At 63.3% G+C, this 56,746-nt stretch carries 52 protein-coding genes and 3 pseudogenes; 22 read left to right on the top strand and 33 right to left on the bottom strand.

Going from position 1 to position 56,746, the window contains the following annotated elements:
* Positions 1-181 precede the first annotated feature (181 nt).
* The 3 genes from EYW47_RS32720 to EYW47_RS32710 all read right to left on the bottom strand — a co-directional run bounded on the left by EYW47_RS32720 (position 182) and on the right by EYW47_RS32710 (position 6,065).
* Positions 182-1,471 carry an MFS transporter gene (locus EYW47_RS32720; RefSeq protein WP_133198958.1) on the bottom strand — a complete coding sequence of 430 codons (1,290 nt, stop codon included), beginning with the start codon at positions 1,469-1,471 and terminating at the stop codon, positions 182-184.
* A 160-nt stretch (positions 1,472-1,631) separates the two neighbouring features.
* Positions 1,632-4,715 (bottom strand): FAD-binding and (Fe-S)-binding domain-containing protein, encoded by a 3,084-nt coding sequence (locus EYW47_RS32715; protein ID WP_133198957.1) that lies wholly within the window; start codon positions 4,713-4,715, stop codon positions 1,632-1,634.
* Positions 4,716-4,844: 129 nt separating this feature from the next.
* Positions 4,845-6,065: a pyridoxal-phosphate-dependent aminotransferase family protein gene (locus EYW47_RS32710; RefSeq protein WP_133198956.1), complete on the bottom strand. Its 1,221-nt coding sequence runs from the start codon at positions 6,063-6,065 to the stop codon at positions 4,845-4,847.
* A gap of 220 nt (positions 6,066-6,285) precedes the next feature.
* Between EYW47_RS32710 and EYW47_RS32705 the strand changes: the two genes are divergently transcribed.
* The 6 genes from EYW47_RS32705 to EYW47_RS32680 all read left to right on the top strand — a co-directional run bounded on the left by EYW47_RS32705 (position 6,286) and on the right by EYW47_RS32680 (position 11,629).
* Positions 6,286-7,029, top strand: a complete 744-nt coding sequence (locus EYW47_RS32705) for a GntR family transcriptional regulator (protein ID WP_133198955.1) — start codon at positions 6,286-6,288, stop codon at positions 7,027-7,029.
* A gap of 669 nt (positions 7,030-7,698) precedes the next feature.
* Positions 7,699-8,415, top strand: coding sequence for an ABC transporter permease (locus EYW47_RS32700; RefSeq protein ID WP_133198954.1), 717 nt, complete (start codon positions 7,699-7,701; stop codon positions 8,413-8,415).
* Complete coding sequence (locus tag EYW47_RS32695; RefSeq protein WP_133198953.1) at positions 8,412-9,359, top strand: glycine betaine ABC transporter substrate-binding protein; 948 nt, start codon at positions 8,412-8,414, stop codon at positions 9,357-9,359. Before EYW47_RS32700 ends, EYW47_RS32695 begins: the two co-directional genes overlap by 4 nt.
* Positions 9,360-9,369: 10 nt before the next feature.
* The gene (locus EYW47_RS32690) at positions 9,370-10,023 is read left to right on the top strand and encodes an ABC transporter permease (RefSeq protein ID WP_133198952.1); all 654 of its coding nucleotides are present in this window, start codon (positions 9,370-9,372) and stop codon (positions 10,021-10,023) included.
* Entirely contained in the window at positions 10,020-11,192 is a 1,173-nt protein-coding gene (locus EYW47_RS32685; RefSeq protein ID WP_133198951.1) for an ABC transporter ATP-binding protein, read from the top strand. Before EYW47_RS32690 ends, EYW47_RS32685 begins: the two co-directional genes overlap by 4 nt.
* Before the next feature lie 149 nt (positions 11,193-11,341).
* A complete protein-coding gene (locus EYW47_RS32680; RefSeq protein WP_133198950.1) occupies positions 11,342-11,629 on the top strand; it encodes a hypothetical protein in 288 nt (95 codons plus the stop codon).
* Positions 11,630-11,678: 49 nt separating this feature from the next.
* Here EYW47_RS32680 and EYW47_RS32675 read toward each other — a convergent pair whose 3' ends face one another.
* From EYW47_RS32675 to EYW47_RS32620, 12 genes are all read right to left on the bottom strand, one after another.
* Positions 11,679-11,918: a hypothetical protein gene (locus EYW47_RS32675; RefSeq protein WP_133198949.1), complete on the bottom strand. Its 240-nt coding sequence runs from the start codon at positions 11,916-11,918 to the stop codon at positions 11,679-11,681.
* A 230-nt stretch (positions 11,919-12,148) separates the two neighbouring features.
* The gene (locus EYW47_RS32670) at positions 12,149-13,360 is read right to left on the bottom strand and encodes a M20 aminoacylase family protein (protein WP_133198948.1); all 1,212 of its coding nucleotides are present in this window, start codon (positions 13,358-13,360) and stop codon (positions 12,149-12,151) included.
* A 61-nt stretch (positions 13,361-13,421) separates the two neighbouring features.
* Positions 13,422-14,741 (bottom strand): MFS transporter, encoded by a 1,320-nt coding sequence (locus EYW47_RS32665; protein ID WP_133198947.1) that lies wholly within the window; start codon positions 14,739-14,741, stop codon positions 13,422-13,424.
* Positions 14,742-15,300: 559 nt separating this feature from the next.
* Positions 15,301-15,666, bottom strand: coding sequence for a BON domain-containing protein (locus EYW47_RS32660; protein ID WP_240764014.1), 366 nt, complete (start codon positions 15,664-15,666; stop codon positions 15,301-15,303).
* Between the two features lie 38 nt (positions 15,667-15,704).
* Entirely contained in the window at positions 15,705-16,784 is a 1,080-nt protein-coding gene (locus EYW47_RS32655) for a porin (protein ID WP_133198946.1), read from the bottom strand.
* Positions 16,785-16,930: 146 nt separating this feature from the next.
* Positions 16,931-17,380, bottom strand: coding sequence for a nuclear transport factor 2 family protein (locus EYW47_RS32650; RefSeq protein ID WP_133198945.1), 450 nt, complete (start codon positions 17,378-17,380; stop codon positions 16,931-16,933).
* Between the two features lie 93 nt (positions 17,381-17,473).
* On the bottom strand, positions 17,474-18,187 hold the full coding sequence (locus EYW47_RS32645) for an NIPSNAP family protein (RefSeq protein WP_133198944.1): 714 nt from the start codon (positions 18,185-18,187) through the stop codon (positions 17,474-17,476).
* Between the two features lie 42 nt (positions 18,188-18,229).
* Entirely contained in the window at positions 18,230-19,288 is a 1,059-nt protein-coding gene (locus EYW47_RS32640; protein ID WP_133198943.1) for a maleylacetate reductase, read from the bottom strand.
* 30 nt (positions 19,289-19,318) lie between these two features.
* Positions 19,319-19,969: an alpha/beta hydrolase gene (locus EYW47_RS32635; protein ID WP_133198942.1), complete on the bottom strand. Its 651-nt coding sequence runs from the start codon at positions 19,967-19,969 to the stop codon at positions 19,319-19,321.
* Positions 19,970-19,985: 16 nt separating this feature from the next.
* Entirely contained in the window at positions 19,986-20,951 is a 966-nt protein-coding gene (locus tag EYW47_RS32630; protein WP_133198941.1) for a VOC family protein, read from the bottom strand.
* A gap of 59 nt (positions 20,952-21,010) precedes the next feature.
* Complete coding sequence (locus tag EYW47_RS32625) at positions 21,011-21,787, bottom strand: citryl-CoA lyase (RefSeq protein ID WP_133198940.1); 777 nt, start codon at positions 21,785-21,787, stop codon at positions 21,011-21,013.
* Positions 21,784-23,283 (bottom strand): class I adenylate-forming enzyme family protein, encoded by a 1,500-nt coding sequence (locus EYW47_RS32620; RefSeq protein ID WP_133198939.1) that lies wholly within the window; start codon positions 23,281-23,283, stop codon positions 21,784-21,786. Before EYW47_RS32620 ends, EYW47_RS32625 begins: the two co-directional genes overlap by 4 nt.
* Before the next feature lie 156 nt (positions 23,284-23,439).
* Here EYW47_RS32620 and EYW47_RS32615 point away from each other — a divergent pair, with 156 nt between their 5' ends.
* Both EYW47_RS32615 and EYW47_RS32610 read left to right on the top strand, forming a co-directional pair.
* Positions 23,440-24,213: a GntR family transcriptional regulator gene (locus EYW47_RS32615; RefSeq protein ID WP_133198938.1), complete on the top strand. Its 774-nt coding sequence runs from the start codon at positions 23,440-23,442 to the stop codon at positions 24,211-24,213.
* A 77-nt stretch (positions 24,214-24,290) separates the two neighbouring features.
* Complete coding sequence (locus EYW47_RS32610; protein ID WP_133198937.1) at positions 24,291-25,262, top strand: LysR family transcriptional regulator; 972 nt, start codon at positions 24,291-24,293, stop codon at positions 25,260-25,262.
* Positions 25,263-25,386: 124 nt separating this feature from the next.
* On the opposite strand, the gene ppk2 is transcribed toward EYW47_RS32610, so the two are convergent.
* The 4 genes from ppk2 to EYW47_RS32585 all read right to left on the bottom strand — a co-directional run bounded on the left by ppk2 (position 25,387) and on the right by EYW47_RS32585 (position 29,152).
* Complete coding sequence (gene ppk2 / locus EYW47_RS32605) at positions 25,387-26,154, bottom strand: polyphosphate kinase 2 (RefSeq protein WP_205710199.1); 768 nt, start codon at positions 26,152-26,154, stop codon at positions 25,387-25,389.
* 284 nt (positions 26,155-26,438) lie between these two features.
* Positions 26,439-27,812: a sensor histidine kinase gene (locus EYW47_RS32600; RefSeq protein WP_133198935.1), complete on the bottom strand. Its 1,374-nt coding sequence runs from the start codon at positions 27,810-27,812 to the stop codon at positions 26,439-26,441.
* Entirely contained in the window at positions 27,809-28,549 is a 741-nt protein-coding gene (locus tag EYW47_RS32595; protein ID WP_133198934.1) for a response regulator, read from the bottom strand. The genes EYW47_RS32600 and EYW47_RS32595 overlap by 4 nt, the downstream gene beginning before the upstream one ends.
* Before the next feature lie 231 nt (positions 28,550-28,780).
* Positions 28,781-29,152, bottom strand: coding sequence for a GFA family protein (locus EYW47_RS32585; protein ID WP_133198932.1), 372 nt, complete (start codon positions 29,150-29,152; stop codon positions 28,781-28,783).
* Positions 29,153-29,380: 228 nt separating this feature from the next.
* Between EYW47_RS32585 and EYW47_RS32580 the strand changes: the two genes are divergently transcribed.
* From EYW47_RS32580 to EYW47_RS32570, 3 genes and pseudogenes are all read left to right on the top strand, one after another.
* Positions 29,381-30,115: a metallophosphoesterase family protein gene (locus EYW47_RS32580; protein ID WP_133198931.1), complete on the top strand. Its 735-nt coding sequence runs from the start codon at positions 29,381-29,383 to the stop codon at positions 30,113-30,115.
* A gap of 6 nt (positions 30,116-30,121) precedes the next feature.
* Positions 30,122-30,265, top strand: a complete 144-nt coding sequence (locus tag EYW47_RS32575; protein ID WP_133198930.1) for a toxin-antitoxin system, toxin protein, HicA family — start codon at positions 30,122-30,124, stop codon at positions 30,263-30,265.
* A 2-nt stretch (positions 30,266-30,267) separates the two neighbouring features.
* Positions 30,268-30,465, top strand: a pseudogene (locus EYW47_RS32570) (toxin-antitoxin system HicB family antitoxin); the annotation flags it as partial.
* 10 nt (positions 30,466-30,475) lie between these two features.
* Here the strand turns inward: EYW47_RS32570 and EYW47_RS32565 are convergent.
* From EYW47_RS32565 to EYW47_RS32555, 3 genes are all read right to left on the bottom strand, one after another.
* Positions 30,476-31,696, bottom strand: coding sequence for an MFS transporter (locus tag EYW47_RS32565; RefSeq protein WP_133198929.1), 1,221 nt, complete (start codon positions 31,694-31,696; stop codon positions 30,476-30,478).
* A gap of 257 nt (positions 31,697-31,953) precedes the next feature.
* Positions 31,954-32,448 carry a nuclear transport factor 2 family protein gene (locus EYW47_RS32560; RefSeq protein ID WP_133198928.1) on the bottom strand — a complete coding sequence of 165 codons (495 nt, stop codon included), beginning with the start codon at positions 32,446-32,448 and terminating at the stop codon, positions 31,954-31,956.
* Between the two features lie 145 nt (positions 32,449-32,593).
* Positions 32,594-33,121 (bottom strand): acyltransferase, encoded by a 528-nt coding sequence (locus EYW47_RS32555; RefSeq protein WP_133198927.1) that lies wholly within the window; start codon positions 33,119-33,121, stop codon positions 32,594-32,596.
* 238 nt (positions 33,122-33,359) lie between these two features.
* On the opposite strand from EYW47_RS32555, the gene EYW47_RS32550 reads away from it, so the two are divergent.
* Both EYW47_RS32550 and EYW47_RS32545 read left to right on the top strand, forming a co-directional pair.
* Positions 33,360-34,379, top strand: coding sequence for a helix-turn-helix domain-containing protein (locus EYW47_RS32550; RefSeq protein ID WP_133198926.1), 1,020 nt, complete (start codon positions 33,360-33,362; stop codon positions 34,377-34,379).
* Positions 34,380-34,537: 158 nt separating this feature from the next.
* Positions 34,538-34,972 carry a MarR family winged helix-turn-helix transcriptional regulator gene (locus EYW47_RS32545; RefSeq protein WP_133198925.1) on the top strand — a complete coding sequence of 145 codons (435 nt, stop codon included), beginning with the start codon at positions 34,538-34,540 and terminating at the stop codon, positions 34,970-34,972.
* Between the two features lie 53 nt (positions 34,973-35,025).
* On the opposite strand, the gene EYW47_RS32540 is transcribed toward EYW47_RS32545, so the two are convergent.
* Positions 35,026-35,802, bottom strand: coding sequence for an enoyl-CoA hydratase-related protein (locus EYW47_RS32540; protein ID WP_133198924.1), 777 nt, complete (start codon positions 35,800-35,802; stop codon positions 35,026-35,028).
* Positions 35,803-36,059: 257 nt separating this feature from the next.
* Here EYW47_RS32540 and EYW47_RS32535 point away from each other — a divergent pair, with 257 nt between their 5' ends.
* Entirely contained in the window at positions 36,060-36,953 is an 894-nt protein-coding gene (locus EYW47_RS32535) for a class I SAM-dependent methyltransferase (protein ID WP_133198923.1), read from the top strand.
* Between the two features lie 1,166 nt (positions 36,954-38,119).
* Here the strand turns inward: EYW47_RS32535 and EYW47_RS32530 are convergent.
* Positions 38,120-38,614 (bottom strand): annotated as a pseudogene (locus EYW47_RS32530) (IS110 family RNA-guided transposase); the annotation flags it as partial.
* Between the two features lie 241 nt (positions 38,615-38,855).
* Positions 38,856-39,824, bottom strand: coding sequence for an SIR2 family protein (locus EYW47_RS32525; RefSeq protein ID WP_133198922.1), 969 nt, complete (start codon positions 39,822-39,824; stop codon positions 38,856-38,858).
* Between the two features lie 277 nt (positions 39,825-40,101).
* Between EYW47_RS32525 and EYW47_RS32520 the strand changes: the two genes are divergently transcribed.
* From EYW47_RS32520 to EYW47_RS32510, 3 genes are all read left to right on the top strand, one after another.
* Positions 40,102-40,374, top strand: a complete 273-nt coding sequence (locus EYW47_RS32520; protein WP_338117854.1) for a TetR/AcrR family transcriptional regulator — start codon at positions 40,102-40,104, stop codon at positions 40,372-40,374.
* Positions 40,375-41,015: 641 nt separating this feature from the next.
* Positions 41,016-41,213: a hypothetical protein gene (locus EYW47_RS32515; protein WP_133198920.1), complete on the top strand. Its 198-nt coding sequence runs from the start codon at positions 41,016-41,018 to the stop codon at positions 41,211-41,213.
* 220 nt (positions 41,214-41,433) lie between these two features.
* On the top strand, positions 41,434-42,015 hold the full coding sequence (locus EYW47_RS32510) for a TetR/AcrR family transcriptional regulator (protein WP_133198919.1): 582 nt from the start codon (positions 41,434-41,436) through the stop codon (positions 42,013-42,015).
* On the opposite strand, the gene EYW47_RS32505 is transcribed toward EYW47_RS32510, so the two are convergent.
* From EYW47_RS32505 to EYW47_RS32485, 5 genes are read right to left on the bottom strand one after another with little or no spacing between them, the layout of a single operon-like run.
* Complete coding sequence (locus EYW47_RS32505; RefSeq protein ID WP_133198918.1) at positions 41,987-42,352, bottom strand: MDR/zinc-dependent alcohol dehydrogenase-like family protein; 366 nt, start codon at positions 42,350-42,352, stop codon at positions 41,987-41,989. The genes EYW47_RS32510 and EYW47_RS32505 overlap by 29 nt on opposite strands.
* A gap of 52 nt (positions 42,353-42,404) precedes the next feature.
* The gene (locus EYW47_RS32500) at positions 42,405-43,928 is read right to left on the bottom strand and encodes an efflux transporter outer membrane subunit (RefSeq protein WP_133198917.1); all 1,524 of its coding nucleotides are present in this window, start codon (positions 43,926-43,928) and stop codon (positions 42,405-42,407) included.
* An 8-nt stretch (positions 43,929-43,936) separates the two neighbouring features.
* Complete coding sequence (locus EYW47_RS32495; protein WP_133198916.1) at positions 43,937-47,131, bottom strand: efflux RND transporter permease subunit; 3,195 nt, start codon at positions 47,129-47,131, stop codon at positions 43,937-43,939.
* A 45-nt stretch (positions 47,132-47,176) separates the two neighbouring features.
* Positions 47,177-48,352: an efflux RND transporter periplasmic adaptor subunit gene (locus tag EYW47_RS32490; RefSeq protein ID WP_133198915.1), complete on the bottom strand. Its 1,176-nt coding sequence runs from the start codon at positions 48,350-48,352 to the stop codon at positions 47,177-47,179.
* 29 nt (positions 48,353-48,381) lie between these two features.
* Complete coding sequence (locus tag EYW47_RS32485) at positions 48,382-49,197, bottom strand: alpha/beta hydrolase (protein ID WP_133198914.1); 816 nt, start codon at positions 49,195-49,197, stop codon at positions 48,382-48,384.
* A gap of 306 nt (positions 49,198-49,503) precedes the next feature.
* Here EYW47_RS32485 and EYW47_RS32480 point away from each other — a divergent pair, with 306 nt between their 5' ends.
* On the top strand, positions 49,504-50,553 hold the full coding sequence (locus EYW47_RS32480) for a LysR family transcriptional regulator (protein ID WP_133198913.1): 1,050 nt from the start codon (positions 49,504-49,506) through the stop codon (positions 50,551-50,553).
* A 116-nt stretch (positions 50,554-50,669) separates the two neighbouring features.
* Positions 50,670-51,138, top strand: a pseudogene (locus EYW47_RS42195) (hypothetical protein).
* Positions 51,139-51,196: 58 nt separating this feature from the next.
* On the opposite strand, the gene EYW47_RS32470 reads toward EYW47_RS42195, so the two are convergent.
* The 3 genes from EYW47_RS32470 to EYW47_RS32460 all read right to left on the bottom strand — a co-directional run bounded on the left by EYW47_RS32470 (position 51,197) and on the right by EYW47_RS32460 (position 52,863).
* Entirely contained in the window at positions 51,197-51,772 is a 576-nt protein-coding gene (locus EYW47_RS32470) for a TetR/AcrR family transcriptional regulator (protein WP_133198912.1), read from the bottom strand.
* 81 nt (positions 51,773-51,853) lie between these two features.
* Entirely contained in the window at positions 51,854-52,555 is a 702-nt protein-coding gene (locus tag EYW47_RS32465; protein WP_133198911.1) for an SDR family NAD(P)-dependent oxidoreductase, read from the bottom strand.
* Entirely contained in the window at positions 52,552-52,863 is a 312-nt protein-coding gene (locus tag EYW47_RS32460) for a DsbA family protein (protein WP_133198910.1), read from the bottom strand. Before EYW47_RS32460 ends, EYW47_RS32465 begins: the two co-directional genes overlap by 4 nt.
* A gap of 148 nt (positions 52,864-53,011) precedes the next feature.
* Here EYW47_RS32460 and EYW47_RS32455 point away from each other — a divergent pair, with 148 nt between their 5' ends.
* The 3 genes from EYW47_RS32455 (at position 53,012) to EYW47_RS32445 (ending at position 56,570) form a co-directional block, all read left to right on the top strand.
* On the top strand, positions 53,012-53,986 hold the full coding sequence (locus EYW47_RS32455) for a zinc-binding dehydrogenase (protein WP_133198909.1): 975 nt from the start codon (positions 53,012-53,014) through the stop codon (positions 53,984-53,986).
* 571 nt (positions 53,987-54,557) lie between these two features.
* Complete coding sequence (locus EYW47_RS32450) at positions 54,558-55,379, top strand: enoyl-CoA hydratase/isomerase family protein (RefSeq protein ID WP_133198908.1); 822 nt, start codon at positions 54,558-54,560, stop codon at positions 55,377-55,379.
* 297 nt (positions 55,380-55,676) lie between these two features.
* Positions 55,677-56,570 (top strand): alpha/beta hydrolase, encoded by an 894-nt coding sequence (locus tag EYW47_RS32445; RefSeq protein ID WP_133198907.1) that lies wholly within the window; start codon positions 55,677-55,679, stop codon positions 56,568-56,570.
* The last annotated feature ends 176 nt before the right edge of the window (positions 56,571-56,746 follow it).

Raw genomic sequence — 56,746 nt, 5'->3', positions numbered from 1 at the left:
AACCCAAAACTCCAAAGTGGCTGCGCGTCGGATCGACGGCCGAAGTGCTCATTAGAAGCCAGCGCGCGCATCGGATAAAGGTGGATAAACCGCATGCGTTCATGAATGGCGTTCACCAATCCTCAAGCTGTGCCGGGCGCGATCGCTTTCGAGCACCGCGTTTCGCCCGCACACCGCAGGCTCAGGCCGTCGTATGTGCATGTGCACCGTCGACCGAACCCCCTGCGCTGTCGAGCGAGCGGTCCGGGCGCATCGTGAACGAGAGCACGATGCCCAGCGCCATGATCGCCATCGACACCGTGAACGGCAGGTTCCAGTTGCCGGTGCGGTCGATCAGCCAGCCGCCCACCACGGGGCTCACGATGGCCGCAGCGGCCGAGCCCGTGTTCATGATCCCGCTCGCGGTGCCGGCGTGCCTGGGTGCGATGTCCATGGGCACGGCCCACATCGGCCCGATGGTCATTTCGTTGAAGAAGAAGCCCGCGCTCAGGCACAGCGCGGCGAGCGTCACCGTCACGTTCTGCGCGAGCAGGATGGGCGCGAGCGAGAGCAGCGTGAGCAGCATGCACACGCCCACCATCACGTTGCGCGCGAGGCGCAGGTTGCGGCTCTTCTTGAGAATGCGGTCGGTGACCGCGCCGCCGAGCCAATCGCCCAGCACACCCGCGAAGAACACGCCCGAGGCGAACAGCGCCGACTGGGCCAGGTGCATGTGGTAGTTGTGCAGGAAGTACTGTGGAATCCAGCCGAGGAACAGCCACAGGACCCAGCCGTAGCAGAAGTACACGGCCGTGACCGGCGACATGCGCGCCACGAGCCGCCGCCACGGCACCGGCGCGCGCTCCTTCGCGCCGGAAAAGCGCTCGAGCCCCTCGCATTCGGCGGCGGTGATGCGCGGATGCGCGCGCGGATCGTCGCGGAAGTACCAGATCCACAGCACGGCCCAGATGAAGCTCGCGACGCCCGTGACGATGAAGGCGCCGCGCCAGCCCGACACCAGCATGAGCCAGACGATGAGCGGCGGCGCGATGGCATTGCCGATGCGCGAGGCGGCGTGCGTCGTGCCCTGTGCGAAGCCGCGGCGGTTTGCGGGCATCCAGTTCGACATCGCGCGGGTGGCGGTGGGGAATGTCGCGCCTTCGCCGAGGCCAAGCAGCAAGCGCGCCACGATCATGGAGGTGAAGCCGCCCGCGAGACCGGTGAGCACCGTGGCGCCGGCCCAGATCACGGCGCAAACGGCGAGCGTGCGGCGCGGGCCGAAGCGGTCGCCCACCCACCCGCCGATAATCTGGAACAGCAGATACGGATACGCGAAGGCGGAAAACACGATGCCGACCTCGGTATGCGAGAGATGAAGCTCGGCCGCGAACTGGCTCGCAGCCGTGCTCACGTTGACGCGGTCGACATAGGTGATGAGGTACATCGCGCACAGCAATAGCAGCACGCGTGTGGTGGCTCGGCGCAACATCATCGTCTCCTTGCTGGAAGTGTTCTGGCGCGGCGCGCGAGACGTGCGCTCGCGGCCCGCTTCGCCTCGCGGCGGGTACTTCAGGACTCCGGATGTTTCGAATTCTGTTTCGGGCGCACTGGTTGCCGCTTGTGTGCCGCTCGTGTGCCGCTCTCAGGTGGCTTCAGCGCGGTGGGCCGAGTGCGCGCTCCAGAACCTGTGCCACGTGCAGTGCGCGCGCACTGGCACCGTCCGCGATCTGATGGCGGCAGCTCGTGCCGTCGGCGACCACCAGCGCGTCGCCGGCTGCCTGTGCGGCGCGCACCGCGGGCAAGAGCGCCAGTTCCGCCATGGCGAGCGAGGTTGCGTAATGCTCGCTCTCGTAACCGAAGCTGCCCGCCATGCCGCAACACGACGACTCGACCGGCGCGATCGCGAGCCCCGGGATCCAGCCGAGCACCGTCTGCACCGGCGTGAACGCATCGAACGCCTTCTGGTGGCAATGGCCGTGGACGACGGCGCGTGCCTCGGGCAGCGCATGGAGCTTCAGGTCGAGCCGCCCCGCCCCGCGCTCGCGCACTAGGAATTCCTCGAAGAGCAGCGCGTGGCGCGCGAGCTTCGCGGCGGCCTCGCCGAAACCGTAGGCGGTCCATTCGTCGCGCAGCGTGAGCAGGCACGAGGGCTCCAGCCCCACGATGGGCACGCCGCGCTCGACCCAGGGCATGAGCGCATCGAGCGAGCGGCGCGCCTCGGCCTTCGCCTGATCGACGAGGCCCGCCGCGAGAAACGTGCGTCCGCAGCAGAGCGGGCGCTCGCCCGCCATGGTGTTCAGGCGCACCGTGTAGCCCGCCGCCTCCAGCACGCGTTTGGCGGCGCGCGCGACAGCGGGCTCGATATAGTTGCTGAACGTGTCGACGAACAGCAGCACTTCGCGCGCCTTCTCAGCCGGCGTGGCGTCATTCGCGCTGGCCTCGGCCATCCCCGTGAACGGGCGCACAATGCGCGGAAACGCGCGCTCTTGCGCGAAGCCGATGCGCCGCTTGAGCCATGCCGCCAAGCGCGGCCAGCGCTCGATCGCGGGCAGCGCGCCGGGCACGCGGCTCGCGAGCGGCGCATAGCGCGGCAAATATGCAACGAGCCGCTCGCGCAGATCCAGGCCGTGCGCGCGCTGCCATGCCGCGCGCGCCTCGATCTTCAGGCGCGCCATATCCACGCCGGTCGGGCAATCGCGCTTGCAGCCCTTGCACGACACGCACAGGTCGAGCACGTCCTTGACGGCGCGGCTTGCCAGACCGCCCTCAGCCTCTCCACTCGCGGCGCCGCCTGCCCCCTCCATGGATTCCAGTTGCCCCGACAAGGCCAGCCGCAACGTATTCGCACGCCCGCGCGTGACATGCTGCTCGTCACGCGTGACGCGATAACTCGGGCACATCGTGCCCGCATCGAACTTGCGGCAGTGGCCATTGTTGTTGCACATCTCGACGGCCTTCGCGAGCCCCTCGCTCGCGTCGCCGCCCGAACCCGGCGCACCCTCGGCACCCGTCAGCGGATCGCGCGTGACATTCCATGCCGACCAGTCCAGTGTGGGCCGCCACGCGCGCTCGCGGTAGCCGGGCGCGAAGCGGAAGTTCGCCGCCTCGTCCATCTTCGGCGGATGGACGATGCGGTCCGGGCTCATGCGATTCGCGGAATCGAAGAGCGCCTTGATTTCGGCGAACGCCGCATTGATGCGTGGTCCGTACTGCCAGGCAACCCATTCGCCACGGCACAGACCGTCGCCGTGCTCGCCCGAGAACGCGCCCTTGTACTCGCGCACCATCTCGGCGGCCTCTTCGGCAATCGCGCGCATCTTCTGCGCGCCGTCGCAGCGCATGTCGAGTATCGGGCGCACGTGCAGCGTTCCCACGCTCGCGTGCGCGTACCATGTGCCTTCCGTGCCGTGTCGATGGAACACCTCGGTCAGTCGGCTCGTGTAGTCGGCGAGATGCTCGAGCGGCACCGCGCAGTCTTCGATGAACGAGACCGGCTTGCCGTCGCCCTTCATGCTCATCATGATGTTCAGGCCCGCCTTGCGCACGTCCCAGAGCGCCTTCTGCGCGGCGGCATCGGTCATCTCGACCACGCCGCCGGGCAGGCCCAGATCGCCCATCAGCTCCACGAGCTGCGCGAGGCGCGCAAGCTGGACCTCGCGCTCGTCGCCGGCGAATTCCACCAGCAGGACCGCCTGCGGCGCGCCCACCAGCGCGCGCTCGATCACGGGCCGGAACGCAGGATTGTCGAGCGCGAGGTCGATCATCGTGCGATCGACGAGCTCGACCGCGCTCGGCCCGAGCTTGACGATGTGCTGCGTGAGATCCATCGCGCCGTAGAAGGTGGGGAAGTTCACCACGCCCAGCGCCTTGTGGCGCGGCAGCGGCGCGAGGCGCAGCGTCAACTGGCGGCTGAACGCCAGCGTGCCTTCGGAACCCACCAGCAGGTTCGCGAGATTCGGCTCGCCGTCGCGCTCGAACGCGAGCGGGTTCTGGCAATCGAACAGGTCGAGGTTGTAGCCGGCCACGCGGCGCAGCACCTTCGGCACGCGCTCGCGCAGTTCGTCGCGCTCGCGTTCGGCAATAACGCGCACGCCCTCGACGAGCGCACGCGTGCGCGCATCGCATGACATTTCGGACAACTTGCCGAATCCGGTCTCGTGGCCATCCGCGAGCACCGCGTCGATGGCGGCCACGTTGTGCACCATGATGCCGTACTCGATCGAGCGCGAGCCGCACGAGTTGTTGCCGGCCATGCCGCCTATCGTGCATTGCGCGCCCGTGGAGACGTCCACCGGAAACCACAGGCCGTGCGGCTTGAGCCACGCGTTGAGAGAGTCGAGCACCACGCCCGGCTCGACCGTCACGGTGCGCGCCTGTGCGTCGAAGGCCACGATGCGGTTGAGCCACTTGCTCGTGTCGATCACGAGCGCCTCGCCCACGGTCTGCCCGCACTGGCTCGTGCCCGCGCCGCGCGCCAGCACCGGCGCGCCGGTATCGCGCGCGATGTCGAGCGCAACGCGCAGATCGTCCTGGTCGCGCGGCACCGCTACGCCGATGGGCATGATCTGGTAGATCGACGCGTCCGTGGCGTAGCGGCCGCGCGAGGCGCGGTCGAACAGCACGTCGCCGCGCAATTCGCGCGCGAGCCGCGCGGCGAGCGGCGTGAGCGCCGCTCGCGCGGAAGCGGGCATGAGCCGGATGGGCTGAACGAGCGGTTTGGGTGTGGACGTGAGCATCGGATAATCAGTTGAAACGTCGGGCGTTCAAACGTCGTGCATCGGTTCGTCGCGGATTGCGTGCATAGGCACACCAGGACCTGTTCACGCCAATTTCACGCTAGTAACAGGCCCTGGCGAGGCGTGAGCTCACGCCACCGCCTTCAGCCGTGGCGCGCTCTCATGCTGCGCGAGATAGTCCATTGCCGCGCCCACACCGCTCGCGCGCAGCGTTACGCCCGCGAGCCGCAGCCCCATCTCGCACCCGGCAAGCGCCGCCATCAGCGCGAGGTCGTTGCAGTCGCCGAGATGGCCGATGCGGAACATGCGCCCTTTCACCTTGCCGAGCCCCGTGCCGAGCGACAGATCGAAGCGTTCGTAGATGAGCTTGCGCACCGCGTCTGCGTCCACGCCCTCCTGCATGACCACGCCCGTGAGCACCGGCGAATACACGGCGGGGTCCACGCATTGAATCTCGAGCCCCCATGCCGTTACCGCCGCACGGCACGCGGCCGCCAGCCGCCGGTGGCGCGCGAACACGTTGTCGAGCCCTTCGCCCAGAATCATCTCGAGCGCTTCCGAGAGGCCATACAGCAGGTTCGTATTGGGCGTATAGGGCCAGTAGCCCTCCTTGTTCATCTCGACGATCTCGGCCCAGCTCCAGAATGCGCGCGGCAGCTTCGCTTCGCGGCTCGCCTCCAGCGCCTTCTGCGAGAGCGCGTTGAAGCTGATGCCGGGCGGCAGCATCAAGCCCTTCTGCGAGCCCGAGACGGTCACGTCCACGCCCCATTCGTCGTGGCGGTAGTCGGCGCACGCAAGGCCCGAAATCGTGTCGACCATGAAAAGCGCCGGGTGCCCGGCCGCATCGATGGCTCGGCGCACGGCTGCGATATCGGAGGTCACGCCCGTGGAAGTCTCGTTGTGCACGACGCAGACCGCCTTGATCGCATGGCCCGTATCCGCGCGCAGACGCGCCTCGATCATGTCCGCCTGCACGCCGCGCCGCCAGCCCTCCACGCCGGGCAGGCCGAGAAACTCGGGCTTCAGGCCCAGGCTCTCCGCCATCTTCTTCCACAGCGTCGCGAAGTGGCCGGTCTCGTACATCAGCACCGCGTCGCCAGGCGAGAGCGTGTTGGTGAGCGCCGCCTCCCACGCGCCGGTGCCCGAAGCGGGATAGATCACCACGGGCTGCGTAGTCTTGAAGACCTTCTTGATGCCGTCCATCACCGAAAGCCCGAGCGCGCCGAACTCGGGCCCGCGGTGGTCGATGGTCGGATAGCTCATCGCGCGCAGGATGCGGTCGGGCACGGGGCTCGGCCCGGGAATCTGCAGGAAATGGCGGCCGGCGGGATGGAAGTCGAGTTTCAGCATGAAGAGGTCCCACGTTCAAGGAAGGTCGGAAGTACTTCAGTCGATGCCACCCGATTCAGCCGAAATGGCATTTTGCATGCAAAATACTGTAGTGCACGCCTGACCAGATGCAAGGTGAAATTGGCCCGAATCCGCCCAGGGGAAACCCGGCAGTGCGACTCCACGAAGCGCCGTCGGCAGCCAGGCTAGAATGGGCGCAAGTTGGACGATGGGGTCTCGTATGCAAAATGCAGACTTTCCGGACGCGCAACTCGCGTCCGCACAACCTGACGCGCCGGAGCTCGCGCTGCCGAAGCTCGCGCGCCAGCGCCTGCACGACACGGTGGTCGACCACCTGCGCGAATTCATCGTCGAGGGGCAGTTGGCGCCCGGCGTGAAGCTCAACGAGCGCAAGCTGTGCGAAGTGCTGGGCATTTCGCGCACGCCGCTGCGCGAAGCGCTCAAGGTGCTCGCCGCCGAAGGGCTCATCGAAATCTCGCCAAACCGTGGCGCGACGGTGGCGCAGCTGAGCGAAGCCGAAATACGCGACATGTTCGAGCTCATGAGCGGGCTCGAGGCATTCGCGGGCGAGCTCGCGTGCGAGCGCATCAGCGAAACGGAGCTCGCGCAAATCAAGGCGCTGCACGCGGCCATGTTGTTGTGCCGCGCGCAGAACGACCTGTCCGGCTACTACTCGCGCAATCACGCGATTCACGACCTCATCAACATTGCGGCGCGCAACGCGGCGCTGCGCCAGACCTACGTGACGCTGAACCGGCGCCTGCAGGCGCTGCGCTTTCGCTCCAACTTCCAGACCGCCAAGTGGGACAGCGCGATACGCGACCACGAAGGCATGATTGCCGCGCTCGAAGCGCGCAATGGACCCGCACTCTCGAAGATCCTGCGCGGCCACCTGCTCGCCAAACGCGATGCCGTGCTGGCCGAGCGCACGCTCAGCGTCGCGGGGATGAATCGCGAGAAGTAGCGCGCATGCGCGCGGCAGCGTTCATCGGCTCGCGCACACATCGCCAATTAGCCTCGAAATGCAGCGCTCGATTCAATCGGGGATTGACACCCGTTTTATTTATTTCGTCATCCATATTATTTACCCGATATGACACGTTCGGGCATATTTACAGCGACCGTTGACCACGATGTAAATCATATCGATCGCTCCCCAAGGCAGACGTGCTCAATCGATTACCCTATACTCAGCTTTCATTCACAAAAAGCATGATCTCGTGCCAAACGTGATGTAACGCGGTAACGCAACAGCGGTGATGCAACATCGCACCTAGTTGCGCACGCATCCGTTTCACCACATCAAAGGGGCCACCGGCCCCAGCGGTCAAGGGCCCTGCCCTCCGCATCCATGCCGTCCTTGCAGGACGGTGCCCTGCTTCAGCGCGCACGTGCCGTTTCATTGCGTCGCTGGGCTGAACATGACAATCAGACGAACGCACTAGCGCGTTCACTCGACTGCCCGCCGCCTGTCGTCGCGGCCGGCAAGGACTGTTTCCGTCAGTTCAATCGCGGCCATGCCGGGATTACGAACTTCCATCGCGGCGCCATCTGGCGTCTTCGCGGCGTGCGCGCTTGTGCGCTCCTGTGCGCTCTTGTGCGCGCCGCACCGAGATCGAGGGGGCGTATCTTCATGACTCGACGCACTGTCCAACTGCTGGGCAGCCTGATAGCCATCGCCGTCATCGCATGGGCGCTCGCCCGTGGAATCGGCGCCGAAACGTTTCGCAGCCATGCGGACGATCTCGCTTATTACGCCTGCCGGCACATGCTGCTGGTCGCCTGGTCCATGGCGCTTGCCATCGTCGTTGGCGTGCCTGCCGGCGTGATGCTCAGCCGGCCGCGGTTTCAGCGCCACGCCGAGCGATTCATGCAGCTCTTCAACATCGGCAACACGATTCCATCGCTCGCCGTGCTCGCCATCGCGCTCGGCATTTTCGGCATCGGCGATATGCCCGCTATCGTCGCGCTGTTCCTCGCCTCGCTGCTGCCCATCACGCGCAATACCTACGAAGGCGTGAAGAACGTGCCCATGGCGCTGCGCGAAGCCGCCAAAGGCATCGGCATGACCGGCTGGCAGTCGCTCACCCGCGTGGAACTGCCCAATGCGCTGCCCATCATCGTGGGCGGCGTGCGCACGGCGCTCGCCATCAACGTGGGCACAGCGCCGCTCGCCTACCTGATCGGTGCCGACAGCCTCGGCTCGCTGATCTTCCCCGGCATCTATCTCGACAACCAGCCCTTGCTGCTGCTGGGCGCCTCGCTCACCGCGATACTCGCGCTCGTGCTGGACGGCATCGTCGCGGCCGGCAGCCGCCAATGGATCGTGCGCCGCGGAGGTGCCGCATGAGCGCCTTTCCCACCGATTTGTTCACCGCTTTGTTAACATTTCGCAGTACGATTCGATCGATCGCGCGCCTGTGCGCCGTGGGTACTCTGTGCGTGGCCGCAAGCTCCTCGGCGTTCGCCGCCAAACTCGTGCTGGGCGCGAAGAACTTCACCGAGCAATACGTGCTCGCGGAGTTGACCGCGCAGTACCTGCGCTCGCGTGGCTACGACGTGGAAGTCCGCTCCGGGCTCGGCAGCACGCTCATGCGCAGCGCGCTGGAAAACGGCCAGTTCGACCTCGTGTGGGATTACACGGGCACGGCGGCGCTCGTCTACGACAAGATCAAGGACAAGCTCCCGCCCGAGCAGATGTACCAGCGCGTGAAGGCACTCGATGAACCGCGCGGGCTCGTCTGGCTCGATGCCTCGCCGCTCAACGACACCTACGCGATCGGGCTGCCCAGCCAGTTCGCGCAGGCCTCCGGCATCAAAACGGTTTCGCAGCTCGCCGACTATCTGAAGACCCGCCCCGCTGCGAAGCACATGGTGTTCGGCATGGACGCGGAATTCGCGAACCGCCCCGATGGCCTCAAGCCGCTGCTCGAAACCTACGGCATGCATTTCAGCCGCTCGCAGATGAAGCAGATGGACCCCGGGCTCGTCTACACGGCGCTGCACAACAACCAGTTGAAGATCGGCCTCGTCTACACGACCGACGGCCGCGTGAAGGGCTTCGGCATCGTGCCGCTCGATGACGACAAGCATTTCTTTCCGCCGTACAACGCCACGCCTGTGGTGCGCAAGGAGGCGCTCGAGCACAACCCGAAGCTCGCGGCGCAACTCAACGCGCTTTCGGCGGCGCTCAACAACGACGTGATGCAGGACATGAACAAGGCAGTGGACCTCGACGGCAAGTCGCCGCGCGATGTGGCCGATGCCTTCCTGCGCACGCATCCGCTGCCTTGAAGGAGATCTCATGAGCGTATTCGACTATCTCGCTTCGAGCTGGCCCGAGCTGCTGCAGCTCACCTTGCAGCACATCTGGCTGGTTGGCATTGCCGTGGGCTGCGCGATCGTGGCGGGCGTGCCCCTCGGCATCGTCATCAACCGTCATGAGTGGCTCGCGGGCCCGCTGCTCGGGCTCGCCACCATCGTGCTCACGCTGCCTTCCATCGCGCTGTTCGGCCTTATGATCCCGTTCTTCTCGCGCTTCGGCCAGGGCATCGGCGCGGTGCCGGCGATCACGGCGGTATTTCTCTATTCGCTGCTGCCGATCATGCGCAACACTTACCTCGCGCTGCGCAACGTGGACGCCGGCATCAAGGAAGCCGGCACGGGCATTGGCATGACCTCGTGGCAGCGCCTGCGCCTCGTGGACTTGCCGCTCGCGGTACCCGTGATTCTCGCGGGCGTGCGCACCGCGGTCGTGATGAATATCGGCGTGATGACGATTGCCGCCGTGATTGGCGCGGGCGGCCTCGGCACGCTGATCCTGCGCGCCATCGGCCAGAGCAGCATGATGAAGCTGCTGGTGGGCGCGGTGCTCGTGAGCGTGCTCGCGATCGTCGCTGACCTGCTCCTGCAGTGGCTGCAGCGCGCGTTGACACCGAAAGGAGTGCAAAAGACATGATCGAACTCGAAAAACTGACCAAGACCTTCGCCCAGAAGGACGGCCAGCCCGTGCGCGCCGTCGACTCCGTGAGCTTGTCGGTGGCGGAAGGCGAAATCTGCGTGTTCCTTGGCCCCTCGGGCTGCGGCAAGACCACCACGCTCAAGATGATCAACCGGCTCATCGCGCCCACCTCGGGCCGCGTGCTCATCAACGGTGAGGACACCTCCGGACTCAACGAAGTCGACCTGCGCCGCCATATCGGCTACGTGATCCAGCAGATCGGGCTGTTCCCGAACATGACCATCGAGGAGAACATCACGGTGGTGCCGCGCCTGCTCGGCTGGGACAAGAAGCGCTGCGCCGAGCGCGCGCAAGAGCTCATGTCGATGGTCGCACTCGATCCGAAGCTGTATCTGAAGCGCTATCCGCGCGAGCTCTCGGGCGGCCAGCAGCAACGCGTGGGCGTGATTCGCGCGCTCGCCGCCGACCCGCCCGTGCTGTTGATGGACGAGCCGTTCGGCGCCGTCGACCCGATCAATCGCGAGTCCATCCAGAACGAGTTCTTCCAGATGCAGCGGCAACTGAAGAAGACCGTGATCATGGTGAGCCACGATATCGACGAGGCCATCAAGCTCGGCGACCGCATCGCCGTGTTCCGGCGCGGCCAGCTCGTGCAATACGATCACCCCGACACGCTGCTCGCGCGCCCGCGCGACGAATTCGTCGCACAGTTCGTGGGCCAGGACAGCACGCTCAAGCGCCTGCTGCTCGTGAAGGCCGGCGACGCCGCCACGCAGCCCGAAACGGCGCGCGTGGACACGCCGCTCGCGCACGCCTTCGCGGTCATGGACGAAGCGGACTGCCGCTATCTGACCGTGCTCGACGAAACGGGACATGCGCTCGGCTATGTCACGCGTCGTGCGGCACGCGGCGACGGCGCATGTGGCGAGCGCGTGACGCCCTTCGCGGCCAGCGTCTCGGTGGACGACAACCTGCGCATCGTGCTCTCGAAGATGTACCAGTTCAGCGCGTCGTGGATGCCGGTGCTCGATGCCGACGGCGCCTGGATTGGCGAAATCACGCAGGACTCGATCGCGGCCTATTTGAGCTCAGGCCGTTCGCGCCAGCAAACGGGCCAGCCGCCTGGCAGTCCAGTTGGCGTGATCCCGGCCAGCGCGGCTGCCTGAGCGCGACCAGAGCGCAGCGGAAAAACGCAAACAGCACACGCCCGCATCGTGCGGGCGTGTGCTGTTTTTTAAGTGTTTCCTAAGTTTCGCGCACGCATAATGACCGGCTGCGAAACACGCCGTGTACGCCGGCGCTCCGGGCTTCACTCATGAAACGCACGTATCAGCATCGCGGCCATACCCTCGACGTCAGTGTCGAAACCGTCTGCCGCACCCAGGAAGGCGCCGCCGCGCTCGACCACATCGCGTTGCTCCTGATTTCCTCAGATGAAAAGATGCCGTTCGCCTCGCTGCGCATCGACCGCGCGGCGGGACGCGCATTCGCTTCGGAAGCGGAAGCGCTGATGGGTGGTTACAGCGTGGGCAGCAGCATCGTCGACAAGCTCATCGACGATGGAAAATTGATGACCGGGGAAATCGCCAGCAGCGCGCTTTGATTCACGCACTGATTCGCTGATTGATTCGGATACCAGAACGAATGGCGTTTCACGAAGGCGAATGCGTCTCGATGGCGTCGAGTGCCGCGCGCCGTTCGATCCACCGCACCGCGAGCACCGTTGCCGACACGATCCCGATCACGCCCAGGCGAAAGCCCGGCGTCGCGAACGAGGTCGCTGGCACGCACAACACCACGATCGCAACGAAAACGACAGCTTGAATGAACATCGTCGTAAGGGCGATGACGATCAGATCTGCACGCAACTGTGCAAAGATCGGCGGCTTCATGGCGGGGCTCACTCCAGTGCGGGCTGGCGTTCGGCGCGCATTCGCTGTCACGGCGTGGAGCCGATGCTGCGGCGATGCGAGGAATGATCCGGTGGCGAGCATGGCTCGCCACCGAGCCGCACGATCTTAACGAAGCCTGGCTGAAGAGAACCTTAAGCGCCCAGTGAGGCGAAGGCGCACGAACGGCCTGCGCCATGTTCACATGAAAGCCGTTCGTTAGCACAACGTTTTCATCCCGCAAGAAAGCGCTGTGCGAGCCGCACCCACGCCGCCGCGCCGAGCGGCAGCACCTGGTCGTTGAAGTCGTAGCCGGGGTTGTGCACCATGCAGCCGCCGAACTCGCCTTCGCCGTTGCCTAGCAACATATAGCAGCCCGGCACGGCCTTGAGCATCCACGCAAAATCCTCGCTGCCGTTCAGTCCCTTCGGCGCCTGCACGACGACGTTCTCCGCCCCCACCAGCTCCGTGCAAACCTGTTGCGCAAGCAACGTTTCATCAGCCGTGTTGACCATCGGGGGAGTGAGCTGCCGGTAATCGATATGGGCCTCCACCCCGTGAGCCTGCGCCGTGGCCGCCACGATCTCGCGCACGCGCTGCTCCACGAGTTCGCGCGTCTCGGGACGCGCCGCGCGAATGTTGACGCCTAGCGTCACCGTCTCCGGAATCACGTTGTGGGTCGCGCCGCCCTTGATGAAGCCCACCGAGACCACGGCGGTGTCGTCGGGCGCGACGTTGCGCGCGACGATCGTCTGCAGCGCCGTGACAAGCGCGGCCGCCGCCACGATGGGGTCCTTCACGCGGTGCGGCATGGCGCCGTGGCCGCCCACGCCCTTGAGCGTGACGTCGGCCACGTCGGACGACAGGCTCACCGGCCCCGCAAGCACGCGGAACGTGCCGGCCGGCACGCCCGGCATGTTGTGCAGCGCGTAGACGGCGTCGCACGGGAAGCGCTCGAACAGGCCGTCGTCGATCATCGCCTTCGCGCCGCACAGGTTCTCTTCGTCGGGCTGGAAGATGAGGTTGAGCGTGCCGTCGAAATCGCGCCGCTGCGCCAGCGTCTTTGCCGCTGCAAGCAGAATGGCCGTGTGGCCGTCGTGGCCGCACGCGTGCATCTTGCCCGCGTGCTGGCTCGCATACGGCAACCCGGTGTTCTCGACGATGGGCAGCGCATCCATGTCGGCGCGTATGCCCAGGCGCCGCTTGCCCGTGCCCACCTTCAATTGCCCCACCACGCCGCGGCGCCCAATGCCGGTGTGCACTTCATAGCCCCACTTCTCGAGCAGCATCGCCACGAGCCTGGCGGTGGCGCCCACCTCGAAGCCCAGTTCGGGCTGCGAATGAATCTGGCGGCGAATGCCGATGAACGTTTCGGCATCGATTTCAATTTCGGGCAGCAGCGTGGGCAGCAGTTGAAACGGCGTAAGCGTGGGTTCGCGCTTCATGTCGGTGGCGTCCTTGTGGTATTCGTTGGGTTCAGAAGGCGCAGTGGCGCCTGCGGCGTGCTCAATCGACGCGGCGCTCCTGGATGCTCCAGACCGCGAGCAGCGTCACGAGCCCGCACGCGACCATGTAGAGCGCCGGAGCAAGCGGGTTGCCGGTCTTCGCAATGAGCCAGGTGACGATGAACTGCGAGCTGCCGCCGAACACCGTCACGCCCACGCTGTAGATCACCGAAAGGCCGCTCGCGCGCACCGCGGCCGGCAGCATTTCCATGAGCACGAGCAGCATGGGCGTCGAGCCGAGATTCGCAGCCGCAGTCAGCAGCACCGAAAGCGCGAGCACGAGCGGCACGCTGGGAAAGCGCGCCATGAGCCAGAACGCGGGCACCACCGCGATAAGGTTGAAAGCGAGCGATGCCATGACGAGCGGCTTGCGCCGCGTGAGCCGATCTGCGAGACGCCCGGAGACGAGCGAGGCGATCAGCATCGTGATGCCCGTGGCGCACCCCGAGAGCAGCGAAAGCGAAGGCGGCATCTTCAGCACGCGGATCATATAGGTGGGCATGAAGAAGACCACGAGATACATGCCCACCGTGCCCGCCGTAACCGAGAGGATGCCCTTGAGCACCTTGCCGCCGTGCTCGCGCATGAGCGTGCCGAGCGGACTCGGCGCATCGGGCGCGGCCTCGTGCGTCTCGTCGAGTTTCGCGCGGATATAGAGGCCCACCGGCGCGATCGCGAGGCCGCCGAGGAACGGCAGACGCCAGCCCCAGCTTTCGAGCGCATGTGGCGTGAGCGTGGCATAGAGCATGGCGCCCGTGAGCGCGCCGATCAGTGCGGAGATGCCCTGGCTGCCCAGTTGCCAGCTCACGCGAAAGCCGCGCTGCCCCACCGAGCCCGACTCCATCAGCATGGATGTGGCCGCGCCGATCTCGCCGCCGAGCGAAAAGCCCTGCAGCAGGCGCCCCGCGAGCAGCACGAGCGAGCCGTACACGCCGGCCTGCGCATAGGTGGGCGCCAGCGAGATGCACAGCGTGCCCGCCACCATCAGCGCGATGGTGAGCGTCATCGCGGCCTTGCGCCCGCGCCGGTCGGCATAGCTGCCGATCACGAGGCCGCCGAGCGGCCGCATCACGAAGCCAATGCCGAAGGTGGCCACCGCGAGCAACAGCGATCCAAATGGACTGTCCGAGGGAAAGAAGAGCCTGCCAATCAGGATGGCGAAGAAACTGTAGACCGTGAAGTCGTACATTTCCAGCGCATTGCCGATCGAGCATGCGGCGATGAGGCGGAACTGGCTCTGGCGTGCCGGTGCGTGGCTGAGAGCGGCGGCGCGCGCGTTGGCGAGCGTATCGTCGGCGGCGCTGAGCGTAGCGTCATTCATGGCGGATCTCCGCAGGCAGGGTTGAACGTCGCGTTCGTGGCATTCGCCGTGCGCCTTCGGCGTGCCCATCATGCGCTCATGGCGCGCATGCGGCCGTGTTGACTTCCATGCAAACGGCTGGCGCGAGTTGATATTCAGGCAAGGTTCACTTTTGCAAGAAGTGAGAAATTTTCATCGTGATAACCAGATGGAATCGAATTCATAACCTTCGCTCAGCGGCCCGGATGGATTCCGACCAGAAGTCGATATGCCCTACGATTTGAAATCGACCCAGAAAGGTCGAGCACGGCTGGAAGCGCCCGCCAGACAGGGCGGACAGACATTCGATCGAAAACCGGCGTGTCGTCCGCTGATTGGCACCCCGCATACTCCGGACCGCGAGTCAATAGAGGTATTTCTTCCGCCTGAAGCTACAGGCCTGGCCGTATTGGGCTATCGATCCGCTGTCCGGATCAGCCTGGAAGTTCCCAGCAGTTCCATGCCGCAATCGGCCCACGGCCCCTCTGCCCACAGAACAAACAGGGGCGGTCGCGTGGGCCGAATCCCATGAAAACGGCGATTACAAACCTTCCGGTCTCACAACGAGATTGCTCTTGACCTCGGCCACGCCGCCAACGCCCCGGGCGGCTGCAACGGCCAGTTCAACCTGGCTCGCTTCCGGAACGGACCCGCCGAGCGTCACCACACCGCTTCGCGCCACCACGACGAGGTTGCTCGTGTTGAGCCCCTTCGTCTTCGAGAGATTGCGCAATACGTCTTTCTGAAGCCTGCGGTTCTCCGCCCTGACCGCCTTCTTGCTTGTGCCGCTGACGCTTGCCGGCACGGCGGATCCCGCGTCCGGTGTGCCGCCCTGAGCGTGGCCGAAGATCGTAACCGCCATGAGGAGCGCGCCGGCTGCGCCCCGGATTGACTTGATGGACTGCACGTTTCTTGTCTCCTTGAGATGGGAATGGAACGGCGAGGCTAAAACGTGTGCCGGATGCCGACAACGGTGCCGACGGAGGTTCCCGCTACTTCGTAGAGCGCGCCGATCATCGACAATCCCGTGTCCATGGCGCCATGATTGTTCACCACGCCAACCTGCGCATAGAGGGTGGTTCGCTTCGACAATAAATAGTCGGTGCCCAGCGCCCCCAGCACCGAGTGATTGGTCGTGTGGTTACGATCGCTCGTCACCCAGACACCACCGTTGATGTCCAATGCCGGGGTCACATACCAGGTGGCGCCACCGCCGTAGACGTTTGCGTTGAATGATCCCGCGACCTTGTAGTTGACGAACGAGCCCTTCACGGTTAGCGCTCCGAACTGATACCCTATGCCCAGCATCCGCCCTTCGTATTGCACGGTCGTGGGAACGGGCGTCTGCGCCGTGCCGCCGCTGTTGCCGTCGTAGAACGCCGCATTGACGGTCAGGCCGCCAAGCCCGTACTTGAGGCGGATCGAGTACTGCCGGCCCGCCTGAAAGTTGCCCGGCTCTCCACCGAACGCATACAACGCGCTGGCCTGAAGGCCGCTCACTACAGGGCTGGTATAGGAAATCGCGTTGGCGTTGAAAATACCCGTGCCGAGCACGTTGTCCACGAGCGGTATTGCACCGCTGCCGAATAGCGAAAGACTGCGCGGATCGGCATCGTATACGGCGAGGAAGAAGGGCGAAAACTGCAGGCCCAGCTTGAACTCGCCGGGCGGCCCGTCGATGCTCACCCACGCCTCGCAGCCGAACAGGTTGCCGTTGCAGTGAAGCAGGCCGCCGTTCGCGATGTTCAGGCCGCTGACGAGGCGGAACTTCGCCTTGTATCCGCCGCCAAGATCTTCCGTTCCCACCATGCCGAACTGCGAATAGTACGAGCCGCCATCGATCACGGAGAACTGCTTGCCCGCGTTGCCACCCGTGGCTGGATCGAGCGTCTTGTTCGTATAGAGCAGGCCGCCATCCAGTACGCCGAACAGCGTGACACTGCTTTGCGCCTGTGCGGCGCCGCTCAGCGCGATCCCCATCGCGCATGCCGATAAACTCTGTAGTACGAATCTTTTTCTCGACATCTCATGTCTCCATTACCTGCCGCATCGAGTGCGGTCTGCATTTTTTCGGAAAATCAATCGTGGGCCGCCCGCTTGCTCGCCACGCCCACGGGCACGCGCCAATCCGCAAACCGCCGTGGGCGGTGTCGGACGATCGTCATTGCGCGTCAGGAACGCACGAGGCAATCGGGGCCGAGCCACGGATAGCGCGCCGTATCGGCACCGCCGTAGTCGGGATCGAGATAGACATAGCAGCGCTGAATCCGGAAATCGCGAATCTCGAAGACGTCGCACCAGCGCCCCGCATGGGTCACGCCAGCGCGCCAGGCGACGCCGTCCCTGGTCTTGCCGCTCGACGTCCCCTCCGCCACGACGAGGTCGCCCTGCTGAATGAAGTTGATGCTCGACACGTCATGCGACACTGCGGAAAGAATGCCCATCAGGTCGGCGAAGAACTGCTCTATTTGCGCCTTGCCGCGTGCAATGCCCCACTTGGGGAAATAGACTTCGGCGTGGTCGTCGAAGAGCTCCAGGAGGTTTGCGCCTCTGTCCATCCGTTTGAAATACTCGAGCGCGATAGCCTTTCTCTGCTCGTCCGTCATCGTTCTGATTTCCATCGTTGGCACCTTTCAGGAGTGAACTTATACAATTCGTATGACTAACTATTAATGGCGCGCAATATTTACAGAGCAAGCGGGCGCCGCCTGTATTCAGTCTTGCGCGTATAACGGCGACATGTCCGCCACCGCCGCAGGCGCAAGCAGCCGGCTTTCGGCATGGATGTCGAACGGCGCGAGTTCGCGCAGGAAATCGTTCCAGCGCGCCGATTCCCGCAGGCACTGGCGGTGCTTAAAAGAGGCTTCGAGGTCCGGATAATGCCAGTACAGCAAAACCTGATTCAGCGCGCCGGCAATGCTGTAGAAGCCCGCGCACAACCCCCTCATGACGACGGCATCGTCGGTCAATGCGTGCCGCGCAATCGCTTCCCAGCATGCCGGCACGCCGCCCGCGGCAAAGGTCAGTGTCAATTCCCCCATCACGCTCCCGGTTCGTGGCGAAGCGAACACCGGTCCCTGCGCGGGCAGCCGGTCCTGCCCGTTACCCCAGTGCGGTGTCAGCGCGGGCAACGGCGCGGGCGCGAGAAAGCGGCTCTCCTGGCGCCTGATGAGCGGCCTGACCGCGCGAAAATACGGCTGAAGCACCTCTTGCCGGTACAGGCCGAACAGGCGCGTCTGCCAGTCTTCGAAGCTGTCGTAGCGATACAGGCTGACGATCTGATCCGTGGCGCCGCTGCGCGTTGCATACGTGCCGATCAAGCGCTCGAGGATGGGGCGCAGCCCATGCTCGCCGCGCTCGCTTTGCGCATTCCAGAACGATACCTCGGCTCCTGGCGCGAGGGTGTACACGCGGTGCTCGATCAACATGCCAGACTCCCCCTGATTCGTTGCGTGGCCGTGTTTGCGGGATCAAACGGGCTGCGCGCCTTCGTAGGCCTGCTGTAACAGGTCGCGGATCGCACCACGCTCGATCGGGCGCGGGTTCGGATAAGGCGTCTCGACAACGAGGTCCGCGGCACGATCGAGCCCCTCCTCGTGCATGCCCAGCTCCCGCAGCGAACGCGGCACGCCAAGCGCCGCGCCCAACGCCCGCAGGCCCGCCACGGCGGTCTCGCTGCCCAGCGCGCGGGCAATGCGCGCCATCGCCTGCGGCGCGGCCGACGCGTTATAGGCGAGCGCATACGGCAGGATGACCGTGTGGACTTCCGCGTGCGGCAGATTGAAGGTGCCGCCCAGGGTATGGCACAGCTTGTGGTGCAGCCCCATCTGCACATTGCCCAGCACCGCGCCGCACAGCCAGGCGCCGTACTGCGCGTCACTGCGCGCGTCGAGGCCAAACGGCGTTTCGCGCAACCGGGGCAGCGCGCTCGCGAGCGCCCGAATGCCCTCCTCGGCCATCAGGCTGTAGACGGGGTTGCCGTCGCGGCCATAAAGCCCCTCGGCCGCATGCGCGATCGCGTTCATCCCGCTCGTCATGGAGAGCGGTGGCGGCAACGTCAGCGTCAGCTCGGGGTCGTAGATCACGCTGCGCGGCATCACCCGCCAGTCGCGCCCGGTCTTTTTCAGGCCGCCGTCGGTGATGCCATAGAGCGGGGTCATTTCGGAGCCCGCATAGGTCGTCGGCAAGGCGATAATCGGCAGGCTCGATTCGAGCGCGATCGCCTTCGCGAGACCGATCGTCGAACCGCCGCCGATTGCAACGCAACCGTCTGCGCCGAGACGGCGGGCGGTCTCGATGGCCTCGCGCGCCACCTCGAGCGGCACGTGCATCACCGCCTTGCCATGAACACCGGCGCTGCGCTCGCCCAGGATCTCGGCAACCTGCTGGCCGATGCCAGTTTGCTCCGGTGTGGTCAACACAAGGGCGCGTTGCATCCCCAGGTTTTTTAATTCCTCGATCAGCTGATGACGGGAGCCCGGACCGAAGACGACCCGGGCCGCACGCGTTTCGTGCACGAAAGCTTGCATGGTCACTACCTTTTCCTCAATGTCCTGCGCTTATGGCTGACGCCCGGTGAGCAGCGTGCGCGCATAGCCGATTTCGGCATCGCGAATGCCGTGCTCGATACCGGCATCGATCTTCAAGGTCACGTGCGCGCCCGCATCGGCGAAGTGCTGCGCCGTTTCGCGCACGCTTTGCGCGGGCACATGGGGGTCGTCGTCCCAGCTCGACAGCAGCACGGGCATGTCTTCGAAGGCGTGGTGTCCGCTATCGCGGCGCATGCCGGGCGGGCCGATCAGTCCGCCCGTGAACGCAACGAGCGCTCCATAGCGCCGCCGCGCGCGCCACACGAACTCGCTGCACAGGCACGCGCCCTGGGAAAAACCCATCAGCACCTGCGATTCGTAGGGAAAGCCCTGCTCGCACAGCGCGCTCGAGAGCGTGTCGAGGCCCGCCAGCGCGTGCGAGAGGTCCGGCTCGTTGTCGTCGAGCGGCGCGATGAAGCGCTGCGGATACCACGACTGCCCGGCGGCCGCGGGGGCATGCCAGACGAGGTCGCCGCGCCCGAAGCGCCCCACGACGGCGTCGTGCATCCACTCGGGCGACTGCCCGCGCCCATGCACGAGGATGACCGCCAGCGCGGCCTCGCGCGGCGCGCAGCCGTACACCAGCGGTGGCTGGGCCAGATGCGGATTGGCGTTCGACATGGTGCGCGGCTCCGGCTCAGAACTCGAGTTTCTCGAGCGATGCGATGATCGTGGCGCGCTGGCTCTCGAACTGCGGCGCAATCTGGACCTTCGAGCCCATCGCCTCGTACGTCTCATCGATCAGGAATGCTTCGGGCTTCGAAACAGTCGCCTCGAACATCGCGCCGGCCGGCGTGCGCACGTAGATCGACTCGAAGTAGCCGCGGTCCTTGCGCTCGGAGGTGTCGGTGAAGCCGAGCCCCTCGAGGTTCGCCTTGACCTTGTCCTGCACCGCGCGGTCCCTCACCTGGAACGCGCAGTGATGGACGATGCCCTCGCCATAGGTCCAGCTCGCCTGCGGCAGATCCGGCGTGAGCACGTAATCGACGAACTGGCCCGGATGCCCCGCGCCCTCGCCGAACGCGAAGCGCGTGTGGGTGCCGTCACGGGCCACCTCGTGCGCGCTCCAGCCCCGCTGCATGAACTCCTGCGAGGGCTCCAGCTCGCGCACGTTCACGCTGATCGTGTGCAGCCCGCGAATCGCGAGATCCGCCGGCACCTCGCCGTTCGACCATGGCTGGCGCGCATCGTCTGCAATGCCAATCATCTCGTAGGGAATGCCGCAGGGATGCGCGAAGGAGAGCACGGGCTCGCCGAAGCGCTCGGAGCGCTTGACCTCGAAACCGTGGTCGCGCAGGCGCTTCTCCCAGAACGCGATAGCCGAGACGGGCACCGAAAGCGAAAGCCCGCCGATCTGTCCCGCGCCCCGGTTGCCACGGCGGCCAAAGTGCGCGACCGGGAAGCAGGTGATGAGCGTGCTTTCCTCGCCGCGGTCGTTGCCGTAATACAGGTGATAGAACGGTGCGGCGCCGTCGTAGATCAGCGTCTTCTTCACGCTCTTGAGCGCGAGCACCTTCGTGTGGAAATCGTAGTCGTGCTGCGCCGAGCCAACGCACAGCGTAATGTGGTGGTGGCGCAGGATGGCTTCTTGTGCTTCGGTCATGTTCGTCTCCTTCATGTTTGATGCAAGTGCGCGAGCTCGCGCGAATTGTGGCTGAGCGCTCAGCCGGCGGACGGCTCGTCCGTCATGGCGGCGTCGACCAGGTTCCAGATGAAGCGGCCCGACGGGTCGCGTTGCTCCTCCGCGATATGCGCGATCAGCCCGGCCGCGCGGCTCAGCACGGCGAACCCGCGCATCAGCGCGGGCGGGATGCCGATGTCGCCGAGCAGCGCCGCGATCGCGCCCGTCGCGTTGATCGTGATGTGCCGGCCCGCGGTAGCGTCGACAGCGGCGGCGAGACGCGCGAGCGCCTCGCAGTGCGGGCCATAGGCCCCCACCTCGCGCGCCAGCGCGAGCAGCGCAACCGCGCGGGGGTCGTCGGGCTTGTGAAGGTGGTGGCCAAAACCCGGCACGGCTTCGCGCCGCGCCCGGTAGTCGTGGGCGATGCGCGCCGCCTGGGCCTCGCCGTCCTCGCTCGCGACGATGCTGCCCAGCAGTTGCGCCGCCGGCTCCATCGTGCCGACAAAGCGGCTCGCCACCGCGAGCAGCCCCGCCGCCACGCCCGCCTGCAGGTTTTCCGGCGAGCTCGCATAGATCATGCGGGTGGCAATCGCGCTAGGCGTCATGCCGTGCTCCATCAGCGTGACCAGCACGGCATCGACGATGCGCCGCTCGCCAGCGCCCGGCACGCGGCCGAAGGTCTGCTTCATGAACACGTCGATGAAGCTCGCCTTGCCGAGCAGGTCGCCCACGAGATCGGCATCGCCGTAGTAGACCGCGTCGGTCGTGTAGTGGCAGAGCGCCGTGCGCGGCGTGCGTGCGTCGTTCATCGCACTCATGCTTCGCTCCGCAGGGTCAGGATCGCCTCGCGCACCGCGGGCTTGAGCACCTTGCCCACCGCGCTGCGCGGCAGCTCGTCGAACAGATAGACGGACTTCGGCGTCTTGACCGAGCCCAGCTCGCGCTTGACGAGCGCGACCAGCTCGTCGGCTTCGACACGCATGCCGGGGCGCAGCTGCACAGCCGCCTGCACGGCCTCGCCCCATTTCGCGTCGGGCACGCCCACCACCGAGCAGTCGGCCACCGCCGGGTGGCTCGACAGCACCACTTCGACATCGCCCGGGTACACGTTGAAGCCCCCCGTGATGATCACGTCGCGGATGCGGTCGCGCAGAAACAGATAGCCCTCCTCATCGAACACGCCCGCGTCGCCGGTGCGCAACCACCCGTCCACGAGCGTCTTGTGCGTTTCCTCCTCGGCGTTCAGGTAGCCGCTCATCACGAGGCCGCCGCGCACCGCGATCTCGCCCTCCTCGCCCGGACCGAGCGGCTCGCCCGACTTGTCGACGATCGCGACGCGCGTGAGCAGCGTCGGCCGGCCCACTGAGGCGAGGCGCTCGCCGCTCATCTCGGCGGGCCGCAGGAACGTGATGATCTGCGGCGCCTCGGTCTGGCCAAACGAGGTGCAGAGCACCGGGCCGAACACCGCCTGCGCATCGCGGATCTGCTCTGGCCGCATTGGCGCGCCGCCATAGACGAGGTAGCGCAGGGCCGGCAGCGCACGCGGGGCGCGGCGCTGCTCAGCGCTCAGCGCGAGGACCAGCGTGGGCGGCGCGAAGAAGATCGTCGCGCCGTGCTCGCTCGCGGCGTCGAGCAGCCCGGCGGGCTTCGCGTGCTCCGGGAAGATCAGCGCGCCGCCCGCGCCAAGCAGCGGCAGCATATAGGTCGAAGTGCCGTGCGTGATGGGGGCGGCCACGAGATAGCGGTCGTCGGGCGTGAGGCCCAGTTCGTGGATCTGCGTCGCGATGTTCGTATTCCAGGCGCGCAGCGGCTGGATCACCCCCTTCGGGATGCCGGTCGAGCCGCCCGTGAACTTGATCGCCTGGGCCTCTTCGAGACCGGCGCCGCCGCGCGCATAAGGGCCGAACGCCACGGCCGGGGTGTCGCCGCCGTCGCGTGCGAGATCGCCCAGCGCTCGCAGCGGCGCGGGCACACCCGCGAGGCGTTCGAGCATCGCCTCGTCGGCGAGCACGAGCGAGGGCGCGACGAACTCCACGATCCGCCGCAACTCGGGGTCGCCGTTGCGCGGGTTCAGCGGCACCCACACCTTGCCCGCTGCCAGCACGGCGAGCAGCGAGAGCAGATGATCGACCGAATTGGCCGCGCCGATGCCCACACGGCTGCGCGGCAGCGGATCGAGGCGCGTGAGCGCCGCGGCGCGCCGCAGCACCTCGGCGGCCAGCGCGTCGAAGGTCAGGTTGCCGTCAGGGCTCACGATGGCGGTCCGGTGCGGATGACGATGCGCGGCGCGCCACAGGAAATCGATCGGGTACATGCAGGGTTCTCCGGAATTCGCGGAGCCCGGGACTTCCGGCTCCTTGGATCGCATTTTAAATTTATTCGATTGTTCGAACATTCGGGCATACCCTGGAGGCTGCTGCTATACTGACGCCATCGCGGCCGCCGCGCGCCGCCACTCGTCCCGAACGCCATGCCGCCCATCACCGACGCGCCCGACGCCTCCATGTTCGACGTGCCGCAGCCTCGCCATGTCGACCTCGCCCGCACGCTCACGCAGGACATCCGCGAGGGCCGCTTCGCGGTCGGCGACATGCTGCCGACGGAGGCGGAGCTGTGCGCGCAGTGGGGCTTGAGCCGCTACGCGGTGCGCCAGGCTATCCAGAAGCTGTGCAATCTCGGCCTCGTCACGCGGCAGGCGGGCGTCGGCACGACCGTCCTTGCGGACCGTCCGCAGACGCGCTATGTGCAGTCGATGGACAGCCTCGCCGATCTCGCGCTCTATGCGAAGGGCACGCGCCTGCGCGTGAACGCGCGCCGCACGCTGCAGGCCGACGCGTCGCAAAGCGCGCTGCTGCGCTGCGCTGCGGGCGCGAAGTGGCTGCATCTCGAAGGCGTGCGCTACGGCGGCGCGGGCGCCGACGAGCCCATTGCCCTCGTCGACATCTACGTGAACGCGGAGTACAGCCGGCTGACGGGGCTCTCCAAGACGCTCGACAAGCCGGTCTACACGATGATCGAGGAGCAGTACGGCATCAAGGTCACGCGCGTCGAGCAGGAAATCCAGGGACTGCTGATCGAAGGCGCCGCCGCCGACGCGCTGCAGGTGAAGAGCGGATCGGCGGGCCTGCGCATCGTGCGGACCTATTTCGTGCGCGACAAGGTCATCGAGGCAACCACCGGCGTGCATCCGGCTAGCCGCTTCAGCTATGGCATGTCGTTCAGGCTGGCCCAGAGCGCGGGCTGAGCCGCGCCAGCGGAAAACGCCGCGCGCTGCGGCTCGGCAACCCGCCCGCCATGCGTGGCTCCAGAGGACATGATCGGATGAAACTGCACCAGTTGCGCGTCCTGCTCGCGCTCGCGCAGCACGGCAGCATGCATGAGGCGTCGCGCAGCCTGCACGTCTCGCAGCCCGCGCTTTCCAAGGCGATCGCCGAGCTCGAACGCGAACTGGGCGTGACGCTCATCTCGCGTTCCGTGCGCGGCGTGAGCCTCACGAACTACGGGCGTGCGCTCGTCAAGCGCGCGAGCGTCGTCGAGCACGAGCTGCGTCACGCGCTCGAAGACATCGAGTCCATGCGCGGCCACGCCGAGGCGCAACTCAATATCGGCTTCTCGGCGGTGGCCTCGAGCGGCCCCTTGCCGGAAGCCATCGCCGCGTTTCGCGCGCGCTTTCCCGCCGTGGCGATCCGCGCCTACGAAATGCGCCCACAGCAGATCCTCGAAGGTCTGCGCGAAGGCCATCTCGATCTTGCGCTCATCTCCACGAATAGCGGCCCCGGCACCAGCGCGTTTCAGTGGGAGCCGCTCTTTTCGGTGGGCATGCTGGTGGCCGCGCGCCCCGGCCACCCGCTCGCGCGCACGACGCGCATCCGTTCGCTCGCCGATGCGGAATGGCTCACGCTCGATCCACTCGACGACCCGGGCAGCCCGCTCGCGAGCCTGATGCGCCTGCACCGGCTGGAGATGCCGCGCAATGTCGTGCAGAGCAGCTCGAACCTGCTGGGGCTGCAGCTCGCCACCTGCACGGACCTGATCAGCGTGTGGTCCGATTTCGTGTTCTATGGCCGCACCGGGCCGCTCGCGCTGAATCCCGATGCGCTCAAGCCCCTGCCGATCCGCGATGAATTACCGGACTATCACGTCTTCATGGTGTATCGCTCGCCCGATCTGATGACGCAGACCTGCCTCGAATTCAGCAAGGAGATTCGCCATCGCGGAAGCAAGATGGTCTCGCCGCGTCTCGCGGCACAGGCGGCGTCGCGCGGGCGCAAAGGGAGCGGCGCGCAGACGTAACGAAGCACGCCGAACCTTCGATGAGAAATTCCGGGGCCAGCAATATCGCAGCGGGAAATGAAAAAGCCCCGATGCGCGTCGGGCACATCGGGGCTCATTGCATGCGGTCGCGACTATTCAGGCTTCAATACGCCTCAGGCACGAGCCGATACGGATAGTCGGGCGCCACATAGCCCTTGTCCTTTTGCCGCGCGGGAAGACTGACCTCGCGCCGCTTCACTTCCTCGTAGGGGATCTGGCTCAGCAAATGGCGGATGAGGTTCAGCCGTGCGCGCTTCTTGTCGTCTGCGTGCACGACGTACCACGGCGAATGCTCGGTATCGGTCGCGGCAATCATGTCGTCGCGTGCCCGTGAATAGTCGTACCAACGCCTGTACGATTCGAGATCCATTGGCGAGAGCTTCCACACCTTGCGTGCGTCCTTGATGCGCGATTCGAGCCGCCGGGTCTGCTCTTCCGGACTGATCTCCAGCCAGTACTTCATGAGCGTCACGCCGGCACTCTGAATGGCCTGTTCGAGAAGCGGGACGTCATGCAGGAACTGAACCGCCTGTTGCTCGGTGCAGAAGCCCATCACGCGCTCGACACCCGCGCGGTTGTACCAGCTACGGTCGAAAAGAATGATCTCGCCACCGGCGGGCAAATGCGGCACGTAGCGCTGCATGTACATCTGCGACTTCTCGCGCTCGCTGGGCGCAGGCAGCGCGACCACGCGAAAGACGCGGGAATTCACGCGCTCCATGATGGCCTTGATCGTGCCGTCCTTGCCCGCGCCGTCACGCCCTTCGAATAGCACGCAGATCCTGGCGCCGGTCGCCACGGCCCACTCCTGCAGCTTGACGAGCTCGACACTGAGCCGGTCCAGCTCTTTGCGGTAGGCCTTCTCGCTCATCTTCGCTGCTTTCGCGGCGCCGCCGGCCTTTTGCACTTTCTCTGACTTCTGGACCTTGCCAGTCTTGTCGGCCTTATCGGCCTTATCGGCCTTATCGGCCTTATCGGCCTTATCGGCCTTATCGGCCCTGGAATCTTTCGCCATCGATACCTCCTCCAGTACGTGCTTCAACAATTAAAAAGCACTTCGCACTATCGGGTGGCATCAAATACGCGTCAATGATCTTAGTCAAGCACTCGACCGGGCTATCGGATCAAGCTCCCGCACACGCAAAGCCCCTCGATTCAGGCCTTGCGCAGGCCATTCAACACGAGCCGCGCTTCCAGCCCGCCGCCCGGGCGGTTGTGCAGCGAAAGATGCGCCCCCATTGCGAGCGCCAGTTGACGTGCGATCGCAAGGCCGAGCCCCGTGCCGCCCGTGCCGCGGTTGCGCGAGGTTTCGAGCCGGTAGAACGGCTCGAACACCGCTTCGAGCGAAGCCTCGGGAATGCCCGGCCCACGGTCGAGCACCGAGATCGTGACCTGAGCATCGCCAGGCCCCCTGGTGAGCGCAATTTCCGCCGCGCCCGCGAACTTCAGCGCGTTGTCGACGAAATTGCCCACGATGCGCTTGAGCGCCTGGGCGCGCGTGACCATCGCGAGCGGCGCACGCGTCTCGTAGCGCACATCGCTGCCAGCATCGGTGTAATCGCACACGAGGCTGTCGAGCAGCGCGTCGAGGTCCACGCGCATCGGCACTTCGGCCGCGCCATGCAGCGTGCGCGCGTAGGCCACGCCCTCCTTCACGAGCTGCTCCATTTCCTGCAAGTCCTGCCTGAGCTTCGTGCCTTGGGCATCGTCGTCCATGACGTCCACGCGCAGGCGCATGCGCGTGATGGGCGTTTGTAAGTCATGCGAAATAGCAGCGAGAATCTGCATGCGCTCGGCCATATAGCCGGCGATGCGCGCCTGCATCGCGTTGAACGCGCGCGCGGCGCGCGCCACCTCGGAGGGGCCGTCCTCCTCCAGGTGCCCGGCCTTGAGGTCGGGGCCGAGCGCGTCGGCGGCGCGCGCGAGCGCATCGAGCGGACGCGTCGCGATGCGCACCGCGAGCCAGCAGCACACGGCCAGCACGACGAGCTGCAGGATCAGCACGAGCGGCAACCAGCGCGAGAGCGGCAGCGACGGTTGCGGTCGCACGTCGATGGTGAGCGGCGCGCCGTCGGTCAGACGCAGATGCACCTGCAGGTGCTCGCGCTCGCCGGGAATCGCATTGGCCGTGAGCGCATAGTGCTTGCCGATGCCTTTCTCGATGGCCGCCTCGTAGCGCCGCGAAAGTTGCGCGTCGGGCGCGACGCCGGGCACGCCGGGGCCGAGCACGAAGGTGTAGCTGCGCCGCGCGAGCCGCGGCAGCCAGGCGGCACGCTCCGCCGGCGGCAGGTTGTCGAGCAGCGCCACCGAGCTGGCCACCTCGCGCTCGACGTAATCCATCATCATGTTGGCCGTGGTTTCGTCGCGCTCGGTGAGCGTGAGCCAGAACGACAGCGTCTGCGCGAGCGCGAGACCCACGCAGAGAATCAGCGCGAGCCGTGCGAACAGCGTGCGCGGCCAGCGCAGGAGATGGCGTCGCGCGCCAGCGGCAGTTTCGCCGCGCTGCGCATCATGGCTTGCCGTGCTCATTGCGGCCCTTCGATCACGCTCACGGCCGCCGAGAACACATAGCCCTCGTTGCGCAGCGTCTTGATGTAGCGAGGCTCGCGCGCGCCATCACGCAGGCGCTGCCGCAAACGGCTCACGAGCAGGTCGATCGAGCGGTCGAACGCGTCCGCCTGGCGCCCTTGCGTGAGGTTCAGCAACTGGTCGCGCGTGAGCACGCGCTGCGGGTTATCGAGGAACACGCGCAGCAGCCGGTATTCGGCGCCGGAGAGCGCGACGAGCGTGCCCTCCTCGTCGAGCAGATGGCGCGCCGTGGTGTCGAGCCGCCATTCGCCGAAGCCGAGCATCGACGCCGTCTCGCTCACCTGCATGCCAGGCGGCAGCATGCGCGCGCGGCGCAGCACCGAGCGGATGCGCGCGAGCAATTCGCGCACGGCGAAGGGCTTGGCGAGGTAATCGTCGGCGCCCATTTCGAGGCCGACGATACGGTCGGTCTCCTCGCCGCGCGCCGTGAGCATGAGCACCGGCACCGTGCGAAAGCGCCCCGCGCGCAGGTCGCGGCACAGCACGAGGCCGTCCTCGCCCGGCAGCATGAGGTCGAGCACGATGAGGTCGGGCGCGCCGCTTTCGAGCGCCGCGCGCATCTCACGCCCGTTCGCGGCGAGCGTCACGCGCATGCCGTTCTTTTCGAGGTAGTCGGCAATCAGCTCGCGAATGCCGCGATCGTCGTCGACGATCAGAATGTGGTCGGTCTTTTCCATGCGCCGATCATACTCCGCGCGCGGCGGCGCCTGTGGCGCTTCTTGTGGCGCTTCTTGTGGCGCTTCTTGTGGCGCTTCCTGTGCCGCTCGTGCCGCGCCCCGGCGACTGGCGTCCGCCATTGGGTGCGATCTTCTCGCGGCGCGTCAGCACCGCAAGCGAACACGCAAGCGGATACACCGCCTCGGTCGCAAGACCGCCCGCCAGCAGCGCGCATACTGCAAGGAGCCGCCTCATGCGTCCTCCACCACTGAAAGGCTCGCGCCGTCGTTCAGGCCGGCCTCCAGCGAGAAAACGTCCACGCCTTCGAGGCAGCCGAGATTCACGCGCCAGAGCGCGGGATCCTTGCGCGTCTGATGAAAGGGATAGATGCCGCAATGCCGGCAGAAGTAGTGCTTCGCCACGCGCGTATTGAACTGATAGAGCGTGAGGGCGTCTTCGCCGCTCACGATGGTCAGCTCGCCCGCGGCAAACAGCGGCGACATGAGCGCGCCCTTGCGGCGGCACAGGCTGCAGTTGCAGCGCGAGGCGGGCGTGAGCGCGGTGCGGACCTCGAAGCGCACGGCCCCGCAGTGACACGAACCGTGCTGGATCTCTGCATTCATGCTGCTTTCTCCTCGATGCGTCGATTGCGATGGATGCTTTATAGCGCAGCGCGCGCAGCGCCATGTATCCCTATGTATCTGCGTGTGTGGCCGATACAAAACATTGCACGTTGGCGCTAATTTGCGGGCTTGCAGGACGCGCAGGACGCACGGTATCAGAATCGCGCGGCTTGCACGCCCAAGGTGGCATCGTCGAGAATGTGCACTTCCCTCACTCATTGCCATGCCATGAAAATCGCCGCACTCTCGGACATTCACGGCAACCTCGCCGCGCTGGACGCCGTACTGCGCCATGTCCGCTCGCAGGGCGCCGACCTGATCGTCAATCTCGGCGACATCGTCTCCGGCTCGATCTCGCCGGCTGAAACAGCAGACCGACTGATGGCGCTCGATCTACCCACCATACGCGGCAATCACGAGCGGCAGCTGCTTGCCGGCGATCTCGCGGGCATGAGAACGTCCGACCGCTTCGCACGCGCGGCGCTGCGCGCCGATCAGCTCGACTGGATCGCCCAGTTGCCAGCGACGCTGCGCGTCGCGGACGACGTGCTCATGGTTCACGGCACGCCCGAAAACGATCTCGACTATTTTCTCGAGACCGTGACCGAAGCGGGATGCCGCGCCGCCACTCAGGCAGAAGTCGAGCGCCGCGCAGGCAACGGCCACGAGCGGCTGATTCTCTGCGGACATACGCATGTGCCGCGCAGTGCGACGCTCGGCGACGGGCGTCTCGTCGTCAATCCGGGCAGTGTGGGACTGCAGGCCTATGAGGACGACGTCCCGTGGCCGCACCGGATCGAAATGGGCTCGCCGCACGCGCGCTATGCAACCGTCACGCGCACGAAGTCAGGCTGGGATGTCGAATTCCATGCGGTCGAGTACGACTGGGACGCGACGGCAGATCTCGCGCGCGCCAATGGGCGGCCCGACTGGGTGACGGCGTTGCGTGAGGGGCGCTGTTGAAACAGCGTGTTGTCCGGCTCCAGTCACGCGATCTTCAAAACCCCCTGGCCGGGCGACCCACGCGTGAACATCCAGAACGAGCGCGGCAAGGCCAAGGTGTATCAGGTGCGACAGGTTCTCGAAGCGCTCGACAAACTGAAGGAAGGATGACCATGACCCACGATCGCTACACCTACCGCATTACGTGGTCCCCGGAGGATGGGGAGCACGTCGGGCTCTGCGCGGAGTTCCCGTCTCTTTCGTGGCTCGACAAAACGCCGGAAGCTGCTCTGAGTGGCATTCGCCGGGTCGTCGACGAAGTCGTGCGCGATATGACCGCGAGCGGCGAGAAGGTCCCGGAACCCATCGCGTAACGCGCGTCTACCGCCCCCGCCTCGCCACCGCCAGCGCCCGAACCGCCACCGCCGCCGCGGCGACACCAGACGCCGCGCCCACCACGAGCGCCCAGCGCGGCCCCCAGTGGTCGGCCACCCAGCCCACCAAAGGCGCGCCAATGGGTGTGCCGCCCAGCGCCACGGCCAGCCGTATCGCCATCACGCGCCCGCGCATCGAAGGCTCGGTGGAGAGCTGCATCAGGCTGTTGGTCTCGGTCATCAAGGTCAGCGCCGCAATGCCGATCAGCACCAGCGCCGCGCCGAACCAGCCGTAGCTCGGCGCAAGCGCAGCCAGCGCGCAGCCCACGCCGAACACGGCCGACGCGATCAGCAGCGAGCCAAAGCGCGGGTTGCTGCGATGCGCCCCGAACAGCGCGCCCGTCACCGTCCCCACCGCCATCATCGAGGAGAGCAGGCCATAGCCGCCCGCATCGGCATGAAAGACGCGCACGGCCATGGTGGAGATGAAGATCGGAAAATTGAGGCCGAACGTGCCGATCAGAAACAGCATCACCACGATCGCCTTGAGGTCCGGGCGCGCCCACACGTAGCGCAAGCCCGCCGCGAGGCTGCCCTTCGTGGGCTTCGCCCGCGCGCGCACGCGCAACTCCTGCGTGCGCAGGCGCGTGAGCGACACGAGCACCGCCACGAACGACAGACCGTTGAGCACGAACGCCCAGCCCACGCCCACCGATGCGATCACCGCGCCCGCCACCGCCGGCCCGATCATGCGCGCGGCGTTGAACGACGTCGAATTGAGCGCGACCGCGTTGGCCAGATCGGCGTCGCCGACCAGCTCGGAGACGAAGGTCTGGCGCACCGGCGAATCGAACGCCGTCGTGCTGCCGAACAGGAACGCGAAGACGTACACGTGCCAGAGCCGCACCACGCCGGTAATCGTGAGCACGCCCAGCGCCAGGGCGAGCACGCCGAGCGTGGCCTGCGTGATCATCAGCAGACGCCGCTGATTCATGTGGTCGGCGGCATAGCCCGACCAGGGCAGAAAGAGCATTTGCGGCCCGAACTGCAAGCCCATGACCACGCCCACCGCCGCCGCGCTGTGGTGCGTGAGGCCGGTCAGCACGAGCCAGTCCTGCGCGGTGCGCTGCATCCAGGTGCCGATATTGGACACCAGTGCGCCCGCCGCCCACACCCGGTAGTTGAAACTGCGCAGAGAGCGGAACATGCCGGAGGCGGCGTCGCTCATGGGCCGCTCCTTCGGTCGTGAACGCGCCGCTCGAGCCTGCCGGCCAGCGCGCGCAGCTCGCCCGCGCGCGCGGGGCTCAATTCGGGGAAGGCATCGGCGTGTCGCTGGATCATGCACGCATTCTACGGAATATGACCTCACCCTGAGAAGGCAAGCGTCATATCGCGTTGCGGCGCGTCTCCGCGGCCAATCCCTGCACAACAGCGTCGGGCCCTGCGCGATGCATGAAAGCCGACGCCTCAAGAACCGCCGAGCCTCTAGCCCAGCTGGCGCCCCGCAAAGCGCACGCCCGGCGACGCCTGCTCGTAACTCCCGACGAGCGTGGACGTCACGACGCAACGCGTCGCAGCGATCTTCCACTTGCCGTCGATCTTGCGATACTCGTCTTCGTAATACGCACCAAGCTGCGTGAAAGCGCGCTCGCGCGTGTCGAGCATCTGATAGTGCAGCCCCCACGTGCCGCGCGCATGCAGCGCGTCGAGCACCTCGATCTGCGGATTGACGCCGTGGTGCATCTCCACGATATGGGGATGGCAGCCCAGCCGCTCGAAGACGGCAACCAGCGCGTCACGATCGTCGAATACGCCGATCGCACCATAGTCGATGCGCACCGGCCCAGGCGCGAAGCACTCGCGCATGCCGTGCGGATCCTTCATGTCACAACAGGCGAAATAGCGCGCTTTCAGGCTTCGAATCGCGTCGGCGTCTTCGAGCGCGCGCAAGCGCGCTTCCAGCGTATCCATCGGGTTCATACGGTCTCCTGAGTTCCGGACGCATCCGGATTCCGGAACCCCACGGTACAGGCACTCGCACACCCGCGCATCGTCCAGCCGGACGATGCGCGGCGAAACCCCTCGACGGCTAATGTGGAAAACGACACAGGAGCGCCCCTTTCGCCTAGCCGTCGATCGGCTTCATCGAGTTCAAACAATCCCTGGCGAGTTGCTGATAGAGCCGCGTGCCCGCTGCCTTGCCCGCGATCTCCGCTTCATCCAGAGGCCGCACGACGCGCCCCGGCACGCCCGCCACGAGCACGGCGGCAGGCACGTTCCAGCCCGCCTTGACGAAAGCGCACGCCGCGACGATGGTTTGACGGCCAATGGTGGCGCCGTCCATGATGACGGCATTCATGCCGATCATCACGTCAGGCTCGAGATGGGCGCCGTGCACGACCGCGCCATGTCCGATATGGCTGTTGACGCCCAACCGGCAGGTCTCGCGAATGCCGACGTGCAGTGTGCAGCTATCCTGCACATTGCTGCCTTCTTCAATGAAGATCGCCCCAAAGTCGCCGCGCAAGCTGGCGTGAGGGCCGATATAGCAATGCGCGCCAATGCTCACATCTCCAATCACGACCGCGGAAGGATGCACATACGCGGATGCGTCGACGCGAGGACGCATGCCGTTGAATTCGAAAAGCGCCATAGAGGACTCCGTTGCAGTTGAGGGCATCACCTTATCGGAGCCATCGCGCAAATTCCAGCGTTCAATCGCTTCAGCGGGTCGCCGTCGCACTCGTTCCGGTCCCCGAACAGCGGGCCTTATCCGGTTCTTTAGACGAAACGACGCCAGCCGGCGCGTGTGTATACTAGGTTTTCCGCCGAACCTTCAACCCTGGCGTCCCGATCACTCAACGGCGCTGCGTCGGTCTATACGGATCAACATGAAAGCCCCTTCCCAGCACAAGTCCAGGCGCGCTCTTCCGGGGCTGGATGTGCGCTTGCGCGACGAGTTGAGTCGGAGCGACGGCCACGCGCGTGCAGCGCCCGCGCCTGGCAGCATCACCGATCTGCCATCGGACAGTGCTACCGCGCTGTATCGCCATGTGATCGAGCGGCTCGAGGCGCAAGTGGCCCACAACGACGGCCACCCGCCGATGCGCAAGGAAGAAGTCGACATGATGTGCAGGTGCCTCGTGACCTGCAGGACACTCGACGAAGCGATCCGCTGCGCCGCCTCGTTTTGCCAGATGCTTTATCCCCGGGCCGGAGCGTTACGGTTATCCGTGCAAGAGCGCGAGTCGGTCTTCGAGATGGACTCGTTGCGCCGCACACGCAGCACCGGGGCGAGTCTTGTCGACGTAACGGGCCTGCTGTGTTATCTGCAGTTGTTCAGTTGGCTGATCGCTCAACCGCTGCGCTTGACCCGGGTTTGGCTGGCGCACCCTGAACGCAGCGACGTCATGCCCTTGCTCGGTTTGTTCAATGCACCGGTCACGGTGGATGCGAAAACGTATGGGTTCGCCTTCGAGACTGCATTGCTCTCGCGGCCGGTCGTGCGGCAGCCGGTGGAGCTGGAGGGCTTCCTCGCCCAATTCCCGTTTCAGATCGTCGATGCGGCACCCACAGTCGTTACTTGGGCACAGAAAGCACGAGGGATTCTGGATGGCGCGCTCGAGCGCGGACACGCGCTACCCTCGTTGCAAGACCTCGCGCAATGGTTTGGGCTGAGCGAGCCCACATTGCGCCGCCGGCTCGCTGCCGAGGGCGTCAGCTATCTGGCCTTGCGCGAACGCTCTCTACGCGAGGCCGCTGAGCGCTGCTTGCGGGATACGGACTGGCCGGTCTCGCGGATCGCCAGTCATCTGGGCTTTGGCGGTGAAGAAGCGTTCAGACGCGCATTCGTGCGCTGGACGGGACGCGCACCCAGCCACTACCGGTCTCAAGTGCGCGTGCAGACGTGACTTCGCGGACACGGATAACGCTGGCATAAGCAAAAAAATTAAACGCTGCGGACATGACCGCCCCCAACGCAGTGGCGATGGCAGGCCGATGTATCATTCGCATGCGTACAATCACTCGACCGGCTTTACGATGCCGGATCGCAACATGAGGGAAAGGAATGGATCATCGGCTCGTCTATCTGCTGAACGTGGGGCAGCGACGCCTCCATCGTTGGTCGCAGGCGCGCACGTGGGCGGGCGGCGTGACGGCGGCACAGGCGGGTTTGCTTTTCTTTCTGGCGAAGAACGACGGCGCGTTGACCAATGAAGCCGCGGCCGCGCTCGACCTGAAGGCGCCAGGCATGAGCGGCCTCGTCGATCGCGCGGAACGGGCGGGACTCATCGAGCGTCATGCTGACGATTCCGATCGCCGCGTTTCGCGCCTCTGGTTGACTAAAGAGGGACGAGCGGCGGTCAAGCGCTCGAAAGCCAGTCTCGCTGATTTGAACGCCCGGCTAACCGATGGGTTCACCGACGCCGAGATCGACGTCGTAGCACGCTGGCTGACCAGCCTTCAGGACAAGTTCCCCGCTATCGACGAAGACGCCGCTTAAAGAATTGCAGGGCGCGACACGCGCCCTGCTTCACGCATTGACCGCGTTGCAATTCATTGTCGAGCCAATTTCGTGAAGTCGGGCTTGCGCTTCTCGGCAAAAGCCGCGAAGGCTTCTCTCGCCTCCGCGCTCGCCAGCCGATCGGCAAAGACGGCCCTTTCGCTATCGATTTGCGCGACCAGCTGTGCGGCATCGCGCATCAATCGTTTCATTGCCGTGAGCGACCCCGCTGGGCGCGCGGCGATCCTGGCGGCGACTTCCCGCGCTTGCGCACGCAGTTCCGCTGCCGAGGTCTTCCTGTTCGCGAGACCCCATGCGACGGCCGCATCGGCGGAAACCGGATCGCCTAGCGCGAACATGTCGAACGCCCGCACATGTCCGATCCGCAATGGCAACAGAAGGCTCGACGCCGCTTCAGGCACCAGCGCGAGATTCACAAAGGGCGTGATCAATTGCGCGTCGTCGGAGAGCAGCACGTAGTCACAATGAAGCAGCATCGTCGTTCCCACGCCAACGGCCTTGCCCTGTACAGCGGCAACGATTGGCACCGTCGCCGTCGCGAGCTCCCGCAGGAACCGCTCGACATGCCGCTCGTTCGGGCCATGGCCTGCCGACTGAGCCGCGAATTCTCCGATGTCGTTGCCCGCGGTGAACATGTCTCCATCGGCCTGAAACAATAACGCCCGGATCTGGTCATCCGCGTTCGCCCGCGCAACGGCATCCGCGAGTGCCCCGTACATCTCGTTCGTGAGCGCATTCTTCTTGTCCGGCCGCGACATCGTTACGGTTAGCACACCATCTAAAAGCTCTGACTTGATCGCCTGCATCATTACCTCCCTCTCCTGAAAGCCAAGCGGCACTCTTTGGGAACATCATCTCGCATCTGGTTCGCATGCGAAGTATATTTAAATTCGCATGCGAAGTAAACATGCAAGAAATCGAAGCCGCCTGGATTTGTGCGCAGCAACCGCAAGCTCGCGTGGCCCCATTCCGGGCGAGCTTGCGATTGCGCTGGCGATTCTGCTGGCCAGCACGAGTGCGCATAAGCGGGTATCGTGTGGACTATCCAGAACCTGCACCCGCACCCATGAATCCGGTCCAACGTCATCTTGTCTGCGCACGTCTTGTACTCAAACGTACCGCTGCCATCGCCACGGCGTCTCTCGTGCTCTTCGCGGCTGGATGCGCGACGCCTGCACAGCAGGCTGGGCACAGCACGCAGGCGCCACCGGCGGCCGCCACTTCACTCGATGCCGCGATCGCCGGTCCCCAGCGTAGCGAACGGGCCAAAGCGCGCGACGTTTATCGACATCCGAAGGAGACGCTGCAGTTCTTCGGCGTCGAATCCACTCAAACGGTGCTCGAAATCGCACCGGGCGGCGGCTGGTACACGGATATCCTGGCGCCGTGGCTGCACGAAGGCGGCCATCTTTACGAGGCCCAATACGTCAGCACGTCAGCGGACCTGGCCGCCGAAGACCGCGACACCGACGCCGCCTTTCTGCGCAAGCTCGCGGCGAACCCGGCGCTTTATGGAAACGTCAAGACAGGGACCTTGCACGCAGGCGAATTCACGGGCTTCGATGCGCATGGCCAGTTCGACGAGGTGCTCACGTTCCGCAACATCCACAACTGGATCAAGGATGGCCAGATCGACGACAACTTGCGTGCGTTCTATATCGCGCTGAAACCCGGCGGCGTGCTCGGCGTCGAGGAGCATCGCGCGCGGCGCGGCACAACCGTGCAGCAGATGATCGATACCGGCTATGTGACCGAAGAGTATGTGATCGAGCATGCGCAGAGCGCGGGCTTCGTGCTGGCCGCACGCAGCGAGATCAACGCGAATCCGAAGGACACCAAGGACTATCCGCACGGTGTCTGGTCGCTGCCGCCCAGCTACAAGGGCGGCGACGTGGACCGCGCACGTTATGCCGCGATCGGCGAATCGGATCGCATGACGCTCAGGTTCATCAAGCCATGACGCAGTGGCTGTGCGCCGCCGGCGCGTGTCCGGCCACAACGAGTCGAAAACGATTGGCGCCATGAACGGGTGTGAGCAGCACGCCGCACCACGAACAGCAAGCTATTGATTCGCAATGGCTTTACGCGTTTGATGCCAGGCCGCGAACGCCCGTGTACAGGTAGCATTTCCCCCAGGGTGAGATGAATTAGAAATGATGCAGTATCGCCGGGAGCCTTGTCAGGAAAGGCTTTGCGCGACATGGGCGCATGCGGGAAAGACGCTTCTATTTGCAGCCGGGACAATCTGTGGACAATTTCGGCAAAAATCCGGCATGGGCCGCAAATCGGGGCCCTCGCGTCTTCGCGGCGCGAGCAAGCCCTGCGGCCGAGCAGCATGGCAGCCGGGATCTAGCGCGGAGGGGTATGGCAACGCGTCAGTGGTCGGGATCGACGTAACGCGGCATGAGCAGGATGACCGGCATGGGCTTCTGCTTCCCGAGTATCGGCTTGAGAACCACGCGTTCAGGAATGCGCGACACCACGCGCCTGGCCTCCTCGACCTCGGCGGCGGTGGGCGTGCAAGTATCGATGCGTTCCAGGCGTTTGGCGCACGTTCGGCTACTTCAAGTTCGCGAATGCGACACGCACGACGGGCCTGCTCGGGGAGACCGGTGATGTTTGAAGACACGATGTTTCTCCTTCCAAGGTTGAGGAAACGAAAGTTCAACGATGGAAGCACGCGTCAGGTATTCCGGGCACTGCGCGCAACTTCGAAGCTATGTCATGCCAGTCCGCGATCCGGTCGCATCTACTGAGGTCGCTCCGTGCTCGTCAACGCCGTATAGCTGGAAGATGTTTTTGGCCAGATCGATGCTCAGCAACGCGACGCTCATGACGGCCTCCGCTCAGTCGTGGACCAGGGAGTTCTCATACTGCCATGTCCTCCGATGGATATCGTTCGCATTCATTCACCGAAGGTGGGACGAGGCCATTCCACTATATCCGGACTCGATCGCGGGATGTTCCCGCCGGCCCCGATGGATTTCGCCGCAAAGGTCCTAATCTAATTGGCGGACTCGAGGTCCGAGAAATGTCTCAGGCTTGCCTTTGCGTGGTCCAACCTGTCTTGCCATCGTTCAATACACCTGTGCAACCGTGGATGGGGTTAGTGGCTTTGAAGCGTGATCACTGCGCTGATGTTGCCTCATAGGTTCGGCCGTACGCCAGCAGTGCCCAGATCGTGCGGGCCATCTTGTTGGCGAGGGCAACAGCCACAACGTTCGTTGGACGCCGGGTCAGCATCTGGCGCAAACGCTCTGGCAGATGCCTTGAGCTCGAGATGACCGATCGTGCGCCGTGAATCAACAGCGTGCGCAGGTACATGTCACCGCGTTTGCTGATGCCGCCGAGTTTCACCTTGCCGCCAGAACTGTTCTGTCGTGGCACGAGACCCAGATAGGCGGCAAATTCCCGTCCGGAGCGAAACGTCCTTGCCTGTCCGATGACTGATACCGCGGCGGTCGCCGTGAGCACGCCCACACCTGGAATCTCCGAGATGCGTCGGCATGCATCATCGTTACGGCGCCATTCGAGAATGCGCTTCTCGATCCGTGCGATCTGCTCGTCGAGCGCGCGAAGTCGCGAGAACTGATTTGGCCAGGTCGATGGCAATGGTCGTGGGTTCCATCTGGTTCTCCTTGACGGCGGGACTGCCGAACCAGCAATGTCGCATGATCTGGACTGGAGCCTGCGGCGTCGGACGGCTCGCTAAGGCGGGAGGCGACCATTCCATCTATTTGGGACCTACATAGGACGATTCGGGCCAGAAGGTCGACAGCCCGCTGCGGGTTTCAATCGACTTCCACGAGCTGGCGCGGCGCACGGACCAAGCGGGCACACATGGCGTCGCGCCCGGCGCCAGCTAGTGGTCCAGGAATCGCAAGATCTTCTTGAGCTCGAACGTTTGCCGTTCGCCAAAGATTTCGTTCAGTGGCCGGCGCGACGCTCCAGTGAGTCCGTGGCGGAACGCATTCTCGACGACGTTGCGTCCTCCGTGGCCATCGCTGATTGAAAAAGGCGCGTTCGCGGCTAGGTCCGAACCCTCTGGCGCGATGACGTAGAGCTGTAACCCGTTTTCAGCCACCGCCGTCGCGATTACCTCGTTGACATAGGTGTCTCGAAAGCCGTAGCCAATGATCATAAGCCGGTGGTCAGGCTGATACACATAGTGCGCGAACTGCCGGTGATACCAATCGAGAATGCGCGGAAGCCCAAGTGTGCGCGCGTTCTCACCACCCGCGATGAGCAGTGGGCCATCTACGCTTTCTACCCAGTTGCAGGATCCGTGTAGCTTGAAACATGGCTGGCGACTCGCAGTAACGCGAAATTCGGTTTCATTCGCCGGAGCCCATTGGTCCGTCCACGGAACCCCGCAAGGGCTGGGACCCGCTTTCGAAGACAGTCGCATCCCAGGTAGCTCTACGCCGTCCCATCGCTGGAGATACTGATATTCCAGCAGGAGATCCTGATTCAGCGTGAAAATTGCGTCGAACCGGCCCAGGAATTTCCGCACCGATCCGTCCCCGAGACCGATATCGAAATTTGCAAGTCGGGATATGCAATGGTCCATCGCCTTGAACATGGATCGAATCGCTGTTTCAAGGCCTTGAAAATCGGCCGAGTGTCTTTTGGGATCGCGCGTTGCCCTGCCGCGCAGCTCCGCCAGCGCGGACTCGAATCCGCCGACTTCGCTAAAGCGCCAAAGCAACTCCTTGATAGATGGCGACGATGTGACCTCGGGACATCCGAGCAAGTATTCGAAGGCCTCGGACCCGAGCCAGCCACCCCAATTGCGTGTGAACCCGGCTCCCAGCAATGCAGAACAAGCCATCTCCCCTCCGGCACGAATAGAGAACCCGCGCTCGCAGACCTCAAGACAAGCGCATCTTCATGGATTTCGCTCGTACGCTTATCGTACCCCTTCCAGTCCGCTGAAACAGGCTAATGTCGCGAACAGACGACAATCATTCAACTATCTGGCGTACATTCATAATTCAACGAAATGCATACGGGGAAACATCGCTATCATGGGGCATTCTCAGTCAGAAACATTGCGGACCCACGAGTGCATCCTCGAGGTAGCCGCCAAACGGTTTCTCGAATGAGGAATTCAGGGTGTAAGCATCTCCGAGATCATGGAGGAAGTCGGCCTCGCGGTCGGCGGTATCTACAAGCATTTCGTCTCACGAGAGGCCCTGGCCGCAGAGGCTGTGTCCGTTGCGTTCGCTAACACGGCTGACTGGAACGAACGCGCCAGCCGGCAGCTCGGCGAGGCGATCGAAGAATATCTGTCGCCCGCTCAACATGATGACCTGGCACCATGCCCCGTATTTTCTTTGCTTACCGCCGAACATCCGGAGAGGCAACGCAACAACGCGTGACATTTTCGACCGCAATCTCAAAGAGACGCTCGCCGCTCCCAAGCAAGGTCGGGGCGAGGGAAAAGTCGCCAGCCGAGCAAGCGAAGCGGCAGCGATTCTCGCTACGCTTGTGGGTGCATCGCTGCTTGCGCGGGGAACATCTGACGTGAATCTGGCGTGGAATCTGTTGAGCGCTGTCTCGGTCGAGCTTCGCATTGTGTATAACGCAGAAATCGATGCGTAGGCGTGAGCCCACGACAAACCCCGCATCTTTAGCCAACACGATACACCGGACCCACCCTGCTGTTGTTCTGGCGTACATTCCCTCGCCAACTTCGCTCACCTATTTGGACAAAGCGAATAGAATCTTTGCGCACGCTTCACTTACCCGTTCAGGTTGCTCTTATACGATGGACACACTAGTTGCACGGGACGGGTAACGAAGATCAGTGGAGATCATGATGCCCGCAGTTCAACTTTCGCGGTATGGCGACATCGCCAACGGCTTGGGGCTCCTCGAGCTCCCGGAACCGGCTACGCTTGGCAAAGGGTGAGGTACCGGTTGGTATGGACTACGTACCTGTCAACCATAACGACCTCCGGGTGCCGGCGGGACAGTTCCCCTTGCAGCCAGCGTTGTCGGCAACGAAGGGGGCGATACCGTGCGCCAGCTGGGTGACGGCGTCGAGAATGTCAAGGTCGGTGACCGGGTCGTACCGCCCCTCTACAGTCTGACGTGGCGGGAAAAGATGATCATCCCGGCAGAAGGTCTGTTCGCCCTTCCTCCCGACGCAGACATTCAACAGCTTGCGATGCTGCGCATCAATCCCGTCTCCGCAGCCTTGCTTCTGAACGAGTAGCTCAAGGACAATTGTACTTTCCGGTCGCGGCCGTCTATCCGATGTCGCACAGTGAAGCCATCGCGCATGTCCAGCGTGGCTGGCAAAATCCTCCTAAAAATCAGGGAAAATTGATTCGCGAATGCCCGAACGCTGCGATCGCCGAACGAATCCGGCCGGTTCAATGACTTTTGTTCCACTGAGGATTACAATAAAGCTCCTGAAGTATTGAGCCTGGATAATGGGACATTCTCAAGCTGACAAGATCGCCACACATCAGCGCATCCTCGACATCGCCGCCAAACGTTTCCGCGAACATGGAATCGATGGCATCAGCATAGCGGACCTGATGAAGGAAGCTGGCCTGACCGTCGGTGGCTTTTACAAGCATTTCGCATCAAGGGAAGAGCTTGTCGCGGCGGCTTTCCAGCATGCGCTGGAGGATATCGCCTCTTGGGAAGGGACGATTACCATGTCTCCGCGCCAGGCGATGCGAACCTATATTTCAGAAGCGCACCGTGATGCTGTGGCGAACGGCTGCCCAATTGCAGCGCTCGCAAACGACGTAAGCCGCAGCACGGACGAAACCCGCGAAATCTATACGAACCGCGTCCGGCGCATCATGGAGCAGATCTCCAAAGCGCTGCCCACCGAAGACAGTGCCAGCAAACGTTCGGAAGCTGCGCTCATCGTGAGCGCGTGTATTGGCGCGATTACGCTTTCTCGGGCGATCTCCGATCCGAAACTCTCGAAGCAGGTATTGGACGGTACTTTGGCCAAGGTCCTCGATCTGCTTACGACGAAACGTAACCGGAAGCCCTAATATCCGCGCTGGTAAATGAAGGTAGGCCATGCGGCCTGCCGATCGCATCCAACCCGAGCTTTTCGATCACGCCCACGCCTTCAAAGCCGGGCGTGCGCGCCGCTCCCGCCGGGATTGGCGCCGCCCTGCCGCCTCGTTTATCGCCTGCGATCATCAGGAGATCACCGGGATGGATCGAGCGCTTCGAGACACGCACGAGTGCGTCGACCGGACCAGGTTCAACTTCGGACATCGCACGCTCTACGAGCCGGAGGACCGAAGTGGGCTCTCCATATTCCGCATGTTCAATCGCGGTGAAAACGCCGCCGTTCGCGGCTCCGTTCTGATTTGACGACACAGCGTCTCCTGATTGAAACTGACGTGTGCGCTCCAGTTGGCGCACACAGCCCTCACCTGGTCTGTTGTGGCGTATCGGCAGCACCGACGGTTACCGCATCGCCCCATCCACCGCCCAGTGCACGAACGAGGTTAACGGTTGCAACCGCCTGAAGCCCGGAAAGCTGAACGGCCGTCGTTTGCGACTGAAGTACCGTCCGCTCTGCATCAATGACGTCGAGATAATTAACAGCGCCATCCTTGTATTGGGTTCGCGATATCTCTGCCGCGCGGCTCGACGCCTGTACTGCCTCGTCTTCAGTTTGCGTCTGCTGTTCGAGAATGCGCAGATCCGACAAATTGTCCTCGACCTCCTGGAACGCCTGCAGTACCTGTTGACGATACTTCGCGGCGTCCTCGTCGAACACCGCCCGGGCGTTCGCAAGGTTGCCTTTGCGACGCCCGCCGTCGAAGATGGGAACGGTCAATGCAGTGCCAGCCAAAGGACCGAGCAGGAACGCGCGGCTAGACCATTTGAAGAGGTCTCCCAGCGTCGCCGACTCGAACCCGGCATTACCCGTGATCGACAGCGACGGGAAGTATGCCGCCTTGGCCACACCGATTCGCGAGTTTGCTGCAGCCATCGCACGTTCAGCGGCAGCAATATCCGGCCGCCGCTCGAGCAGCGCCGACGGCAGGCCCGGTGGAATCCGGATCTGCACCGGCCTCAACGGGCTCGAAGCCATCGTAAATTCCGATGGGGCCTTGCCCAGAAGAACCGCAAGGCTATGCTCGGCGGTTGCCCGTTGTCGCTGCGCCGTCATTTCGTCGGTGCGTGCCGTTGCCAGTTCGGCCCTTGCCCTCGCCACATCGAGTTCGGCGATGTCACCATTGGCGAATTTCGATTGCACGAGTTTCAGTTGCTGCTCACGAAGCGAAACGTTCTGCGCGTATACCTGCAGTTCCGCATCCAGCTCGCGAATCTTGAAGTAGTTTGCGGCAACGTCGGCCTGAAGCGAAAGCTGCACGGAGCGCAGGAGCGCCTGCGACTCCTCGCTTTCAGCGGTACTCGCCTTGACCGCATCCGACACCCGACCGAAAAGGTCCGCCTCGTAGCTGGCCGTCGCCTGCGCGCGCCACAGGGTCTGGGCCGGTATGTTTCCACCGTCCGGCTGGAACTGCGAGGCTGACGTGACCTTTTCTCTCGTTGGACCGAAGCCCGCGCCAACAGTCGGAAAAAGGTCCGCCCGGGAAACCTGCTGGAGGGCGCGGGCCTCCTTGACCCGCGCCGCCGCAGCAGCCAGATTCTGGTTTGCGGAAAGCGCCTGTTGTTCGAAGTCGTTGAGTGCCGGGTCGTCGAAAATCACCCACCATTCTCCCCGGGGGATCTGGTCAGACGGCTGTGCGATCTTCCAGGTACCCAACTCTCCTGCCGTTTCAGCCGTAGCCGTCGTGGCCGGCGCCTCCTTGAAGCCAGCGGAGCTGGCCACCTCGGGCACCTTGTATTGCGGCGCAAGCGAGCAGCCCGCAGTCAGGAGTGCTGCGCTCAGGAGCGTCAGCGAACCGAGGAGTACGCGTTTAGCTATCGATGTCGACATGATGAACCTCACACTTCAACCGAGGCATCGACGCCGCGAACGTGCGGGTGATGTCCATGCTTGTCCACGATGTGCTCCGTCCTGGCCAGCTTTCGCAGAACAACGTAGAAGACGGGCGTAAGCAACAATCCGAACCATGTCACGCCAAGCATCCCGAAGAACACTGCGATACCGATGGCATGGCGCATCTCGGAACCGGCGCCGCTAGAGACGACCAGTGGGATCACGCCCATGATGAACGCGAAGGACGTCATCAGAATCGGTCGCAAACGCAGCCGGCTAGCCTCGATGGCGGCCTGAACGATCGAACGCCCTTCCATCTCCAGTTCGCGGGCAAACTCGACAATGAGAATCGCATTCTTCGCCGAAAGCCCAACGAGCACCATGAGACCAATCTGCGTGAATATGTTGTTATCTCCATGCGTCAGCCAGACTCCGAGTAACGCCGAAAGCACACTCATCGGCACGATCATCAGGATCGCTAACGGCAGCGTAAGACTTTCATACATCGCGGCCAGCACCATGTAGACGAGCAGAACGCTGATAGGGAACACCCAGAGAGCGGCATTGCCCGCAAGAATCTGCTGATAGGTCAGGTCGGTCCACTCGAACTTCATGCCTCGAGGCAAGGTCTTTGCCGCAATCCTTTCGATAGCAGCCTGCGCCTGCCCGGACGAGTAGCCCGGTGCGGGGCCGCCATTGATGTCGGCCGCGGTATAGCCGTTGTATCGGACGACCGAATCCGGACCATAAGTCGGCGTGACCTTGACAACCGAAGACAGCGGCACCATCTCACCCTTGTCGTTACGCACCTTCAGCAATCCGATGTCGTCCGTATGTGCGCGGAACGGCGCATCCGCCTGCGCACGGACCTGGAATACACGACCAAAGCGATTGAAGTCGTTGACATAGTACGAACCAAGGTAGATCTGCATGGTGTTGAAGATGTCAGGCACTGACACTCCCAACTGCATGGCGCGTACGCGGTCGATATTGACATTGACCTGTGGCACATTGATCTGGTAGGTCGTGAACAACGGCCCGAGTTCTGGCGCCTTCGCTGCTTCCTTCAGGAATGCCTGGGTTGCATTGTCGAGCGCGGTATAGCCGGCGGCGTGCTGGTCTTCAATCTGCAGCTTGAAACCGCCAAGCGTGCCCAATCCAAGGACCGGCGGCGGCGGGAAGACAGCGACGAACGCCCCTTTGATCCCGGACAGCCGCTTGTTCAGTTCCGTGGCAATGCTCAGGCCCGTCATCGACTTCCCTTTACGCTCCTCGAAGGGCTTTTCACTAAAGAAGATGACCGCTGAACTCGAGGAATTGGTGAATCCGTTGATTGAAAGCCCCGGGAACTGCACGGCGGCGTCGACACCCGGCGTCTTCAACGCGATGTCCCCAACTTCTCGCACCACCTCTTCGGTTCGATCGAGCGAAGCACCGTTTGGCAACTGCACGATGGCGACCAGGTATTGCTTGTCCTGAACAGGAATGAACCCTCCAGGGACGATCTTGCCCATGAGAACGGTCAAGCCCAGCAATATGCCGTAGATGGCGAGGATCGCTACCTTGCGGTTGACGATCCTGGAGACGCCCCGGCTGTACGACTCGGAGCCCCGATGGAATACCTTGTTGAACGCATTGAAGAACGGTCCCAGCACCTTCTCCATGCCGCGGGAGAGCCTGTCCTTGGGGTCGTGATGCCCCCTGAGCAGAAGAGCCGCGAGAGCCGGGGAAAGCGTAAGCGAGTTGAAGGCAGAAATGACTGTCGAAATGGCGATGGTCATCGCGAACTGCTTGTAAAACTGGCCCGTCAGGCCACTCATGAATGCGAGCGGAACAAACACGGCGATCAGTGTCAAAGCGATCGCAATGATCGGGCCACTCACCTCCTGCATCGCCTGGTGGGTTGCCTCCTTCGGAGACAGGCCCGTGGCGATATTGCGCTCGACGTTTTCGACGACCACGATCGCATCGTCGACCACGATCCCGATAGCCAGCACCATGCCGAAGAGCGACAGCGCATTCACCGAGAAGCCGAAGGCAAGCATCAGCGAAAAAGTCCCGACGATCGAAACCGGTACGGCAATGAGCGGGATTACCGACGCACGCCACGTTTGCAGAAAGACGATGACCACCAGCACGACCAGCGCGACCGCTTCGAGCAGCGTGTGGATGACCGCATGAATACTCGCACGCACGAATTGCGTCGGGTCATAGACGATGTCGTATTTCACTCCGTCCGGCATATCCGCCTGGAGGTCCTTCATCGCCTCCCGAACGTGCTGCGAAATATCGAGGGAGTTCGCCCCCGGCAGTTCAAAGATCGCCATCGCAACGGCAGACTGGTTGCTCAGCAGCGAACGGCGCGCGTATTCGGACGCGCCCATTTCGACGCGTGCCACGTCCTTGAGCCGCGTTACAGCGCCATCAGGCGAGGTCTTCAGCACAATGTCGCGGAACTCGTCTTCCGTCTGGAGCCGGCCCTGTGCATTCACGTTGAGTTGCAGCGGCGCATCCGGGGTCGACGGAGAAGCACCAATCTGACCGGCAGCAACCTGGAGGTTCTGGTTCCTGATCGCCGTCACAACGTCGTTTGCGGTCATATCGTGCTCGGCCACCTTCCGAGGATCGACCCAGACGCGCATGGAGTAGTCGCCAGCCCCCCAAAGCGTCACCTGCCCGACGCCGGGAATACGTTCCAGACGGTCGCGCACGTTGATAAGCGCGTAGTTCCGCAGATACGTGCCGTCATACTTGCCGCCCGGTGAAACAAGGTGAACGACCATGGTAAGCGTTGGAGACGACTTGACTGCCGTTACCCCAAGGCGTTGCACGTCATCGGGCAAGCGCGGCAGCGCCTGGTTGACCCGGGTCTCGACTTGTTGCTGTGCGAGGTCCGGATTCGTTCCAAGCTTGAACGTGATGGTTAGCGTGAGCGTCCCGTCGCTATTGGCTTGCGACTGCATGTACAGCATGTTCTCCACGCCGTTGATCTGTTCCTCAAGCGGCGAAGCAACGGCTTCAGCGATCACCTTGGGGTTCGCGCCGGGGTATTGCGCGGTGACCACGACGGAGGGCGGTACGACGCTGGGATATTCCGATATAGGCAAGTTGACCATGGAGATCAATCCCGCCAGCAAAATCAGTGCTGACAGGACGGCCGCAAATATCGGGCGCTCGATGAAAAATTTGGAGAGGTTCATGACAGTCTCTGATCAGGAACGGTGGGCATTGTGGAACGTGCGCATTCAGGGAGCTCCCGTCGTGGAGGCCGTATCGCCCGGCATTTTCACGACGTCCGGTTTGACGGGGTCGCCTGGACGGACTCGCTGCATGCCATTCACCACAATGCGATCACCCGGCTGCAGCCCGCCTGCGATGACACGTAAGCCCCGATTCTGGTCGCCCAGCGTTACTTCGCGGTACTCGACCTTGCTTTCCTTGTTCACCAGCAGTACGAACTTTTTGTCCTGATCGGTCTGAACTGCCACATCGCTCACGAGCACGGCCGGATGCGGCGCGCCGCCGCCCACGCGAACCCGCGCGTAGAGCCCCGGTACGAGCACACCGTCCGCGTTATCAAAGCGCGCGCGCACGCGGATCGTCCCGGAACTGGTGTCGAGCCGGTTGTCCACGGAATCGATCACGCCCTGTCGGGAATAGCCCATCTCGTTGGCGAGGCCAATCCAGACCGGAACCGTCTCCTTCGAGTCGTGGCCAAGAAAGCGCAAGTACGTATGCTCGTCGACGTCGAACGACGCATAGATGGGCGACATCGAAACCAGGGTCGTCAGCACGGGCGCGTTTGCCCCCGTGGAGACCACGTTGCCGACTGTCAGTTCCGCGCGCGAGACCCGTCCGGACACGGGTGCCGTAATCGCCGTATAGCCCAGATTGATCTGCGCCGCCTCAAGCGCCGCCTTCGCCGCCTTCACAGCGGCAACCGCTTCGCGGTTCGCGTTCTGCGCCTCGTCGTAGTCACGCTTGGCGATTGCGTTGTCGGTCAGCAATCGCTGCGCACGCTCCCAATCGGCGGCGGCATATCCGCTGCGGGACTCCGCAGAAGCGAGTTGCGCTGCAGTCCGATCCACCTCGGCCTGGTACGGACGCGGGTCGATGGTGAAGAGCAGATCGCCCTTTTTGACCATCGCACCGTCCCGGAAATTAACGGCAACGATCGTTCCCGAAACCTGGGGCCGAATATCCACGTAGTCGATCGCCTCGATTCGGCCGGAATACTCCTGATAGTCGGTGATCGAACGCGAGATCACCGTAGCAACGTCGACGTCTGCAGCGGGCGGCTTTGCGGCGGCGGCAGCCTCGGTGACGGGCGAGCCGGCGCGCGCGTAATACAACGCGCCGGCGCCGGCAATCACCGCCACGGCAATCGCGCTGGAGATAACCCGCTTACGGTTGAAGGCCATTTCAAACTCCCATGTACTGGTGATATGCATCAGGCGCGCACTGAAGTCGCGCCGAATCTCTTGTTCAGGAAGGCAGCGACGTCGGCGATCACCTCTAGTCGCGAAACCAGTTCGTTATGCGCCACATTCTCGTAACGCATAGCCGTCGTGGGGACGCCCGCGGCAATCAGTTCGGCTGCGTACTTCTCTGCTTCGACGTGCATCAGGTCGTTCTCCGCGCTGGCAATGAACGCAGCAGGCAACCCTTTCAGGCGGCGAGACTCGATCGGTGCGGCATAGGGATGCAACCGGTTAGACACCACAGGCAGATAGGCCCTGTAGCCGGACGCACACTCTTCCGCGCACACATCAGGATTGACATTGACATCCAGATTGGCGATGCGTGTCATGCTCGGATCGAGCAGTGGCGCCAGGAGAACCTGCGCAGAAAACCGGAATTCAGCCTGGTCGCGAGCCATGGCCGCCAGACCCGCTGCCAGATTGCCGCCCGCATCGTGGCCCGCAACCGCCATACGTTTTACGTCTGCCGAAAGCGCCTGCGCATTGGCCACGACCCACTTCCCGGCGCGAAGTCCGTCGCAAAGCGCGGTCGGAAATGGGTAGCGCGGCGCCAGCGAGTAGCCGACGGATACGACGAGAGCCCGGACTGCCACGGCCAGCTGCGAGCACGTCGCGTCGGCCTGCTCGGGCGCCCCCTTCACAAAGCCACCGCCGTGAAAAAAAACGACGACGGGTAAAGAGCCGCGATTGATCGGAGGATGATATGTACGCAAACGAATAGCTTGCGCGTGGCCGTCCAGCTCCACATCCCGAATCTCAATCGCCCGTTCTACATTGGTTTTCATACCCTTCAGGCCTCGCGCCTTCCCGAATGTTTTGACAGGACGGATTGTGGTCGAAGATGACAAACAGATAAATAGTCATAATCCAGAACAGAATTCGCTCTGGATGAACAAACGAGGTCGGGGCGATGTGACCCCTGCGATTTCTCGCAGAATTTGCGGTATCTCTACGTGTGGCATGCTCAATGAACGCAATCTGGTAAGTTGTTATAATCCATAATATTGTTCACAGAAGCACAAGAATCAGATGCCTCCCTACATGTTGATGCGCCTGGAGGGGTAAAGCTGATTCGTCTGAGGTAAGGGATTATGGACAGACTCATGGCTATGCAGGTCTTCACCAAAGTCGTAGAAATGAATGGCTTCGCCCGCGCAGCGGATGCGCTAGGCGTGCCACCCGCGTCGGCCACGACGCTCATCCAGAAGCTCGAAGCCCATCTCCAGGTTCGTCTCATGCAGCGGACCACGCGCCGCATCAGCCTGACTCCCGAAGGCGCCGAATATTACGAGCGCTGCGTGCGCATCCTCGAGGACATCGATGAGACTGAGGACAGCCTGACCCATACGGCCAAGGGGCCTCGTGGCAAGCTCAGAGTCGACATGCCAAGCTCACTCGGGCGAGTGATCGTGATGCCGCGCATAGAAGAATTTCGCGCGCGGTATCCCGACGTCGAACTCATGCTTGGTTTCGGGGACCGCCCTGTCGACCTTATTCAGGAAGGAGTCGACTGCGCGCTACGTGTGGGCCAGTTGGAAGACTCCAGTCTGGTGGCGCGACGCCTCGGCGCCCTTACCACAATGACTGCCGCAAGCCCGGCGTATCTTGAGCGCTACGGCGAGCCTCACTCACTGGAAGCCCTTGAACAGCACATTGCGGTGCAGTACTTCTCGAACCGTACTGGACGCATTGCCGGGTTGAACTTCATGGTGGATGGCAAGAGCACGGACATGAAGATGAACGGCACCCTGGCCGTCAATGATGCGGACGCCTACGTAACATGCGGGGTCAACGGTGCGGGCATTATCCAGGCACCCTGGTTCATGCTTCTGTCGCACCTTGAGGCAGGAGAACTCAAGGAAATACTGACGCCGTGGAAAGTCCGGCCCATGCCCCTCTCCGCGGTCTATCCCCACAACCGCCATCTCGCCGCGAAAGTTCGGGTTTTTGTCGAGTGGATAGCGGAACTCTGCGAGCAAACTCCGCTTGCGTTCACGCACAATTGGTCGCCGCTGGCGGATGACGTCAGTGACGCCGGCCCGGCACCGTTGCTCGCACACGCCGGCCAGGACTTCGCCGCCGCTGGCAAGATGAGAATGATCAAGGGCACTGGAATCCGGTCGGCGGGCTCGATGATATAACCCACGTCAAGCCCGATTCCTTGAAACGTGAGCCAAGTGACTCGGTCATCGACAACCTCAGCTGATCTCAAGATCCGTGTAATCGATTCAGTCATGGTCACCGCTTCCCGGCGGTAATCATCGGTCTGGCGGTTCGCTGGTACTACCGCTTCCAGTTGCGGCCTGCACGACGTCGAGGAGTTGCTGTTCGAGTGCGGCCTGGCGGTGAGCTACGAGACGATCCGTTGCGGTGCGACAAGTTCGACGCGGGACTTTCTTATCGGGTCAAGGTCGCACGGCACAACCCGGGCAGCATCCGGCATCTCGACGAGATGTTCGTGACGCTGCGCGGCGAGCCTTCCCGGCCTCGCGCAAGATCGTCACCGACCAATTGCGCAGCTACCCAGCCGCGAAGTCCCGTTGCGCGGGTTTCGCGATTGCAAACGCACACAGGCCTTTCTCTCGAGTTTCGGTCCGATCCGGCAGCACTTCGCGTTGAAACGGCATCCGCTGCGCGCTTCACTCTATCGCAAACACCTCGCTGGGAGATTCGCTGTCTGCTACGAACTCACCGAAGTCGTCCGGAATCCGTCAACAGCTTTCTGAGCGGTGGTCCCGCCTGCCACTGTTTTTCCTCACTGCCAGCAAGTTGACAGCGCCGAGGCTAACCGTTGCTCCTCGACAGGATAAACTCTCGGGCAGATGCCAATATTTCCAACGAAAGTTTCTCGTCCGCGACGGCGCGCGCGATCCCCAAGGCGCCTGCCATCAGACAGAGCACGACGATGGCGGACTGTTTGTCGTCTGGGCGCGAATCTGCCGCCAAAACACGTTGCAGACCCTCGATGTTCCTCTGCACCTGCGAGGTGAAGACGGCCTTTGTCTCCTCGTTGGCCCTGCCTACGTCACTCAATAGCGCGGCCATCGCGCATCCCGAACCCGCGTCATCGCGATGGCGCTTGTTGAGGTAGGCTTCGATCACACTCTCGAAAGTGAGAGGCCCCTTGGGCGCGGCACTGCCCTTTCCGCTTGTTCCGCTCCTTAAAGCGGTGGCCATCGCTTCCAGAACCAGGTCGTCGCGGGAATCAAAGTGCTTGTAAAAGCCGCCATGCGTCAAGCCGGCCTCCTTCATGACATCCGCAATACTGGCTCCTTCGAGACCCACCTCGCGAAACCGGCGTGCCGCGATCTCCACGATTCGCTCGTGATTTCTGTTCTTATCTTCCTGTGAATTTGCCATGCTTTTTCTTGCCTATTCGGCGGTACGCGGCGGTGGTGGCGTCATTATGAACGTCTACGGGCCCGCCGCCGCAGTCCAATCCTACCAAACTTCCTTGAACGGCCGGATCTCGACATTGAAAGACCAGGCGCTCTTCGGCTGATGCGCCACATGCCAAATTTCCTCGGCAATGTCCGACGGCTTGATAAAAAAATCGTCGGGAGCATCCGGTCGCGCCTTGCGCGTCCACTCGAGGTCAATCACCGCATCGATGATCACGTAGGCGACGTGCACACCCTTTGGTCCCAGTTCGCGTGCCATCGACTCTGCAAGAATGCGCTGCGCTGCCTTGGTCGGTGCAAATCCAGCAAAGTTGTTCTTCCCTCGCAGTGCGGAAGTATTCCCAGACGCAATGATCGCACCTTTTCCCGCGTCAATCATAAATGGAGCAACTCGGCGCGCGAGTTGCAGAAACGCCATGACATTCGTCTGGAAATTCTGTTGCAATGCTACCGGATCGATCTGCATGAAATTGCCAAAGACGCCGCCAACCGCGTTATGGACGACCAATTCTGGCGCACCAAATTCTTGCAGGATCGTGTCCAGGGCCATGTCGAATTGGGCAGAATTTGAGACATCTGCGGGGTACGCGCGCACGCCAGGGATTGCCGCAGCAATCTCCCCTAGACGGTCGGCATTGCGCGCCACCATCGCGACATCATATCCGCCTGCCGCCAAGCGGCGAACCACGGCAAGGCCAGTACCCGGACCCACGCCGGTTACGAGAGCACGCTTTTGATTCATTCCGACTTCTCCTTCACCAAGGGATCACGTAATCGAGCCTGGACAAACTGCAGCCGGTCGTTTTCGAAGGTAAGGGCGCGCCTGTTCGGTGCGAACGGTACGTCATAGTGCTTCGCCCAGCGCGCAATGGCCAAAGACGCGTAGCGCATCCTGGCTGGACAGGCGCTCGACATCTGATTATTTTCCGCCTGCATCACACTGGGCGCGTCAGGTGGCGTGATCTCCACGTCGGTATTCAACCGGTGGATCTGAGTGTTTGCCAGGTACGCACAGGGACTACCGTAGTCCAGGAAGAACTCTACTTTCATCCAGGTTCCCCTCCTGTTAGTCGGTGCAACTCATTCAATTCAGTAAAGATGATGGTTGACATCCATGAGGATGTCAACCATCATCTTTCAGACGACGGGAGTCCCTGCCAGTCGACTACCTACACCCAATTGAGAATGGAGGCTTGCAGTGCGCGCAATTGCTTATAACCAGTTTGGTAGGCCAGATGAGGTCCTGACTGTGGTCGATCGCCCGGAGGTGAGTCCCGGGCCCGGACAGATTCGGATACGCGTTAATCTGGCGAGCGTCCACAACCACGACTACGTGACCGTTCTGGGGCGATATGGTTATCGTCCCGAGCTTCCGGCAATTGGCGGTAGCGAAGCCGTGGGCGTCATCGACGCGACAGGTGATGGAGCGAAACTAGCTGTCGGGCAGCGCGTCGGCTTCCTCAATCAGAGCGGCACCTGGGCCGAACAGGTCGTCGTGTCCGAAGCGGCTGCCACGCCCATTCCTGAAACCATCCCGGACGAAATAGCAACTCAACTACTGTCCATGCCCGTGAGTGCACTCGCTCTTCTGAACTCGCTACGCCTTGCCGAAGGCGACTGGGTTGTCCAGAACGCAGCGAACGGCGCCGTTGGGGTCACCCTTGCGAAACTCGCCCAAGCGAGAAAGCTGAACGTCCTGAATATCGTGCGACGGCCAACGGCGATCGGCGAGCTCGCGGCAATCGGCATCACCAACACCATCTCGTCGGAAGACGCCGACTGGAAGAACCACGCCAAGGCTCTCGTGGGCGATGCCCGTATCGCATCCGCAATCGATTCGATCGGCGGCAAAGCCGCGAATGACCTCGCGGATCTGCTCTCTGCTGACGGCGAACTGGTTATCTTCGGGTCCTTAACGGGACAGCCGCTCGAACTCAATGGCGGTCAATTGCTTTTCAAGGAATTGAACGTCCGCGGTTTCTGGGCCAGTCGCCTGATGCAACGTATAACACCAGGCCAGCGTGCGGAGTTGTATCGCGATGTGCTCGGCTTTGCTGCATCAGGGGACCTCGTGCTACCAGTCGGCGGCATCTTCAAATTCGAGGACGTCACAGCCGCGATGGTTGCTCATGGGACTGCCGGGCGTGGCGGCAAAATTTTGCTCAGACCGTGAGGATTCCAAATATTGACGAGATCTGAGGCGCACAAATTTCGGTTGTCGTGGAAAAATGTGCAAGCGCACTCTCTCTCGGCGTGCACGCATGCTCGGCATATAGCTTGAAATCGCGCATGCGAGTTGCGTTGCGCTATGGCATATCGGTAGTCCACGGCTTGTGACGACGTAACGCGACAATCGAAGACGGTGTCGCTCAAGACATTTGAAATGTGGCTCGCGACTAGCCCACGCGCAGCGGCAAGCGACCCAAACAAGATGCATCTATTTGCGAGCTTGTTGCAACAAATGGAGACTCGACGCAAATGCTTAACGCGTCCGAAGAAGCGCTCATCGGCACCGCCTTTCCAACGCTTTATCCGGTGGCGGCAGCTCGATACTAGGCCAACCCGCAGCGTGGTCATGGTGAGCAGAATTGCCCGCGCAAAGGCATTGGCGTCGTAGCCCTCTCGGCAGTAGCAGCTTTGGCTGTGCAGATTGTCGACCGGACTCTGCGCAATTTATAGCTGTCAAGGGTCGTTCGGCACCGATCAAGCCCGACGCCCCCTTAAACTCGATAAGGAACTCACCCATGAACACCACGGCATCGCAGTTCAAGTTGACCAAGGTAAGCCCATCCTACTGGCGTCTGACCTTCGACAACCCGCCGATCAACATGATCGACCCGCAGTCCATGCTCGAACTCCAGGACCTCGTCACCCAATTCGAAAGCGATCCAGAGCTGAAGGTCGTCGTGTTCGACAGCGCCGACCCCGAGTTTTTCGTGGCACACTTTGATATCTCTCGCGCCGCCGAAACACCGAAAACACCGGGGCCGACGGGCTACTCGCCGTGGATCGATTTCACGTTGCGCCTGGCGAAAGCCCCAGTGATCAGCATCGCGGCGGTGCGAGGCCGGGCCCGCGGCATCGGCAGCGAATTCGCGCTGGCATGCGACCTGCGGTTCGGCAGTCTGGAAAAGGCAATATTCTCCCAGGTGGAGGTGGGCTCTGGTCTAATCCCAGGCGGCGGCGGGATGGAACGACTGCCGCTACTCACCGGTCGTGCTCGCGCACTGGAGATCATCGCCGGTTCCGCCGACTTTGACGCAGCCACAGCCGAACGCTACGGCTGGATTAACCGCTCGATTCCTGACGTCGAGTTCGATGCCTGGATAGACAATTTCGCCCGCCGCGTGGCGTCATTCGACAAGCAAGCGCTGTCGACCACCAAGGAGTTGCTGAACCGGCATACGCTGCCCGCCCCCGACGAACTGCTCGATACGGCGAGGGCTTTCCTCACAGCATTCTCCTGGCCTGGATTTCGGGAACGGGCTCCGAAGCTGAGCGCGAACGGTATAGGTCAGCGCGGCGATTTCGAGCTTAACTTTGGCGAGCGCGTCGGCAAACTCTAATCCGTCTCCGCGCACTAGCAAGGCTTTTGGCGAGGAAGCAGCGACTAGCACCCGAAGCGTGTCAATGCAAGATCTCGCGCAGCTCCTACCCAAATTGAATAGTACAGGTCCGTGGCAATGTCGGCGTGGGTTGCACCCCAAGCCAGGACCAACAAGCAGTAGCCGGTAGAAGTGCCCATACCACCGCGATACAAAATCGGATTAAACCCGGACGCGCCACGGGTCCCAAACCCGCGGCGCTGAGATTGATCTCACTTCGCGCGAATTGATCGACAGTTGCTTAGAAGGACTAAAATCATGTTTCGAAAAGCAGATGTTCGTTTTCCAGTCGAAGGCGGCGTAGAACTTTCCGCCTGGTTGTTCATACCAGAACATCAGTCCACCCGACTTCCAGCCATCACCATGGCCCCTGGCTTTGCCGGTACCAAATACCACACCATGGAACCTATGGCCGAGGCCTTCGCAAAGGAAGGATTCGTCGTGCTACTGCACGACCATCGTGTATTTGGAGATAGTGGCGGCGATCCTCGACAGGACGTCAACCCATGGCAGCAAATCACCGACTGGCGGCGCGCCATCTCCTATCTGCAGGACCGGCCTGAGGTCGACGAGAATCGCATTGGTCTCTGGGGGTCGAGCTACGCTGGTGGACACGCGCTCGTGCTTGGTGCCACTGATAGGCGTCTGAAAGCAGTGGTATCGCAAGTACCATTTATCGACGGATATGCCGCCAGTCGCCGCGGGATCAGTCATGAGGCGGTCGCAAATCTCGAGGCTCGATTCGCAGCCGATGAACGCGCACAGCTACGTGGAGCGCCGCCCGAAACGCTCCCGATTGTCAGCGACAGCACCGCCAAACCTTCAATCTATAGGGCGGCGGATGCAGTTAGCTTTTATCTTCGTCCCGTGCCGCGCGGCGTCTGGGATAACCATGTCACGGTACGTTCGATGCGTTGGGCGCGAATGCATTCACCGGGAGATTATATTGACCGCGTCTCGCCGACGCCGCTTCTAATGATAGTTGCGCAACGTGATGACATCACGCCGACAGATCTCGCCTTGGACGCTTACGACCGGGCGCTGGAACCCAAGAGGCTGGTGACAACCAAGGGGGGGCACTTCGAGCCCTATCTGGAAGAATTCGAGACAGCATCAAGTGCAGCCATCGACTGGTTCAAAGCAAACCTGTGACTCTGTACCGACGCGATATATTGCCAATAACGCGTCGATACAAAAGTGAGATGGTGTGATACAACCGCGGACTGTCGATCGATAGCCGGCCAAACACCGAGCGGTAGACCAGGCGAGGTTTTGTCGCATTAACGCGGTCAAGTAAAATCCGTCGACCGCAACGCATGACAAGCATG

This window comes from Paraburkholderia silviterrae, from assembly GCF_004353915.1.
Taxonomy (GTDB): Bacteria; Pseudomonadota; Gammaproteobacteria; order Burkholderiales; family Burkholderiaceae; genus Paraburkholderia; species Paraburkholderia silviterrae.
The sequence above is the reverse complement of the archived record's forward strand: the minus strand, read 5'-3'. Positions and strand labels throughout refer to the sequence as shown.

What these genes read in the sequence shown, in the direction of transcription:
- EYW47_RS32720 (WP_133198958.1), bottom strand. Translation starts at nt 1,471, where the DNA reads ATGATGTTGCGCCGAGCCACCACACGCGTGCTGCTATTGCTGTGCGCG.
- EYW47_RS32715 (WP_133198957.1), bottom strand. Translation starts at nt 4,715, where the DNA reads ATGCTCACGTCCACACCCAAACCGCTCGTTCAGCCCATCCGGCTCATG.
- EYW47_RS32710 (WP_133198956.1), bottom strand. Translation starts at nt 6,065, where the DNA reads ATGCTGAAACTCGACTTCCATCCCGCCGGCCGCCATTTCCTGCAGATT.
- EYW47_RS32705 (WP_133198955.1), top strand. Translation starts at nt 6,286, where the DNA reads ATGCAAAATGCAGACTTTCCGGACGCGCAACTCGCGTCCGCACAACCT.
- EYW47_RS32700 (WP_133198954.1), top strand. Translation starts at nt 7,699, where the DNA reads ATGACTCGACGCACTGTCCAACTGCTGGGCAGCCTGATAGCCATCGCC.
- EYW47_RS32695 (WP_133198953.1), top strand. Translation starts at nt 8,412, where the DNA reads ATGAGCGCCTTTCCCACCGATTTGTTCACCGCTTTGTTAACATTTCGC.
- EYW47_RS32690 (WP_133198952.1), top strand. Translation starts at nt 9,370, where the DNA reads ATGAGCGTATTCGACTATCTCGCTTCGAGCTGGCCCGAGCTGCTGCAG.
- EYW47_RS32685 (WP_133198951.1), top strand. Translation starts at nt 10,020, where the DNA reads ATGATCGAACTCGAAAAACTGACCAAGACCTTCGCCCAGAAGGACGGC.
- EYW47_RS32680 (WP_133198950.1), top strand. Translation starts at nt 11,342, where the DNA reads ATGAAACGCACGTATCAGCATCGCGGCCATACCCTCGACGTCAGTGTC.
- EYW47_RS32675 (WP_133198949.1), bottom strand. Translation starts at nt 11,918, where the DNA reads ATGAAGCCGCCGATCTTTGCACAGTTGCGTGCAGATCTGATCGTCATC.
- EYW47_RS32670 (WP_133198948.1), bottom strand. Translation starts at nt 13,360, where the DNA reads ATGAAGCGCGAACCCACGCTTACGCCGTTTCAACTGCTGCCCACGCTG.
- EYW47_RS32665 (WP_133198947.1), bottom strand. Translation starts at nt 14,741, where the DNA reads ATGAATGACGCTACGCTCAGCGCCGCCGACGATACGCTCGCCAACGCG.
- EYW47_RS32655 (WP_133198946.1), bottom strand. Translation starts at nt 16,784, where the DNA reads ATGTCGAGAAAAAGATTCGTACTACAGAGTTTATCGGCATGCGCGATG.
- EYW47_RS32650 (WP_133198945.1), bottom strand. Translation starts at nt 17,380, where the DNA reads ATGGAAATCAGAACGATGACGGACGAGCAGAGAAAGGCTATCGCGCTC.
- EYW47_RS32645 (WP_133198944.1), bottom strand. Translation starts at nt 18,187, where the DNA reads ATGTTGATCGAGCACCGCGTGTACACCCTCGCGCCAGGAGCCGAGGTA.
- EYW47_RS32640 (WP_133198943.1), bottom strand. Translation starts at nt 19,288, where the DNA reads ATGCAAGCTTTCGTGCACGAAACGCGTGCGGCCCGGGTCGTCTTCGGT.
- EYW47_RS32635 (WP_133198942.1), bottom strand. Translation starts at nt 19,969, where the DNA reads ATGTCGAACGCCAATCCGCATCTGGCCCAGCCACCGCTGGTGTACGGC.
- EYW47_RS32630 (WP_133198941.1), bottom strand. Translation starts at nt 20,951, where the DNA reads ATGACCGAAGCACAAGAAGCCATCCTGCGCCACCACCACATTACGCTG.
- EYW47_RS32625 (WP_133198940.1), bottom strand. Translation starts at nt 21,787, where the DNA reads ATGAGTGCGATGAACGACGCACGCACGCCGCGCACGGCGCTCTGCCAC.
- EYW47_RS32620 (WP_133198939.1), bottom strand. Translation starts at nt 23,283, where the DNA reads ATGTACCCGATCGATTTCCTGTGGCGCGCCGCGCATCGTCATCCGCAC.
- EYW47_RS32615 (WP_133198938.1), top strand. Translation starts at nt 23,440, where the DNA reads ATGCCGCCCATCACCGACGCGCCCGACGCCTCCATGTTCGACGTGCCG.
- EYW47_RS32610 (WP_133198937.1), top strand. Translation starts at nt 24,291, where the DNA reads ATGAAACTGCACCAGTTGCGCGTCCTGCTCGCGCTCGCGCAGCACGGC.
- ppk2 (WP_205710199.1), bottom strand. Translation starts at nt 26,154, where the DNA reads ATGAGCGAGAAGGCCTACCGCAAAGAGCTGGACCGGCTCAGTGTCGAG.
- EYW47_RS32600 (WP_133198935.1), bottom strand. Translation starts at nt 27,812, where the DNA reads ATGAGCACGGCAAGCCATGATGCGCAGCGCGGCGAAACTGCCGCTGGC.
- EYW47_RS32595 (WP_133198934.1), bottom strand. Translation starts at nt 28,549, where the DNA reads ATGGAAAAGACCGACCACATTCTGATCGTCGACGACGATCGCGGCATT.
- EYW47_RS32585 (WP_133198932.1), bottom strand. Translation starts at nt 29,152, where the DNA reads ATGAATGCAGAGATCCAGCACGGTTCGTGTCACTGCGGGGCCGTGCGC.
- EYW47_RS32580 (WP_133198931.1), top strand. Translation starts at nt 29,381, where the DNA reads ATGAAAATCGCCGCACTCTCGGACATTCACGGCAACCTCGCCGCGCTG.
- EYW47_RS32565 (WP_133198929.1), bottom strand. Translation starts at nt 31,696, where the DNA reads ATGAGCGACGCCGCCTCCGGCATGTTCCGCTCTCTGCGCAGTTTCAAC.
- EYW47_RS32560 (WP_133198928.1), bottom strand. Translation starts at nt 32,448, where the DNA reads ATGAACCCGATGGATACGCTGGAAGCGCGCTTGCGCGCGCTCGAAGAC.
- EYW47_RS32555 (WP_133198927.1), bottom strand. Translation starts at nt 33,121, where the DNA reads ATGGCGCTTTTCGAATTCAACGGCATGCGTCCTCGCGTCGACGCATCC.
- EYW47_RS32550 (WP_133198926.1), top strand. Translation starts at nt 33,360, where the DNA reads ATGAAAGCCCCTTCCCAGCACAAGTCCAGGCGCGCTCTTCCGGGGCTG.
- EYW47_RS32545 (WP_133198925.1), top strand. Translation starts at nt 34,538, where the DNA reads ATGGATCATCGGCTCGTCTATCTGCTGAACGTGGGGCAGCGACGCCTC.
- EYW47_RS32540 (WP_133198924.1), bottom strand. Translation starts at nt 35,802, where the DNA reads ATGATGCAGGCGATCAAGTCAGAGCTTTTAGATGGTGTGCTAACCGTA.
- EYW47_RS32535 (WP_133198923.1), top strand. Translation starts at nt 36,060, where the DNA reads ATGAATCCGGTCCAACGTCATCTTGTCTGCGCACGTCTTGTACTCAAA.
- EYW47_RS32525 (WP_133198922.1), bottom strand. Translation starts at nt 39,824, where the DNA reads ATGGCTTGTTCTGCATTGCTGGGAGCCGGGTTCACACGCAATTGGGGT.
- EYW47_RS32510 (WP_133198919.1), top strand. Translation starts at nt 41,434, where the DNA reads ATGGGACATTCTCAAGCTGACAAGATCGCCACACATCAGCGCATCCTC.
- EYW47_RS32500 (WP_133198917.1), bottom strand. Translation starts at nt 43,928, where the DNA reads ATGTCGACATCGATAGCTAAACGCGTACTCCTCGGTTCGCTGACGCTC.
- EYW47_RS32495 (WP_133198916.1), bottom strand. Translation starts at nt 47,131, where the DNA reads ATGAACCTCTCCAAATTTTTCATCGAGCGCCCGATATTTGCGGCCGTC.
- EYW47_RS32490 (WP_133198915.1), bottom strand. Translation starts at nt 48,352, where the DNA reads ATGGCCTTCAACCGTAAGCGGGTTATCTCCAGCGCGATTGCCGTGGCG.
- EYW47_RS32485 (WP_133198914.1), bottom strand. Translation starts at nt 49,197, where the DNA reads ATGAAAACCAATGTAGAACGGGCGATTGAGATTCGGGATGTGGAGCTG.
- EYW47_RS32480 (WP_133198913.1), top strand. Translation starts at nt 49,504, where the DNA reads ATGGACAGACTCATGGCTATGCAGGTCTTCACCAAAGTCGTAGAAATG.
- EYW47_RS32470 (WP_133198912.1), bottom strand. Translation starts at nt 51,772, where the DNA reads ATGGCAAATTCACAGGAAGATAAGAACAGAAATCACGAGCGAATCGTG.
- EYW47_RS32465 (WP_133198911.1), bottom strand. Translation starts at nt 52,555, where the DNA reads ATGAATCAAAAGCGTGCTCTCGTAACCGGCGTGGGTCCGGGTACTGGC.
- EYW47_RS32460 (WP_133198910.1), bottom strand. Translation starts at nt 52,863, where the DNA reads ATGAAAGTAGAGTTCTTCCTGGACTACGGTAGTCCCTGTGCGTACCTG.
- EYW47_RS32450 (WP_133198908.1), top strand. Translation starts at nt 54,558, where the DNA reads ATGAACACCACGGCATCGCAGTTCAAGTTGACCAAGGTAAGCCCATCC.
- EYW47_RS32445 (WP_133198907.1), top strand. Translation starts at nt 55,677, where the DNA reads ATGTTTCGAAAAGCAGATGTTCGTTTTCCAGTCGAAGGCGGCGTAGAA.